Origin of the sequence: Vibrio navarrensis (assembly GCF_000764325.1) — a bacterium.
Lineage (GTDB): Bacteria > Pseudomonadota > Gammaproteobacteria > Enterobacterales > Vibrionaceae > Vibrio > Vibrio navarrensis.
The window spans coordinates 3,056,259-3,112,463 of the sequence record NZ_JMCG01000001.1 but is presented as its reverse complement, the minus strand read 5'-3'; the positions used below and the strand labels follow the sequence as shown (position 1 = coordinate 3,112,463).

The following is a 56,205-nucleotide window of genomic DNA, read 5'->3' as shown; positions in this document are numbered from 1 at the left end:
GTTCTTTGCCAATGAGGTGAAGGCAGATTCAAACCCGCTTTTGCCGCATCGCCCGCCGAGCACAGCTCGCCATTGGCCACAATCGCTTTTACATGGGTCATATCACGATAGTTAGGCACATTGGCAGAGACTTCATTGCGCTGCACAAATGGATACGCGCCAGAAACATCATACGCCGCCTGACACGCCTGATTGGGGATTTCATTTGTCCAGAAACCGCCATCTTCATAACAGATATTTTGTCTCGCATTGGGGTATTCGACCCAGCCATGGGCACTGACATTGAATGCGCTGAGCGCGGCGATAACACTCGCCCCCAAGGCAGACAGAGTAATTGTGTTTTTCATCCTGATCCCTTTTGATTCTCAAAACGTTACGTATTGAAAACCTATCCCGCTTGGTGAGGATAGGTGCTTGTAAAGCTAGCAGGATGTGCGTGGCATGCCGCGCTCAAAATGGGATTCAGTGGGACTTTTTGCCCGGTTTGCTAGCTGCTTTCCAGCCTGTTTGTAGCACGCCAAAGCGCTCGACAAACATTTTCGAGTCACTTCAAACCATGCTGGTAATTGGCGATGAAATCGGATTGGCGACGGAGCCAAAATCAGGCATAGTGACTTGCAAGCATAGTGGCTTGGCTATTTAGCGTAGTTCATTGTTATTTTGGGAGATTTTAACATGCGCACCGTTCTGGTAACTGGCTTTGAACCCTTTGGTGGAGAGTCCATCAACCCCTCTCTTGAAGCGGTAAAAAAGCTGAGTGACAGCCCTTGGCAGCAAGTACGCGTGGTCAGTTGCAGCGTTCCTGTGGTGCGTTATCAGGCGGCGCAAGTGGTTATTGAGGCGATTGAACACCATCAGCCAGATGTGGTGATTATGCTTGGTCAAGCTGCAGGCCGACACGCCATTACTCCTGAGCGTATCGCGATCAATCTGGATGATTTTCGTATCGCTGACAATGCGGGCAATCAGCCAGTAGACCAAGCGATTGACGCAGCAGGCCCTGCGGCCTATTTTTCAACTCTGCCAGTCAAAGCCATCACAAAAACGCTGCAAGACGCCGGTATTCCTTGCCAGATCTCACATTCGGCCGGAACGTATGTCTGCAATCACCTCTTTTACAGCGTGCAGCGCCATCTCGAACAGCGTGCGATTCGCAGTGGCTTTGTGCACATTCCGCTGCTCACTCAACAAGCGGTTTTGGGCCAGCAACCCAGTATGAGTTTGGAGACCAGGGCGTCCGCATGAATGGTTAGAATTTAGTCATTGACTTAAATCCAGCGACTAAGACTTGCTCCAAGAAGCCGGGGTTCATCATGCAACGTTTCTGCTTCATTGGCACACTAATTTTGCTTGGCTCAGCTCTTAGCATGTTAAGCGCCATGTGTCTTAAACCTGCCAAATTTTCAGCCGCGTTTTGTCGGTAAATCTGACAAGCGTCTTCTCGCATGCTCACATCTAAAATCCAGTGCATTGACTCTATGCCCCAGTGGGCTCGAATGGCATTTCCTGCCTGCTCCGCGGTCAGGTCTGCTGAACTTATGTAGTAGCGGTACTCCAACTTTGGCGCTTTACCTTTGGCTACTCGGTAATTTTCAACCATGACAATACTGGCGAGTCCGCTCCACGTTGAGAAGTCACCCTCTAACTCACTAGCCTTGAGTACATGGCAAGTACGTGCTTCAACGCGGCCTTTTTGTTTCTCGATTTGATAGGTGGTTTTGTCAATCGGGGCACGGCGGTGTGGGGCGAAGGCTGTCTGTATGGCTGCCGACAACTTGCCTTGATTCCCCTTTACTGCCAACAAGTAATCACCGCCCTTGCTAGTGATCGCCTTGGCAATCTTGGTCTGGCAGGCCATCGCATCAATCGTCACGATAGCTCCGCGCAAGTCGAGCATCTTAATAAGCTCTGGAATCGCGGTAATTTCATTGCTCTTATTGTTGGTTTTGAGTTGGCCCAATACCAGTTGGTTGGCACTTGCATAGGCGCTCACCATATGGATGGTGCTTTTCCTGTCGTCTCTATCGTAGGAGCCGCGCAAAGTCTTGCCATCAATGGCAATCACCTCACCAAACGTCATGGTATGTACCGCATTCATCCAACCCAGGAAGCAGTCGCGAAACTCGGCAGGATCAATATTTGCAATCAAACGAGCAAAGGTATCGTTGACAGGCACACCGTTTTCAAACAGTCCCTGTTTAAGAAACCACTCATGGTGGCCAAGAACATATTCACGAATGTCAGTCCAGCCTTGACCTCCGGCTATCACGGCACAGATAGACCCAAACAAAATATCAAACAGAGGATAATCAACTTTTGCACTTTGCCGTTTGTCACGGATGATACTGAAATGCGCTTTGATGGTATTAATATTCATGGTCGCTCCCCAAAAGAAGAGCATAAGATCACAGACCGTGCTTCAGGTCAAATTTAACCTTGCGTTGTACAAGAAATGTTCATGATCTTGCCCTGGTTTGGAGACATTGGTACATGGCTTGGAAATTATGATACTGACCTGCCTTGAAACAGAACAAGACACCAAACACACTGGCGGAACGGTGTGCTAACACCGTTCTAACCATGATAAAGATAGCTTATTGCTTCTTACTATTTATAAGTCTATCCAAAGGCGTATTCAGAAGTGGACCCCGCTGGTTGGACACATAAGCTCATTTGTTAAGTGGTTGACCCAGCTCATGCTGCGTATCTTTGCCTACCGAAGTAGGCCTCATCAGGAGTGAGGTTATTCAGTCCTTGATGGTTACGCTCTTCATTATAAAACACCATGTAGTTGCCGATTTCAAGCTCGGCTTCACGGGGCGTGGTATAAGCCTTTAAGTAAACCTCCTCATATTTCAGGCTTCGCCATAATCGCTCAATGAAAACATTGTCAACCCAGCGGCCTTTCCCGTCCATGCTTATACGTATGTCATGTTCAATTAACTTCTGTGTGAACTCTGTGCTGGTAAACTGGCTGCCTTGATCTGAGTTAAAGATATCAGGTGGCCCATAATGCTTCAGCGCTTCCTCAAGCGCTTCGATACAAAAACTCGTGTCCATGGTGTTGGATAGTCGCCAAGCCAGCACTTTGCGGCTATACCAGTCGATAATCGCAACGAGGTACAGGAACCCCTTCGCCATCGGGATGTACGTGATATCAATCGCCCAAGCTTGGTTTGGGTAAGTGACTTCGATATCACGCAACAGGTAGGGATACACCTTGTGTGCTTTGTTAGCCAGCGTCGTTTTGGGCTTGGGATAAATCGCCCCAATCCCCATATCGCGCATGAGTCGAACAACACGCTTACGATGGTCGCGGTAGGAATAGCGGTCACCCGCTACCCCCCGCACAGATCCGTACGTGCGCTACTAACGCATACGGCTCCTACCTTGGGTCTAACGTCAAATCGCTGCTCAGGATAAGGGTGGACAATTCTTGCTTTGGGGATCCAGTAATCAACTAATTTCCTAAAACGTGACCATGTCATTTTATGACGCTGGCTACGCCTTCGCAGTTGCTTTAGCCATGCATTAGTGATCTCTGTAATAAACAGATTTAGGGAGCTACCATTCATTGGGACACCATAATAGTTGATGTGCCCTCGAATAATCTGATTCAGCCACTTTCCAACCTTCCACGGCGGTAAGTGAAGCCTTTTCTTTAGCTCCTGTCTGACCCATTTTATCTTACTGATAAGTCGCTTTTTGATTGTCTTCCGCTTGATCATTATGGCCTTTTGGCTCTTAGTCAGGTCACAGTAATGTGTGAATCCAAGGAAATCAAAGGTTCCTGGTCTTTGAACTTTCCCTCTTTTAAAGTCTTCAAAAGCGAATCGTCCAAAATGTATCAACTTGGTTTTGTCCGGATGAACGGATAAGCCAAATTGAGAGAGGCGTCTTTTCAACCCCTCTAAACACGCATTTGCATCATTTTTATGCTGAAAACCGATAACAGCATCGTCAGCGTACCTAACCATGATGACATCGCCAGTTGCACTTCGATGCCGTTCTCGGTTCAGCCAAAGATCAAAAGTATAATGAAGATAAACATTTGCCAACAATGGTGAGATCACCGATCCTTGAGGAGTCCCGAGGAGCGATTTAACTCGCTGGTTATGTTCATCAACGTACCCTACTTTTAACCATTTGGTAATAATTTTGAGCAATGGTTTATCTGCGACTCTGTGCTCTAAGAACTGGATCAACCAATCATGTTCTACAGTATCAAAGAACTTGGTTATATCTAAATCAAGCACCCAGTTTATCTTTCTCCGGTTGAGAGCAACATACAGTGCATCAAGAGCTTGATGCTGATTCCGCTCTGGTCGAAAACCATATGAAAAGCCCATAAAGTCGCTCTCATAGATCGATTCTAGAACTTTACTGACTGCTTGTTGAACAATTTTGTCCCTAATGCATAGGATACGGTGTTTTTCAAGATAGTTGCCATCATTTGCTTGCTTATTAAGCAGCTTCTCTTTCTGGATTTAGGTGGACTTCACCAACTGGTTCACAGTTCCTGATATCACCAGGCCAGCGCTCAGGTTTTCGCTGTTTTGCTGCGAGCAATACCTCAGCTCGGCGCTTCAAGATCTCTTCATCTTTTCCATTATGACGCTCTGAAGGCGTGACATAATTTAGCTTACTGTGTTTGTGCTCGGTGTTGTACCAGCGCACGAAGGCTTCAACCCAACGTCGACTGCTGTCGAGACTTTCAAAGCCCTTTGTCGGCCAGTTTGGCATGTACTTTACCGTGCGGAACAACGATTCTACATACGGATTATCATCACTGACTCTTGGACGGCTATACGATGAGGTAATGCCTAACTCATCCATCTTCGCTTTGAACGTCAGCGACTTCATAGGCGCACCGTTATCTGAGTGAAGAACCAGCGGTTGACTGAAGCACTGCTCTCGCATCAACGTCCGCTGCAGGAGTTGTGAGGCTAACTCGCCGCACTCACGTTCATACACCTCATAACCCACGATTTTTCGGCTGTAGATGTCCTCAATGACGTACAGATAATAGTGCTGGCCTCGAACCTTTGAAGGCAAGTAAGTGATATCCCATGTGTAGACTTGATTCGAGCCTGTCGCCGTATAACTCGTTGGCTTCGCTTGTGTTTGTCTACTCCTCTGACGGCCTCGATGATGAAGTTGCCCTTGTGCACTCAGTACCCGATAATAGCTCGACTCTGAGGCGATATACTCACCTTTATCAAGCAGTGTCGGTACGATTTGAGTTGGAGGTAAGCTCGCGAACTCTGGGCGGTTACACACCTCGATAATGGCATCACGCTCTTGCTGAGAGAGCTTGTTAGCTGGCTCAGGTCTGGCACAGGTCGGTCTTTTATCCGCTTGAACCTCTCCTTGCCGATACCATCGACGATACGTTCTCAGGTCAATTTGAACCTCATAACAAGCTCGCTCTAAGCGGCAACCACTTTGCTTGGCATCGTGGATAAGAGCAATCAGGTGCTGCCTTTCATCGGTTGAGGTTAGTCGTCCTCTGGCTCTTCCCCGTAAAAGGCTATGAGCTTTTTTCGTAGAACCAACAGGGCAGCCGTTTCAGCGAGCGCCTTTTCTTTGTGGCGTAACTCCTTCCTAAGCTCTTTGATTTCAAGCTTATCCGCTTTGGCCTGCTTCTTTGCTTGTGCTTCCCGCTCTTTACTCGACATGAAGCCTTGCATACATTCGCTGCGCCAGCGTTGGACTTGCTCTGGAAACAGACCTTTTTCACGACAATATTGGCTGAGTTCATTCTCGGTCATCGAGTAAGTCTCGGCGACGATGGCGAGTTTAGTTTGAGCAGACCACTGCTCTGATGAAGTGTTGCTGTTTGGCACTGCGGCTCCTGAACGTCTGAGTTGCTGTCGCCAATGATACAGGGTTGCAGTGCTAATGCCTTCCTCTTTTGAAAGTTCGCTCACTGACATTGAGTATGGAGGCAGCAGCTTCTTCAATATGGCTTCTTTTCTTTCTGTTGGAATACGAGACACAATTCACTCTTACCGCCCTAGACTGGTTAAATTTTAACAGTGACAACTATCCTGCCAGAGGGGGGATATTCAGCGGTCGCTGACTACCGTCTTGTTTAGGGATATAAATTCTTCTGGCAGGTTTTGGCTTATATCGTCCTGATTGAATATCTTCACATAGCTGCTTGATGAGCTGTTTTGAGAATAATTGATATTTATCCCATGTTACCCCATCGATCCCTGCGGCAGAATCACGCTTGAGAGTGTAAAAGCACTCCATGAGCAATTCTTCCGTTATAAGATGAAGAAGGTTGTTAAACTTCAGTGTCTTATTTTGAGCTGCGAGTTTGCGTATGGCCACCAACTTTGACATCACGGGGATCCAGCTCTGTGTCTGGCCGTGGTTAGACTGTTGACCATTCCCCTTGGTCAGGATACTTCCCTCCGCAGACTCCGCGTCTGTTTTACGAGTTTTGTTCGTCTGTTTCATCAGTACTATTATCCTGTCCGACTTCCTATACCATATTTATCTTGCCTGAGAGGGTTCAATAATTATGCCCGGTTGATACTTACCGGGACTGTATAGGATCTCCTAGGTTCCGGCGTATAAATTTCTCTGTATGCATAAGGTCTCCGACCCCGGGAAGTGTGCCCAAGAACTCACCAAATTACGCTCTTGTCACTATTGGATTCTGCTTCGCTTAACAACATCTCCACTTCCAAACTGAATTTCGTGGCTCAATACTTAGCCTACAGATGCCTCTACTAACACTTCACTAATGCAGTTACCCACACTCAGCGCATAGCTCGAGGACCCAGCGGATGGTTAGTCCTTACTGAGATGGGACTTCCACCCATTATTTATTCGCCAGCTTTGCCTAGCGTTCTAAGCGCATCATAAACCCCGCATTCTAATCGTCTAGCCCGAATAATAAGATCAAACCTCCAACCCAAAGGAGATTTGAAATGGCCAAACGACGCACTAACCAAGAATGGCGAACCCTGTTCGAACACTATGAATCCAGCCAGTTATCACAACGATTATTCTGTGAACGTAACGGACTGAGTCTCTCCACTTTTTACGCTAAGCGCCAACAGTTAAAGCACTGCGAAAAACCGAACACGGTTGGCTTTGTTAAAACAGAAGTCGTTGAAAAGACCACAAAGTATCAAGCCACTCACGTTGCCGTTGCCAATATGACCCTGCTCGTCAATGATGTTGAACTGAGCATCCCACAAGGCACGCCAGCGACCTATCTCGCAGAGCTTATCGGTGCGCTGTCATGAAACGTATGCTCAGTGCTCCCGAAATCTATCTCTATCGCGAAAGCGTCGATTTTAGAAAGTCCATCAACGGCCTCGCGGCGATTATCGAAAGTGACACCGACTTACCCTTGGGCAGTGGTGCGCTGTTCCTATTCACCAACAAACAGCGCGATAAAGTCAAAGTGTTGTACTGGGATAAAACAGGCTTCGCTCTTTGGTACAAGCGCCTCGAAAAAGCCAAGTACAAGTGGCCTTCCAAAGAGCAAAATGAGGTGTTTACCCTAACTCAATTCGAGCTTGATAGACTGCTTTCTGGCTTCACGATTATCGGCCATAAACCCATTGAAATAAACGATTTTACAATGACTTAAGCGATAATAAACTCTTATCCACCAAGCGTTAACGTCATGATTTTAGTATAATCAACGCCATGAAAAAGACGCTAAATATCAACCCAGAAAGCCAAGATGTTGCCGAGCTACAAGCGATGGTGAAAGTGCTGATGTCGGAGAAAAATGAGTGGCAACAAGAGCGTCAATCCCTACTTGAACAGCTCAAGCTTGCCTTCGACCGTCAGTTCGCTAAACGCTCAGAGGCGTTAAAGCCTTACAATGAATCCCAAGGTGACCTCTTCAACGAAGCGGAGTGTGAAGCTGCTAAGGAAGAAGAGGTTGATGTTGTCACAACGACCACCACAATGAAGAAACGCGGTAAACGTCAGCCCCTGCCAAAGAGCTTGCCTCGTGAGGTTATCGAACTTGATTTAGACGACGATGAAAAGCAGTGCACTTGCTGCCAACATCACCTGCATAAAATCGGTGAAGACCGTAGCGAGAAACTTGAGTTCACGCCAGCGGTACTCAAAGTGTTGGAATATGTTCGTCCTAAATATGCTTGCCGCCAATGCGAGCAAACTCAGGACAACAGCCGCATCGTTCAAAAGCCAGCGCCGCAAAGTATTATCCCTAAAAGCTTCGCTACAGAAAGCTTGTTGGCCAATATCATCCTCGGCAAATACCAATACGCGATGCCACTTTATCGACAAGAGTCGTTGTTTACCCAGTCGGGTATCGAACTCTCGCGCACCACCATGGCAAGGTGGATTATCCAAGTCAGTGAGAAGTTCGCTCCACTTTATGCGGCCTTGAAAGCGCACCTACTTGAGCAAATGGTGATTCAGGCGGATGAAACGCCGCTCAATGTCCTCAAAGAAGATAAACAGTGTTACATGTGGCTCTACTGCTCGGGCGCGGACTCGCCAGATGCCGCACTGCCCAATGTAAAAAATATCGTCTTGTATGACTATCAAAACAGTCGCGCGAGGTCGTGCCCTGTTGCCTTCTTGGGCGACTATGATGGGTATCTGCAAACCGATGGCTATGGTGTTTATGATGGGCTTCATCGAGTCACCAATGTCGGTTGCTTTGCGCATGCTCGGCGCAAGTTCATGGACGCGAAAAAGCTTCAAGGCAAAGGTAAGTCAGGCAAAGCGGATAAAGCGCTGGCCAAAATCCAGAAACTCTATGGGATAGAATCCCGCTTAAAAGGTGCCAGTGCCGAAAAACGGAAAGCAGAGCGCCAAGAGCATGCTAAGCCGATACTGGATGAGCTTTATGAATGGATGACAACTCAGAAAGTGCTTGAGTCTAGCCCGCTGGGTAAAGCAGGGCAAGATCATGAACATTTCTTGTACAACGCAAGGTTAAATTTGACCTGAAGCACGGTCTGTGATCTTATGCTCTTCTTTTGGGGAGCGACCATGAATATTAATACCATCAAAGCGCATTTCAGTATCATCCGTGACAAACGGCAAAGTGCAAAAGTTGATTATCCTCTGTTTGATATTTTGTTTGGGTCTATCTGTGCCGTGATAGCCGGAGGTCAAGGCTGGACTGACATTCGTGAATATGTTCTTGGCCACCATGAGTGGTTTCTTAAACAGGGACTGTTTGAAAACGGTGTGCCTGTCGACGATACCTTTGCTCGTTTGATTGCAAATATTGATCCTGCCGAGTTTCGCGACTGCTTCCTGGGTTGGATGAATGCGGTACATACCATGACGTTTGGTGAGGTGGTTGCCATTGATGGCAAGACTTTGCGCGGCTCCTACGATAGAGACGACAGGAAAAGCACCATCCATATGGTGAGCGCCTATGCAAGTGCCAACCAACTGGTATTGGGCCAACTCAAAACTGACGATAAGAGCAATGAAATTACCGCGATTCCAGAGCTTATTAAGATGCTCGACTTGCGAGGAGCTATCGTGACGATTGATGCGATGGCCTGCCAGACCAAGATTGCCAAGGCGATCACTAGCAAGGGCGGTGATTACTTGTTGGCAGTAAAGGGGAATCAAGGCAAGTTGTCGGCAGCCATACAGACAGCCTTCGCCCCACACCGCCGTGCCCCGATTGACAAAACCACCTATCAAATCGAGAAACAAAAAGGCCGCGTTGAAGCACGTACTTGCCATGTACTCAAGGCTAGTGAGTTAGAGGGTGACTTCTCAACGTGGAGCGGACTCGCCAGTATTGTCATGGTTGAAAATTACCGAGTTGCCAAAGGTAAAGCGCCAAAGCTGGAGTACCGCTACTACATAAGTTCAGCAGACCTGACCGCGGAGCAGGCAGGAAATGCCATTCGAGCCCACTGGGGCATAGAGTCAATGCACTGGATTTTAGATGTGAGCATGCGAGAAGATGCTTGTCAGATTTACCGACAAAACGCGGCTGAAAATTTGGCAGGTTTAAGACACATGGCGCTTAACATGCTAAGAGCTGAGCCAAGCAAAATTAGTGTGCCAATGAAGCAGAAACGTTGCATGATGAACCCCGGCTTCTTGGAGCAAGTCTTAGTCGCTGGATTTAAGTCAATGACTAAATTCTAACCACTCATGCGGACGCCCTGGTTCGAGAAGCCTCTAGAACTTTAGATACCTCAATAAAATGAGATTCACTTTTGATGTCTTCAATATGATAACTAAGACTCACTCCAGATAAGTACTTGGTATTTTCTTCCCACCAAGAAATTCTTTTTGAGCCATTTGAAACGATCGTGACTAAACCATTATTTTGGTGTATGGTTTTTATTACAGAGTGAAAACTCCGGTAGAGACTTACCTCACCTCCGCCAAATTCAACATATAGTATTTTGTTTTTTTTCTTGGATATTACTATTAATTTTTCCAAAAAATAGAGCACTTTACCTTCATTCGGTTCTTTTATATTACCAGAGTTCAGATCCTCATGACAGTATCTACAGCTATAATTGCATTGGTTTGTTAATGCCCAATTAACATATAATTTATCAGTGCGGGGAATTAATAGTTTAATATTCTTCATAATATAGTGCCAAATCTTAAAAGTGTTGTAAATATTGAACATGTCTATATTGGTTATAATGATTTTATGTATATTTCATGCTTAAGATGAATACATAAAGGTTGTGAAGAGAGTGGGGGATGAGCATAGAAATTACTGCAATAAATATGCTATAATTTCTATAATGAAAATATAATCTACTATAAAGATAAAATGCGGAAAATGTTATTATAAAAAAACCAACCTGATATAATCCATATAGCATAGTAGAATGAAGTCCACCCCATAGTAAACCTATAAATATACTGGTTATTTTTCCCCCAAAGAAATTTGCCAAAACTAATATAACCATAAAAGAGATGAGACTTTCTAATGCTGGAGCAAGAAAAACAAACTTAAAAAATGGTAGTTTAGTTACAGTGACATTCTGACTATCTACTTCAACAATACCATTTATAATAAATTGAACAAACATTGTAAAAAGAATAGTAAATAATGAAACCATAACTATTCTATAAAAAAAAACCAATTTATTCATTCCATCATCTCAATACAAGTCTAACTCAGGGTTAACGCATGAGTGTTTTTGCTCAATTTTGACTTAAACATCGAGAAAAATGCACTCGGCGCAATTTAAAGCCTCCACACTATTACCTCTAGTGTGGAGGATATCTTATATCTCTTCTTTCAGAAGACTATCGTCCAAAACCTGTTGATGAACCATCCATTCCACCAGCATGACCATGGTATGCTCCCCCATTGTGGTTGCTTCCATTATTGCTTCCATTGTTATTTCCAAAGATGTAATTAAACCCTTGTAACATCAACTTGTTGTATGCATAGTCCTCAATAGAAGAACCGTCACCACCACCATCGACCATCAAGATCTCTTCATCATTCAAGTTATACATAAACTAGCTCCTTATATTAAATGCTTTGAGAGATTGCCACTTTCATTAGAGAACAGTTATACTTACCAGTCAAAAATATAATCAATCAAGTACTTCGATAATAAATAAATGTAGTGGAAATACTATTAAAAGTAGTTTTCGTTCATTTATTTTCATAGTTTAGCAAACTAGCTCTGTTCGGCAGTCTTCTCACTTAACCAAAATAAACAGATCACACTCATACCAAAAAATATAGATGCGACACTTGATATCATTGCTGTAAAACCATGCTCAACGACTGGGCCATACAGCGGAGAAATTAAGTAAAGAGATATACCAGATATAATATATAAATATTTACAACTCCATTTTTTTATCATCAATAGAAAAGTAGATATTACATGAACTAAAACTAGAGATAATAATATCATATAAAATAACATTCTATAATTATCATGCACATATGAAGAATCAAGTGCTTCATAATCCTTTAGATATTGCGGTAAATGGCTATTTATTGATTCATAAATAATATATGCAGATATCTCTAAAATTAGGTATATTGTCGCTACTAGTCGAAACCTGAACACAGGGTCCAAAGCTACCTTCCTCCAATGAGATCGCCTGAGCGTTGGTCGCCAGGAGAGTTCATATCAGAGCGAGAGCCTGTTGGATAGCCATTTCTAGCGGCTCGGGCTGCGTTATATTCAGCATAATTTCTGTTTGCTTGAGCATTAATGAAATCTGGGGCATGACCACTGAGATACCTTAGAGCCTCCCCAAGTTCGCCACCACCATCAACCATTGAAATTTCATCAATACTTAAATTATACATAAGTTATTTCCTTATCTTAAATTACAGTAAAAGAGTACTGCGCTCATAGAGATTATCTTGTCAACCAATCTTTCTTCTTACCCAAAATCTCATCCGCATATCCGAGTAAATTTGGTAGCCATGTAATAGATTCTAACAAAGCGGAATAGATTGGTGCTTTGAAAACCTGTCGATTTGAAAAATCTGAAGATAAATCAAAATCTTTTATATAGGAGTGCACCAGTAAAAAGTAAATAAATATATTAGCTGTACCAATGACTATTGGAATCCAAATACCCGTTGCTACCATAAATCCGAATAAAATAATGCTAGAAGGAAATATGTACTGGGCTGCAGTCAATAGAAACCAAGGAGAGGCACACAAACCCGCTACCCAATGTGTCTTCCAAGCTTCGGTATAAGCTTCTACTCGTCCCCGAGCCCAGCGCCTGCGGCGATAAAACAAACCCTTAGCATCAGTTGGACACTGCGTGGTCGCTTTTGCTTTGGGCGCATAACCTGTGCGATACCCGTTGGATATTGCCTTCCAGCACCACGCGATGTCTTCAACTAACCACTCGCTCCATCCACCTAGCTTTTTGACTACTGAAGCTCGGTGGGCCACAAAGGCCCCTGCCAATACCGGAACGCATCCTAATTTGTCTTGTGCGGCTCTGATCGCGCCATAAAAGCTAATATGTTCATAGTGTTGCAATTTACCGAGGAAACTGTCTTTATGATTTTCTGGTGTAATATAACCACAAACGGCGGCGTATTTATCATCAGACCAAAGTTTAGTAACCAGTTCATAGATACCATTAGGTTCAATATAGGTATCACTGTCTACAACGACATACACTTCCCCAGTAGCTATGCCAAGTTCTAGCACATGATCTAAAGCAAATCCTTTCCTACCACCATTAATTTTCCTTTCTACAACCTGGAAGTCATGATTTACCTCGGTTTTGATTATCCACTCTGTAACTTTAGTGATTGCATTATTTGTTGAACCATCATCAATAACAATAACCTGAATTCGACTTGAATAACGCTGTTCATTTAGCTTGCTCAATACACAGATTAAATGTTCTTCATTTTCATTATAAAAAGGCAAAAATACAGAAACTGTTGGATCTTCTTCATTCTTACGTTTGACTTTCTAAGTTTATAGCAGCCAAACAAAACAAGAGTTGTAATAAATGATAATAAAGACGTAGTAATTAAGATTATTTCTATAACATCAATCATAGTCATCTCACTTATGATAAATAAATATTAATAAGTTGACTAACAGATTGATAGTCGTACTTTGTATTTAAATGACCTTGGAGCATGGTAAAAGATGAATATTTGGCATTTCGTAAAGGGAAGCCTATAAAATTAACATCGAGACCGAGGGCTTTTGCTTCAAAGAGGACATTCTGACGAAAGTCTTCATCATTAAAGCGAGTAATAAACTTTCGCTCTTTGCTTTTAAGGCTATCTTTTAAAAGGCTCACTTGTTGCAAATTCGATTCTGAGTGGTCCTCTATTCCTAGCTCTACTAACAGGAAGTTATTCTCATATTCATCAAGTAATCTAGAAAAATTTGATGAATACTCTCTTATTTGACTTGGAGTCAAGTCGCCTTCCGAGTAATGATTAACAGTATCAATGAAGTTAACCAGCCATGACTCTATGAGTTCATGATCATCCCATACAGCTCCGACACCATTTGCCAATACATAGTTACCGAAATCGGGTACAGCGGTTATAGTGCCAAAATCTAAAAAACGACCATCAACCGATATATTTGAGCTTGTTAAGGAGCCATGCGGGATCCCTTTTACTCTTGATGCTGCAATCTGGCAAGCGAGTCGATCGATCACTATATTGAGGGCATCGCCTAGGGAGGCATTTTGTTTTTCACCTAACAACAAATGAGAGATGTAGGGCGAAGCCTTTCTTACGCGATTGGCATCATTATCACGAAGGTAACGGTAGCTTTCCTCTGGCCAAAAGAAGGTACAACGCTCAAAATGAGCGGGGCGCACAGATACTTCCCTTATTGCTAGGGCACAATGTTTAGCAGGTGCGTCATCTAAGTATCCAAACTTATGCTTTACGTTGGTCTTGATTATGGCTAGTGTGCGTATGGCTCCGTAAGGCAAATGCTTGTGACAGATTTCGCCCCAAATCGCTTCACTGATCGCTTCATCAATAAACAGCTTACCGTGTGAATGACTTTCAGACATATTTGCAGCGATTAACGGGTTACGCCCAATTCCTTTGATTTGAAAATGGCCATTTATTCCACACCTTGCGCTACCACCATTGCATATTTCATGTCGAGACCCGTACTGGTCTGCCATGAACTGTTTTTTGTCATTAGTAATAATTCGTGCTTTCTTGGCATAGCCTTTTGATACGTAGCTAAAATTTTCGATCAACTCATTTATAATGGCGTCTTCATCAAGTTCAATTCCATATTCTTGAACGAGATTTTTATTGTTCCAAACAACCTCAGTGCCTTTTAGCTTGTAGGCATCGAACAAAACAAAGGATTCTTTGGGCAAATAATTATCGACTATAGGAGTATTATCTTTTCCAGCGCACTTATATGTTTTAAGTAGTTCAGCATCCATAAACATTCCGTTTATTTGTTTTGATGATATTGCCTTGAGAGTCTCGAATGCATATATTGATCTCACGCCTACTTTTGTTTGTAGAGAACATGACATGTTTATATAGATTCTTCAACTGACTTGCTCTGTTCTTTTCTACAAACCAATCTACAACAATTAGATTACTTCCCTCATTCCAATTCATTGGCTTAAGTGAAAATCTAGGCTGAGTCATATAATTATAAAGCGTGAGTTCATCAACCCAAGCCCATATGACGTATCCTGTGAATCCAATATCGCTAGGTAACTTTAAAAATTTATATTGCCTGTGAATTACCGCTGGTTTTATCTAATGAAGAAATGAAGCCAAGTTTAGTTCCCTGCGTTTATCACATTTGGCCATTACCTCTATAAACTGTCCTAATTCATGGGTCACTTCTGCCTTTGATAAAGGCCCATAAGGTAGTCCTGAAATTTGACTATTAACTAAAGAAACAGAATTTTTTCTCATTGCAACCTACAGGTAAGTAGTTATTTCTTACTTCTTATATTAGAAACTAGCACTAAATTTAGTACAAATTAACTTGCTTTTTTATTCGTGTCATAACGCAAAATAAACAATTAATAGAAACGCAGTTTCATCTTTGTGCGATACAAATCACCTTGATGGAATTTTGTATACTATTTATTTTTTGTTAAATGAATCAGGGCTGCTCTAATTCGTGATCTAAAATTTATAACTTATTCTTCTTTTGGATTGCAGGCTGAAAATATGGTCTTCCACGTATTAGTGTAACAAAGTTATGTAGTAAAAGATTCAAGAACTGGCTCAGTTCACGCTGACACGCTTGACCCAAAGGTAGGTTTATCACGAAGGTTTCGTGCCATCGCTGCCTGAGCATAAGTTCCAATAGCCTGTTAGATAAGTTGGCATCTATAATCTATGACAATACGCGCTTCAGGGTTAAGCCTTTGTATTTATGTCATTTCCATTAGCCATAGTCAGCCCCCTCTGGCAGGATAGTTGTCACTGTTAAAATTTAACCAGTCTAGGGCGGTAAGAGTGAATTGTGTCTCGTATTCCAACAGAAAGAAAAGAAGCCATATTGAAGAAGCTGCTGCCTCCATACTCAATGTCAGTGAGCGAACTTTCAAAAGAGGAAGGCATTAGCACTGCAACCCTGTATCATTGGCGACAGCAACTCAGACGTTCAGGAGCCGCAGTGCCAAACAGCAACACTTCATCAGAGCAGTGGTCTGCTCAAACTAAACTCGCCATCGTCGCCGAGACTTACTCGATGACCGAGAATGAACTCAGCCAATATTGTCGTGAAAAAGGTCTGTTTCCAGAGCAAGTCCAACGCTGGCGCAGCGAATGTATGCAAGGCTTCATGTCGAGTAAAGAGCGGGAAGCACAAGCAAAGAAGCAGGCCAAAGCGGATAAGCTTGAAATCAAAGAGCTTAGGAAGGAGTTACGCCACAAAGAAAAGGCGCTCGCTGAAACGGCTGCCCTGTTGGTTCTACGAAAAAAGCTCATAGCCTTTTACGGGGAAGAGCCAGAGGACGACTAACCTCAACCGATGAAAGGCAGCACCTGATTGCTCTTATCCACGATGCCAAGCAAAGTGGTTGCCGCTTAGAGCGAGCTTGTTATGAGGTTCAAATTGACCTGAGAACGTATCGTCGATGGTATCGGCAAGGAGAGGTTCAAGCGGATAAAAGACCGACCTGTGCCAGACCTGAGCCAGCTAACAAGCTCTCTCAGCAAGAGCGTGATGCCATTATCGAGGTGTGTAACCGCCCAGAGTTCGCGAGCTTACCTCCAACTCAAATCGTACCGACACTGCTTGATAAAGGTGAGTATATCGCCTCAGAGTCGAGCTATTATCGGGTACTGAGTGCACAAGGGCAACTTCATCATCGAGGCCGTCAGAGGAGTAGACAAACACAAGCGAAGCCAACGAGTTATACGGCGACAGGCTCGAATCAAGTCTACACATGGGATATCACTTACTTGCCTTCAAAGGTTCGAGGCCAGCACTATTATCTGTACGTCATTGAGGACATCTACAGCCGAAAAATCGTGGGTTATGAGGTGTATGAACGTGAGTGCGGCGAGTTAGCCTCACAACTCCTGCAGCGGACGTTGATGCGAGAGCAGTGCTTCAGTCAACCGCTGGTTCTTCACTCAGATAACGGTGCGCCTATGAAGTCGCTGACGTTCAAAGCGAAGATGGATGAGTTAGGCATTACCTCATCGTATAGCCGTCCAAGAGTCAGTGATGATAATCCGTATGTAGAATCGTTGTTCCGCACGGTAAAGTACATGCCAAACTGGCCGACAAAGGGCTTTGAAAGTCTCGACAGCAGTCGACGTTGGGTTGAAGCCTTCGTGCGCTGGTACAACACCGAGCACAAACACAGTAAGCTAAATTATGTCACGCCTTCAGAGCGTCATAATGGAAAAGATGAAGAGATCTTGAAGCGCCGAGCTGAGGTATTGCTCGCAGCAAAACAGCGAAAACCTGAGCGCTGGCCTGGTGATATCAGGAACTGTGAACCAGTTGGTGAAGTCCACCTAAATCCAGAAAGAGAAGCTGCTTAATAAGCAAGCAAATGATGGCAACTATCTTGAAAAACACCGTCAGCTTATCAATCACAAAGTCCAAAAAGACTTTTACCCGTTCAGGCTGGTAATTGCCTCCGCCATATAGTGCGTTTAACGGATACTCAAGCGGCTTAAAACCGACATCAAGCTTTTGCAGTAAGCCCTTTTTAACATAAGGGGCCACAATAATATCCGGCTGATAACTTGCTCCGACCGCTGAAAGCGTCAATTGGCGGATCATCCTTGGGCTATTGCTTTTGAAAACGGTGTTTACGGTAAGGCTATTCCCTTGGCCCAAAGAGCTGACCACGGGCCAACGTGCTGTCGGGTGAAGGTTGCTATCGATAAGGCAAGGAAGTTGTGACAGCGACATACCTTGGCTATACCGCTTTGCTAAATCGGGTGCGGAATACACCGAGCTTTGAAGTGACATTATCTTACGATATCTCAAACTGGAGTCTGGTAGTTCACTGGCACGAAACGCGATGTCTATCGCTTGCTCAACTAAGTTAAGCTTCTGATTGGTAACGATGATATCAATTTGAATATTTGGATAGCGAAGGTGGAACTCAGGAATAGGCGGACTTAATAGTTCCTCGGCAAAACCTTGCGAGGCCGTTATACGCAAAGGCCCAGAGACCCAGAGACCTCTCTGTTTTTGGCGTGGAGCTGCTGGTACAACTTATCAAGATTGGCCAAAACATGTTGCGCTTGATTGTAGTATTCGTGGCCAGACTGGTTGACAGAAAGTTTGCGGGTCGTGCGATGAAACAGTTTGACACCGAGCTGCTCTTCGACACTGTTAACGTATTTGGAGGTAAGAGATTTAGAAATACCTAAACGCTCTGCAGCGGCAGTGAATGAGCCTGTCTCTATGACGGCTACCACTGTTCTCATTCCATCGATAGTATCCATGCATTATCAACATAGTGGAAATTATCATTCCATGTTAGCGGGTTTTTTCTTCTTAGCAAGTTGTTCTTAAATAGAAAAACAATCAGTTAGGAGAAAACGATGCTTAAACTATATTGGCACCCCTTTTCAGGGCATGCACACCGCGCGCATATGCTATTGAGTATGCTCGAATTGGATTTTGAACTCATTACCGTTGATTTGCCTGCCGGGGAGCATCAACAAGCCGAATTCTTGGCACTTAACCCCTTTGGTCAGATCCCCGTACTGGTGGATGGTGAAACGGTCATTGCTGACTCAAACGCTATCTTGGTTTATCTCGCCAGCGTTTATGATAAAGAGCGGCAATGGCTGCCGGATTCACCGCAAATGCGCGCGCATATTGAACAGTTTCTTTCTCTTGCCGCGCATCGACTCGCGGGCTCAATCGCCAAACTGCGCGCGGCGAATTTATTTAACCGAGCGATAGACAGTGAACCGCTGACTCAAGAAGCATACAAGCTGCTAAAACAGCTCCAAAGCTACCAACATGGCCGCCAGTGGTTGGTCGGAAGCGCGCCGACTATTGCTGACTTAGCCCTCTACAGTTATATCAAGTTAGCGCCAGAAGACGGTATAAGTTTAGCGGATTTCCCTAATGTACAAGCGTGGTTGAAGCGAGTCGAAGCGTTACCTCACTTTGTCCCTGTGCAACTGTCGAATGTGGGGCTGCGAAAGGAGGCAGCAAGCAGCGGCGCTAACGAAAAAAATGACTAGCTTTGCAACCGGATACGTCTTTTACAACCGAATGCGGCTTTAATCGGTTCAATCCGCGTTTTAAAGCAGGCCATATTCTTCTTTGTGTCTGATTTGTGCCGCTAGCGCCAATACAAAACGGGCGGTGAATGTTACCGCCCGCTCAATGTGCAAAGCCCTGCTAACACATGCTGCCGGTTTCAATTACAAGTAACTGAGATCGGTTGCTTTGCCTTTAAAGATCCGATAGACGAAAAAGGTGTAAAGCAAGATGGTCGGCATCACAATGACCACGCCAATACCCACCACCATTAAAGTGTCGGGTGAGGAGGCAGCTTGCTGGGCCGTCATCATTCCGGGAACGATTTCTGGGAAAAAGCTGTAGGCGAGCCCCAAGAAACTCAGGCCGAAAATCAGCGCCACGCCAAAAAATGGCCACTGCACGCCTGCGTCATTGACAGTCGGCACCCGCTTTAGATAGCGATCCACCACCAAAATGGTGGCGAGCACAATAAGCGGGATCGGCGCGAGTAAAATCACTTCAGGGAAGCTGAACCAACGCTCGGCTACGGCGGAGTTAACCCATGGGTTTACCACGCTTACCGCCAGCACGCCTAGTGCGGCGAGCCAACCCGCTTTGCGTGACCAACGCGCAGCGCGCACTTGCAATTCGCCTTCGGTTTTGAGCACCAGCCATGCGCCGCCAATGTACACGTAGGCTGCAGCGACACACAAGGCGCTGAGTACAGCAAAACCATAGGCGGCCAGCGAAGCATCAAAAGCCACCACATAGCGGCCAATCATATAGCCTTGGGCTAACGCGGCGAGCAGTGAGCCGAGCTTGAAACAGAGATCCCAATGCTCTTTGTGATCCGCTTTGGCTTTGGCACGAAAATCGAACGCCACCCCGCGCATGATAAGGGCGATCAGCATCAGTGCTGTCGGTAAGTAGAGTTCAGTAAAAATCAAGCTGTGCGCGGTGGGAAAAGCAATCAGCAGAATACCCACCGCCATTACCAGCCAAGTTTCATTGGCATCCCAAAACGGGCCGATGGAGGCGATCATCCGATCGCGTTGCCCCACATCATTGCGCGGCAGCAAGATGCCAACACCGAGATCATAGCCATCCAGCACCGCGTATATAAACACGGTAAAGCCAAGTAACAGAAGATAAATTTCTGGAAGATACTGCATCATAACGCGGCCTTTGAAGTGGTTGAGGAAGTCGGCGCGGCTTGTACGCCTTTGCGCGCGAGGTAGAACAAGGTATGAATGTAGGCGACGAGCAGCACCACGTAGGTCAGCAGATAGAGCGCGAGCGAAATGCCGACCGAGCTGCTTGCTACGGGCGTGACGGCCTCAGAGGTGCGCAAAACGCCGTTCACCAACCAAGGTTGACGGCCGATTTCGGTTACGTACCAACCGGCAAGAGTGGCGACCCAGCCGGAGAAAGTCATTCCCACCAGAGCATACATGTACGGTTTCGGCACGGGTTTGTTGCGCCAAAAATGCCAAGCGCCGAACCAACTGACCAGCAGCATCAGCACGCCGACGCCCACCATCACGCGAAAACCAAAAAACAGCGGCGCGACTGGAGGATGGTCCGGTGCAAAGGCATCTAAGCCGACGATTTCGCCATCCATCTCATGGGTTAAAATCAAACTCGCCAAGTACGGAATGCCGATGGCCCAATCATTGCTGCGCGTCTCTTCATTAGGCACGGCGAACAGCAGCAAAGGTGCGCCACGCTCAGTCTGCCACACCCCTTCCATCGCAGCGATTTTCGCTGGCTGATGCTCCAACGTGTTGAGGCCATGTAGATCGCCCACCAAGATCTGCACAGGAATGGTGATGGCTGCGACGCTGACCGCCACTTTTAGCCCGAGTTTCGCCGCTTGGTTTTTGCCATCGCGCAGCACTTGGTAAGCGCTGATCCCGGCGATCAAAAAGCTGGCAGTCAGCGCAGAAGCGAGCAGAGTATGCGCGAATCGATACGGCATGGAAGGATTAAAAATCACCTCTTTCCAACTGGTGACATGCACGATGCCGTCGAGCACTTCGTGTCCTGTTGGGGTGTGCATCCAACTGTTGAGCACCAAAATCCAGAACGCCGAAAGGGTGGTTCCCACCGCCACCAACACGGTCGCTAAGGTGTGAAGCCACTCCGGCACACGGCCGCGGCCAAACAGCATCACGCCAAGGAAAGTCGCTTCCATGAAAAAAGCGGTCATCACTTCATAGCCGAGCAAAGGGCCGGCGACGTTGCCGACGCGTTCCATAAACCCCGGCCAGTTGGTGCCAAACTGGAAACTCATGGTGATGCCCGACACCACCCCCAAAGCAAAGGTTAAGGCGAACACCTTGACCCAGAAATAGTAGAGATCGAGCCACTGTTGGGCCTGCGTTCGCACATAGCGCCATTTGAAAAACACCAGCATCCAGCCCAAAGCGATGGTGATGGTGGGGAACAATATGTGGAAACTGATATTGGCGGCGAATTGGATCCGCGACAACATGAGGGTATCTAACATCTTTTTTCCTCAAAAAATGAAACAAACCAGTGATGGCAAAGGCAAGTCAGCCCCATCTTTATTGACTATTACGTCATTGCGACTGGATTGGTTTAGTCGCCACGAGGAAAACCCCGCGACAAGCAAATTTGATTTGTATCAACTTTGCCAAGGTAAACCGAGGAAAAAGGTGTATCTAAGCTCAGGGAAATGTTGACAAAATATTACGTCGTCAGCAGGGTGGTTTGATTCGCTGGCATGGCGTCAAAGCGTTAACTTCGGCTGAATAAAATCAATGAAAACCGAGATGCGCTTTGCCACAGAAGAGGATTTGTAGTAGACCGCGTTGATCTGCTCACGGCCAGTATTGAGGATTTTTTCGCTCTCCAGCAGTGCAATCAAGCGGCCCTCGGCGAGGTCCTTTTTCACCATGAATCCCGACAAACAGGCGATACCGTTGCCCATTAAAGCAAGCTGTCTTATTGTTTCGCCGTTGCTTGATGTCAGGGTTGGCGTTAGGCGGCTAAACCCTTTGAGTGGCCATTCGTTGAGTGTTTTTGGGGTCGAAAACCCAAGCGTATCGTGGTGAGCGAGATCGCTGCTTTTATAGGGGAAACCGCGTTTTGCCAAGTAATCGGGAGAGGCGACGATGTAAAGTGAACTGCGGCCAAGCGGTCTCGCGTGTAAGGTTGAGTCGCTTAACGCGCCGATGCGGATCGCCAAATCGGTTCTCTTTTCCAGTAGGTCGACAAACCCTTCGTTGGAGGTGAGCTCCAGTTCAATGTCGGGATAAGCTTGTTTGAACGGCTGGATGAGCGGCACCAGTTGATGGAAGACAAACGGGCTGGCAGCATCGACCCTCAGGCGTCCTTTGGGTAACTCTCCGCGCGAGATGATCTCCTCTTCCGCTTGCTGGATCTGTTGCAAACCGATTCGTATTGCTTCGACAAACTGGCGTCCTTCCTCGGTGAGTTCGATGCGGCGAGTGGTGCGGTTTAAGATAGACACGCCTACTTGGTTCTCCACTTTGCTCACCGCGCGAGAAACGCGCGCGACCTGAATGTCCAACTGTTCCGCTGCCGCAGAAAAGCCGCCGCTATCGACCACCGCCAGCAGTATTTCTAAGTCATCGGATCGTGTTTTCATCGTCTTCTCGCTTCGGAGTTGTTGCGTTATTTTTTCATTAATAACAAATATTATTTGTTATAACGCCTATTTTTCGCAAAATAAGCCTTGCGCATAATCCTCCCATCAACACCGACGCGTTTGGCATGACGACGTCAGTCGCGGCGGTGTTTTCCTCAAAGTCCATTTTTAAAATAAGTGAGAGAGATTATGCCGTTAGCTCTTTTAGCCTTGACGCTCAGCGCCTTTGCTATTGGTACCACCGAATTTGTCATTGTTGGGCTTATCCCGACGATGGCCGCCGATTTAGCCGTTTCGATACCGTCAGCCGGTTTTCTGGTCAGCCTGTATGCGCTTGGCGTAGCCATTGGCGCGCCTATTTTGACCGCCCTGAGCGGAAAATGGAACCGCAAGTACGTTCTGCTGGCAGTGATGTCGCTGTTTGTGATCGGTAATCTACTGGCATGGCAAGCACCCGGTTACAACACCTTGATTCTCGCCCGCATTTTGACCGGTTTAGCCCATGGGGTATTTTTCTCGATTGGTTCAACCATTGCCACAGGTTTGGTGCCTAGAGAAAAAGCGGCCAGTGCGATTGCGCTGATGTTTACTGGCCTGACCGTCGCGCTGGTTACGGGGGTACCGCTTGGCACTTACATTGGGCAAACTTTTGGCTGGCAGGCGACGTTTCTGATCGTAGCGCTACTGGGGCTGATTGCTTTAATCGGCAGTGCGATCTTAGTGCCCAACAACCTAAAACAGCCTGCTGCGGCTAAGTTTTCCTCCCAGCTTAGGGTGTTAACGCAGCCTCGTTTGTTACTGGTGTACGCCATTACTGCGCTTGGCTATGGCGGCACGTTTACCGCTTTTACCTTCCTTGCGCCGATTTTGCAGCAAGAAGCTGGATTTAGCGCCAGCGCGATCAGCATCATCATGCTGGTGTATGGCGTATCGGTAGCGATTGGCAATCTCTGGGGCGGAAAAATGGCCGACAAGATGGGGCCAGTCAAAGCGCTGACGATTATTTTTACTGGTCTAGCGGCGATTTTAGTGGTGTTTAACTTTACCGCGGTGCAGCCAATGGCGGCGGTCGCCACCATTTTGCTGTGGGGCGCCTTTGCCTTTGGCAACGTGCCGGGGCTGCAAGTGTACGTGGTGAAACTGGCGGAACAATACGCACCAGATGCAGTGGACGTCGCCTCTGGTCTGAACATCGCGGCGTTTAATGTCGGCATTGCACTGGGCTCGTGGGGCGGTGGCGTGATTGTGGCGAAAGCCGGTTTAATGCACACACCTTGGGTAGGCGCGTTGATTGTCTTGCTTGCGCTGGCGCTCACTCGTTTAAGCGGCCGACTGGATAAACGCAGTGACGGTGCGTGGGGTAAAGAAGCGGCACTGGTGAAATAACGGTTGATTACCAGCTTTAGCCATTGGCCAGTGTTTACGCATTGGCCAATGTTTTTGCCTCGTGTCGCAATAGCAGATAAGAGATTTGTCACTTTGCCTGGGCGGGATTTACTCGCTGGCAGCAATCTGTGTATTAGTCAGTTTTGCCATCAGTCTTGCAATGCGTTCACGCAGTTCACGCCGATCAACAATCATATCGAGCGCGCCGTGTTCTAAGAGAAACTCACTTTGCTGAAAGTCGTCCGGAAGTGTTTCACGAACCGTCTGCTCAATCACCCGACGTCCTGCAAAGCCAATGCGCGCTTTGGGTTCGGCAATATTGATGTCTCCGAGCATGGCGAGACTGGCCGACACACCGCCAAAGGTTTGGTCTGTCAGCACGGAAACGTAAGGCAGCCCAGCCTTAGAGAGATGGCGAAGGGCAGCACTGGTTTTGGCCATTTGCATCAAGGAAATCAGAGATTCTTGCATTCGTGCGCCGCCACAGGCGGAGAAGCAGACCAAACCGCAGTTCGCTGCGAGTGCTGTTTCAACAGCACTGACAAAACGTGCCCCCACCACTGATCCCATTGATCCTGCCATAAAAGAGAATTCGAACGCGCAGGCCACCACGGGCACGCCTAGCACGCGGCCTTGCATCACCACTAAGGCGTCCTTCTCTCCGCTTTGTGTTTGCGCCAGCGACAAGCGTTCTTGGTAAGATTTGATGTCTTTAAAATTCAAGACATCTTTGGGTTGCAGTTCGCTGGCAATTTCTACTCTGTGCGCGATATCGAGAAAACTTTCCAGACGTCCCCGCGCCGCCATTCGCATATGGTGATGACATTTTGGGCACACCTGCAAGTTGGCCTGCAAGGTTAAACGATAAAGAATTTCATCGCAGGAGTCGCACTTAGTCCATATTCCGTCGGGGATGGTCGCTTTACGTGTTGCGATAAGTTTTCTTTTGTCGAAGAGTCTTTCTAGCCAGCCCATGCTGCTCCTTACTCAGTGAATCACCAGTCAGAAAGATTGTACTAACCCTAAAATCGCAATAAAGTGGCAAAAATTGATTTAACAATCCAACTTTATGGGATTATTGAATGCTCAATCATATTGATCAGCTGTGGTTAAGAAGCTTTCATTGTGTCTATGAAAACCAAAGCTTTAAGCGCGCCGCTGAGTTCCTCAATTTGCCAACTTCCAATGTCAGCCGACACATTGCGTTACTGGAAGAAAAATTGGCAACGCGTTTATTCGACCGAACCACACGCCGCATTGCGGCAACCGATGCTGGAGAGCAACTTTATGCGCGAACCCACACTTTGTTAGCACGCTTGGATGAGGCTTTTGAAGAGGTGACGCAGCATAGCCACGAAGTGATGGGGCAGCTCAAGATCTTGATGCCCGATTCACCTGCATTAGCTCAGGCGGTGGTTGCTTTTTGTCGCCAGAACCCTTCGATTGGATTGTGCTGTGATACCAGCTTAAGCCCGAAAGAAGATCTCCTCGATGGGTTTGACGTGGTACTGAGTTTTCAGCGTGGGCCGCTTGCCGATAGTAACTGGATAGCGACGGAAATAAAGCGCTGGCCAAGTGTGGTGGTGGCCTCGCCTGAACGCTTGCAAGCGCATCCTCTGCCGTATCACATCACCGATTTGCAACATCTCCCTTGTATCAGCAGTTTAACGGCGCTTAACGGAACACCTTGGATTTTCAAAACTGCGCAAGGCGGATTGGTGACACAGAGAGTTCACTCCTCGTTTCGAGTCAACAGTGGCAATCTTGCCAAATCGGCGGCGTTAGCAGGGCTTGGTTTCGCCATCCTGCCAATCGATTTTTGCCAAGAGGAGATAAAGGCCGGCCATCTTGAAACGGTCGCATTGGAATACCAGCCTGATGATCTGGTGTTGTACGCTTTTTATGCATCGAGAAAACACGTAGCGAGAAAGATCCCCATGTTTATCGATCACCTGCGACGCCACGCGAACGAAGAGATGAGCGTTTAAAAAATGCGCTGATGATTTGCTCACTATGCCTTGGTAAGGGCATCTAGTCTGGCGAAGCCTCGAGTAAAAACGTCAGTGTAAAGGTTAATCCGGCACTGGCGTTTTTGTTGACCGAGATGCGCCCTTGCATGTCGCGCATGTTATTGGCGGTGATAGACAGGCCCAAGCCAAGCCCTTCACCGATTTTTTTGCTGGTCGCGAAAGGTTCAAATAGTTGGCTTAGTTGCTCCTCACTCACACCACAACCATTATCGCTGATAGCAAGGCTCAGTTCGTTTTGCGCTATTGAAGCGGAAATCATCAGTTGAGGTTGCGCGGTGGCTTTCATCGCATCGATGGCGTTGGAGATCAAATTCCCCAGCACCTGTCGCAAACGCTGCTCTTCGCCCAACACATTGGCCAGCGGATGGGGCAGACGCACTCGCACGTCGATGGGAGCCAGTTCCGCTTGGTAAATCCGCAGCGTTTCTTGCAGAGCCTCCGGCAATGACACCGGACAAAGTTGTTCCGGCTTTTGATAGGCAAAAGATTTAAGCTGGCTGGTCATTTTACCCATGCGATCAATCAGGCGATGAATCAACTGATTATTGGATTTCAGCATCGCTAACTCGCCTCGTTCCATCAGCACTTCGTTACTGGTGAGCAGCGTTTTTAAGCCCGTTAACGGCTGGTTAAGCTCATGGGTAATCGCGCTGGACATCTTACCCAGTGCGGCGAGCTTGCTGCTCTCAATCAGCTCTTGTTGCGCCGCTTTTAGCTCGGCGGTGCGCGCTTCGACTCGACTGGTCAGCTCTTCATTGGCTTTTTGCAGCGCCTGTTCGGCTTTTTTGCGTTTGCTGATGTCGAGCACAGTCACCAAATAGTGATGCTCGCCGTGCCAAGGAAAAGCGGTGAGGGAAAACAGCAAAGGAAACTGGCTGCCATCACTGCGCCGCCCCATGGTTTCGATGGCCGTGAGTTCGGCTAAATCTCGGTGTTTGGGCAGATTTTTTAACAACGGCAAAATCGTGGAAGCGGGATTGCCGATATCAAACAACTGCCACGCTGGCATCTTGGTGGCCATGCTGTCGGAGAGGCTGAAGTAGCGCTTGGCCATGGGATTGATGTCCTCAATCTGGCCTTGGGCGTTGAGCCGAAATAACCCAACATGGGTTTTGTTGATCATCTGGCTCATGCGCTGGCGAGATTCGTCCATCAGTTTTTGAATGCGTTGCTGGCTCAAGTTTTTTTGCTGACGCTGGTAGGCGATGACAGCAAACATCAGCAGCACCAGGTTGCCAATGGTTATCCCCCAACTGGCGGAAACGACCGCTTGGCGAACAGGCTTGTAACTGCTCAGATAGGTCAGTTGCCAGTGGAGATCGTCCAAGACGATGGTTTGTGCAAGATAGGTGTTGTCTTGGTTGTGCCAAAACAGCAGCGAAGTGCCGTCTTTGAGCTCTGAATGTTGGTGAACAATTTGCGGTTGGTGTTCGTTGAGCCAGTCGGCGGTCATGTCTGGATGGCTGGAGAGAAAATAGTCGCCGCGCTGGTTCTGAAACAAGATCGCGTCGTTGCTGGTTAACGCTTGTTCGGTGAGCAGGCGCAAATTGATCTGCACCACGGCGATGCCGACAATATCGAAATCGATGTTGATGGGCGCGGCGAGATAGAAAAACGGCGAGGAGCCACGAGTTTTACTCACCAGCGAAACGCCTTCACGCTGGGCGTGGATCTGCTCGACAATCGCATCAATGTCAGCCTCGCTCAGGCGCTCATCTTCCAAGCTGGAAATGAGCATGTCGCCGCTGGCCGAGAGCAAATACCAGCCTTTGGTATTGGCGGCTTTGTCGAGCAAGGTCAGCTCATTGCGCAGTGCAGAGTAAAGCGTGCTATCGCCAGCTAAAAACGTTTGGCTGTTGCGGTTGTTGGTGATCAGATACGGCAGATGATAAAAACGGTGTAACGTGCGGCGAACATCGCCAATATAGTCGAGAAAATGCTGCTGAGATTGTTCGATGCTTTGCGCGGTTTGCCACTGTCGGACCAACTCCTTTCCGGCCCATTGGCTGAGCAAAAACCACATCAAAATCACGAAAATAAGCAGCACTTTTGCTCTCATCGACTCACTTCCCTGAGCATCTCAACCGTGCAAGAGTGCGCTGCCTCATCCGTTTGTTAAAGCTTTGTTGTCAAGAAGTGAGATCCAGCTCCTTTTCCCTCGGGCACTTTTTGCCTAACGTAGCGAAACATCACACAGCATAAGCGGTAGCAGCGACATGGACTCAATTTCCCCCCCTTACATTGCTCTGGTTGAAGACGACGACATTGTGCGTCAAGCGACCGCACAATGGTTACAACTGGCGGGTTTTCACGTTGAGGCATTTAGCCAAGGTGAAGCGGCGTTGGCTGAAATTAAGCGCCGTGCTTTTGATGGCGTGGTGAGTGATGTGCGCTTACCCGGCATGGATGGCTTGTCCTTGATGGAGGCGATTCAGGCTGAGCAGGTGAGCTGTCCGGTTATCTTGATCACCGGACACGGTGATGTCGATATGGCGGTGAAAGCGCTGCAAAAAGGCGCCTACGATTTCATTGAAAAGCCGTTTAATCCAGAGCGTTTGTCGCAAACCTTGCGCACTGCCGTGAGTGATTATCAAAACCAAGCCAAAAGCACCCATCGTAGCCACTATCTGCAGCAGTTACGCGGCATTGAGCAACAACTGATTGGTAACAGTGCGGTGATGTGCCAACTGCGTGAACAGATCGCCAGAGTGGCTGACATGGACACCAATGTGATCATCTATGGGGAAACAGGTACAGGTAAAGAGCTGGTGGCGCGCAGCCTACATACCGAAAGTACCCGTCGGGCCAACCCATTTGTGGCGATCAACTGCGGCGCCATTCCGGAAAATCTGTTTGAGAGTGAGCTGTTTGGTCATGAAGCTGGCGCGTTTACTGGCGCGAATAAACGGCGGGTTGGCAAGTTGGAATACGCCGACCAAGGTACGCTGTTTATGGATGAGATAGAAAGCATGCCGATGTCGATGCAGGTTAAAGTGCTGCGCAGTTTGCAGGAAAATCAGGTGGAACGAGTGGGTGGTAACCGACCGATTGGTGTGGATTTGCGAGTGGTGGCCGCGGCGAAAGCGGATCTGTTTAATCATCCCGATTTTCGCCAGGATCTTTTCTATCGCCTTAACGTGGCGCAGTTGCATCTTCCGCCTTTGCGCGAGCGGGAAGAAGACGCACTGCTGCTGTTTGAACATTTTGCAGCTCAGGCCAATGCCAACAAGCGAGCGTTAAGTTCGGCGGAATCGCGCGCACTACTTAGCTATGGCTGGCCGGGTAATGTGCGTGAGCTGCGCAATGTGGCGATACGCTTTGCGCTGGATGAAAGCTTGTCGGTGATGGAAATTCTCTCCAACCGGGCGGGTTTTGCTCAAGAGAACCTGCCGAGCGGCGTACCGCTGGCGATACAGTTGCACAACTTTGAGCGCAAAGTGATTCATGAAGCGTTACTCCGTCATCAGGGGAGTATTGTCGAGGTGATGACAGAGCTGGATCTGCCGCGCCGTACCCTTAATCAAAAGATGCAGAAGCTGGGGCTCAACCGGGCCGATTACACCGATGGATAACCCTGCAACAGGGGTTTTTGTCGATGAGCAAGATCTTGCTCATCATCAAAATTAACAAATCTATTACTTTGGTCACATCTCAGCGTTGGGATGTGGCTGGAGTCACAGACGGATTTCCTATAATTACATGATTTTATTTGTTTTTATTTTGATGTGCTTATAGGCAAGATCTTGCTTACTGATTTCGTGCTTTATAAGCAAAAAATGGCTCACTTCGTATTGTCTATCTTGTATTTATATTTAACATCAATAAGTTAAGATCTGGCATCGCTTTTGCTCTAGCGGGTTGTTAGTAACAAAAAAGCAACAACCACCTTACACGGAGTGTAACGATGAAACTCAATAAACTGATGAAATCTCTTGCGCTGGCAACCCTGTCTCTTACTGCCGCCTCCAATCTGCATGCCGCCGAACAACGCAGTTATATCTTGGCCACCGCATCTACTGGCGGCACTTACTACCCTGTGGGGGTGGCGCTGGCGACGCTGAGCAAAGTAAAGCTGGAGCCAAAATATAAATTTTCCCTCTCGGCGATAAGCTCGGCGGGATCGGGCGAAAACATCAAGCTGTTAAATGAAAAAGAGGCGCAATTTGCGATTTTGCAAGGGCTTTACGGCGCTTGGGCTTCCAGTGGTGATGGCCCATATGCGCAAAGCGGCCCGCAGACTCAACTGCGCTCTGTCTCTATGCTGTGGCAAAACGTTGAGCACTTTATCGTCCGCACCGATCTTGCTCCCTCCGGTACGGTGGCGGATCTTAATCAGATGAAGGACAAGAAATTCTCCATCGGCACCAAAAACTCCGGTACAGAGAACTCGGGTCGGCAAATCATGGCTGGGCTGGGGGTCAATCCGGATGAGTTTAACCTCGCCTACATGGGCTATGGAGCCAGTGCCAGCGCGATGCAAAACGGCACCATTGACGGCATGAACACGCCAGCAGGCGTTCCTGTTGGTGCGGTGACTCAGGCGTTTGCGGCCATGGGCAATGACATCACGCTACTGTCGTTTACCGATGAACAGATCAAACAAGCCAACGGTAAGTATCAACTGTGGACCAAGTACGTCATCCCGGCTAACACCTATCCCGGTGTGAATAAAGCCATTACTACCATCGCGCAGCCGAACTTTCTTGCGGTGCGTGAAGATGTCTCTGAAGAAGATGTCTATCAACTGACCAAAGCGATTTACGAAAACCTGCCATTCCTGCAAGGCATTCATAAAGCAACCAAAGACATGGAGCTGCAAAAAGCCATCGATGGTTTGCCTTTGCCACTGCACCCAGGGGCGGCGCGCTATTACAAAGAAGTTGGTATCTCAGTCCCGCAAGGATTGATGGCGAACTGATGTTTGCGGGCATGTCTGAGCGCTGGTTCAGCGTGCCCTGACTTTGTGATTTCAGCCCCTTGGAGCGAACGAATGAGTGATTCTTTACAACAACAGTTGCAGCAGTTTGAGTTACCCACTCGGACTGATTTTCCTTGGGTGACGGCAGCGATTACCGGTATCGGCGTGGTGTTATCGCTGCTGCACATCTGGTTTAACACCTTATCAACCCTGTCTGAACTGTGGATCTCGGCGACCCACTTTGCTGGCTTCGCGCTGATTTGCCTGCTTTGGTATCCCGCGCACGCCTCGTTAAAACGCAGCAAACTGGCCTTAATGGTCGATGTGTTGATCGCGCTCGCTGCACTCGGCTGCCTTGTCTACCTTCCTTTTGCCGAAGATGCGCTCTATCAGCGTGGCGTGAAATTTGTCACTTCCGACTGGGTTGTTTCTATCGTGGCGATTTTGATCGCGATAGAAGTGATCCGCCGCACCATGGGCTGGTTTATTCCGGTGCTAATTGTGATTTGCTTAAGCTACGTCGTCTGGTGGGGCAAATGGGCGGGTGGCATTTTCCACTTTCCCGGCTTGAGTATGGAAACCTTGCTGTATCGCAGTTTCTTCTCATCCGAAGGGATGTTTGGTTCTATTTCGCGCATTAGCTGGACCTTCGTTTTCATGTTCATCTTGTTTGGCGCGTTTTTGGTCAAATCTGGCGTCGGTGATTACATCATCAACGTTTCGCGCGCGGCGGCAGGCAAAATTATTGGCGGCCCCGGTTTTATCGCCGTGCTCGGCTCGGGGCTGATGGGCTCTGTGTCGGGATCGAGCGTCGCCAATACCGTTTCAACCGGGGTTATCAGCATTCCGCTGATGCAAAAAGCCGGTTTTCCATCGCGCTTCGCCGCGGGTGTGGAAGCCGCCGCCTCAACCGGAGGGCAGTTGATGCCACCAGTCATGGGCGCTGGGGCGTTTATCATGGCCTCTTACACGCAAATTCCGTATGTCGATATTGTGGCGGTGTCGTTTGTTCCGGCGCTGATCTACTTTTTGTCTGTGGCGTTTTTTGTCCGCATTGAAGCCAAACGCAGCGGAGTGCAAAAAGTGACCACCAGTGATGAGTCGCTGTTTAAAGTGCTGCTGTCTGGCTGGCATAACTTGATACCGCTGGTGGTGTTAGTGACGCTGCTGGTGAAAGGGTTTACCCCTACTTATGCCGCAGGCATTTCGATCCTTTCGGTGATCGTCGCTTCTTGGTTTTCCAAAGATCACAAGATGGGGCCAAAAGAGATCATTGATGCGCTGTCGCAAGGGGCGAAAAACATGGCGACCACGGCGGTCTTGCTGGTCGGCATTGGTCTGGTGATCAATGTGATTACGACCACCGGCATTGGCAATACCTTTTCGCTGATGATTAACGGCTGGTCGCAGGGCGATCTGCTGATCATGCTGGTGCTGATCGCTTTGGCATCCTTGGTGCTGGGCATGGGGCTGCCGGTGACCGCTGCGTACATCGTCTTAGGTACACTGTCCGCGCCCGCGTTGTATCAACTGATCGCAGAAAATCAATTGCTCGAGCTGATGGTCAACGGACAGATGCCAGAGCAAGCCAAGGCGATATTTATGTTGGCCGCGCCAGACAAATTTGCACTGCTTAGCGCACCGATGTCACTGCAAACGGCGACGGAGATGTTGGCTCTGGTTCCGGTTGATTTCAAAGAGACCTTGCTTGAACAAAGTTTAGGTATGGAAGCGGTTGGCTTGGCGCTGTTGGCGGCGCATCTGATTATCTTCTGGCTCTCTCAAGACAGCAACGTCACCCCGCCTGTCTGTTTGACCGCTTTTGCGGCGGCCACCATCGCCAAAACGCCGCCCATGCGCACCGGATTAACCGCGTGGAAAATTGCCAAAGGCTTGTATTTAGTACCGCTGTTGATTGCGTACACTGGGCTGGTGAGCTGGGATGTAACTACGGTGCTGATGACGGGATTTTTCGCCATTTTTGGCACTTACGCTTTGATCGGCGCGATTGAAGGCTATTTGGAAAGCAAGATTAACATTCTGATCCGCATCGTATTATTAGCCGTTGGTGCACTGATGGTGTGGCACGATGTGCCGTTGTGGGGACGTGTGCTCTCGCTCGCGATTTTTAGCGGGATTTTTATTTACAGTAGCCGGGCATATAAAGCGCAGCCGCCTGTGGCGACCGCATAGAGGAGAGCAAAACGTGTATGACTACATCATCGTTGGCGGAGGCATTGTGGGTGTCTCCACCGCGTGGCAATTACAGCGCCAGTTTGCCGATAAATCGGTGCTGCTGTTAGAAAAAGAAGCGCAGTTTGCCAAACATCAGACTGGTCACAATAGCGGGGTGATCCACGCGGGCGTTTACTATGCGCCGGGCAGCTTGAAGGCGGATTTTTGCAAACGCGGCGTAGAAGCGACCAAGGCGTTTTGCGCTAAGCATCAGATCCCGGTGGAGAATTGCGGCAAGCTGTTGGTGGCGACAAGCGGGGCAGAAATGGAACGGATGGAGGCGCTTTATCAGCGCTGTCATACCAACGGCATTGAGGTTGAACGGCTTGATGCTGCGCAACTGAAACTGGCGGAACCCAATATCGTTGGCCTTGGCGCGATTTATGTGCCGTCGACCAGTATTGTCGACTACAAGCAGGTGACGGAAAAAATGGCGCAGGAGTTTATCGAATGCGGTGGTGAAGTACGTTTGCAAAGCGAAGTGGTGGCAATTGAAGAGCACGCAGAAGAAGTGCAGATCACGTGCGTTTCTGACGGACAAAGCGTGCAGATCAACGGGCGATTTCTGATCTCGTGTGGCGGGCTCATGGCGGATCGGCTCACTCAAATGATGGGCATTGCCACTGATTTTCAGATCATTCCTTATCGCGGCGAGTATTACCGCTTGCCAGCTCACCACAATCAGGTGGTGAAGCATTTGATCTACCCAATCCCCGATCCAGACTTGCCGTTTCTTGGTGTCCACCTGACTCGAATGATTGATGGCAGTGTGACGGTTGGCCCAAACGCCGTACAAGGCTGGAAGCGGGAAGGATATCAAAAGTTCAATTTCAGTTGGCGCGATAGCGCGCAGATGTTGGCGTTTCCCGGTTTTTGGAAAGTAACCACCAAACATTTGCGCACCGGAGTGAAAGAGTTTATCAACTCGTGGTGGAAGCCGGGCTATCTGCAATTGGTCAACAAATATTGCCCTCACATCACCTTGGCGGATCTGCAACCTTATCCCGCCGGTATTCGCGCCCAAGCGGTGCTCTCGGATGGCAGCTTAGTGCATGATTTTCTATTTGCGGAGAGCCCACGTAGCCTGCATGTGTGTAATGCTCCGTCCCCCGCCGCCACCTCGGCCATTCCGATTGGCGAATACATCGGTAAAAAAGTGATCGAGAAAATGAAGGCGCAGTGACGCCTTCCTGCTTTCCTTTAAGGACAATCCGCTTAAACCCTTACCTTTGGCAACTTCGCACTAAACTGAGCTTGCCTCATTTGCTCGTTTCTTGACTGAATGCAATCTAAGTGTGACACACGCAATTTGCATTACATGATTGTGGTTTATTTGCAATAAATGTTGTTCGGTGAAGCATTTTTGTAATCAAAGCGTCACTAATTTTTACAAATTGATTTCCATCAAAATGGTAGGGTTATTATGTGCTACTATGCGCGCAACAAAAAATTATTACAAATTAGAAAGATAATTTAGCCCTACATAAAAGGAATAAACAATGAGAAAAACACTTTCTAGTCTTGCAGTGGTTGCAGCGCTTTTTTCCGCAAACGTTCTTGCGCATGCAGAAGGCGACTACATCTTACGCGTCGGTTTAGCCTCTGTGATGCCAAACGACAGCAGTGATAAGATTCTGGGATCCTCTAATGAGTTGGAAGTCGACTCAAACACCCAGCTTGGTTTAACGTTCGGTTATATGTACACCGACAACATCAGTTTCGAAGTGCTGGCGGCAACGCCATTTAGCCACAACATTTCGACTGAACTGGGCGGTTTGGACAACATTGCCAAAACCAAGCATTTGCCACCGAGCTTCATGGTGCAGTACTACTTTGGTACCAAAGAGAGCACGTGGCGCCCTTACGTTGGTGCGGGCTTGAACTACACCATGTTCTTTGATGAAGGATTTAACGATCGCGCTAAAGCGGTGGGCCTGTCGGATCTGAGCTTAGAAGATTCTTGGGGGTTGGTGGCCAACGTCGGTGTCGACTATGCGCTGAATGACACTTGGTTCCTCAACACCTCTTTGTGGTATGCCGATATCGATACCGAAGCGACGTATAAGCACAATGGTACGGCTTATAAAACCGATGTGACGATTGACCCTTGGGTTGTGATGTTCACTGGTGGTTATAAATTCTAATCGGCTTAAGTAGACACATCAGCAAAGAGCACAATTTCACTAACTATTTGGCGAAGTTTCGCCCGTCAGTTATCTAATTCGTTCCTTACATTAAGAGGGGCCCGGCAAGGCTCCTCTTCTTCCTTCTCTCTCACCTCACTCTTGGGTGAATTCAATTTGAGTAAAATGGGGATTTTCGCAAAGCGCGGTCATCGCGAGGATCTGTTTGGTGGGCACCAACACCGCATCGCCGCCAACTTCAATCTCCATACATTCCTGCTTCTGTTGGTTGTAACTGGTCGTGAGGGCCAATCCGGAAATGCTGTTGCCGTTGATTAAAGTTAACTCAACCGCAATGCCGTATAAGCAGGCGATTTCAATGTAGTCATATTGGCTGCAACTGATCATGGTGACTCCGTTTCACGTGGTTATCGTTTGCTAAGCACAGATTGCCATTCTAGCAGTGTTGACGAATCAAACAGGTACAAACAGATGTTAAATCGCGCTTATTTGTGCGGTGAGTGTCTCAGGATTGGCGATATTTTGCGCTTTACCACTGGCAAACGCGTTGATGTTCTCAAACGCACAGCGAAAGTATAGCTCGTAGCTGTTTTGCTCAACAGCTAAGGCGCCGCACCTGATCCTGATAATCGTCCAAAATTGCAATTTTCATGAACTCTCCTTGTGAATGAACCCTGCATATAACACAAATAAATCAAATTCTTAAGTGAGATTCTGAGAGAATGTTCGCAGTAATATTATTGATAACTCTGTGTCAAAACAAATAAGCACAAAAATATAATTAGCGAATAATTGACTGATTTCTATAGTTGTATTTTATAAAATCAATCAATACTGAACGTCTTAATGTTAATAATATGTATCATTTTGTATACATGTGGTTAAATTTATTTTTATAAAAAATTGGCTGAGTGAATTTTTGTTGACCATCTTTCTCGTGCCAGCGGTGTTCTGCTGGCCTTCAACCGCATAGATGAGGTTGGAGAAGGAAAAACTATATCAACAGGAATCAAGAATGAAACACAACCAACGTCAAATTCCTTGGCTGATTGCAGCCGGAGTCATCTGTTCTCTTCCAGTCACAGCCGCCGAGATGGTCCCCGTATCCGATAGCAATATCTTGGAGCAGGCGCTTTCGCTACAGGCACAAAGTGTGGCTCCAGTCGACAATGGCTTTCAGGCAGTCAAGAGTGTTCAGCTTCCTAACGGTCAGGTACGAGTCCGTTATCAGCAGACTTACCAAGGGATCCCTGTCTTTGACACTGCGGTGGTCGCAACAGAAACTCAGTCAGGTTTAAGCAATGTTTATGGCACCATGGCGCAAGGCATCGCAGGCGATGTGGCCTCGGTGAAACCAGCTATCGACCTCAAACAAGCTATCAACATCGCGCTACAGCGCCACCAGACGATCAGCTTCAACGGCCAGCCATTTAAGGTTGAAAACGAGAACGGTCAACTGATGGTGCGCCTTGATGAAAATAACAAAGCGCAAGTGGTTTACTTAGTCAGCTTCTTTGTTGCTGAAGAAGAGCCATCTCGTCCGTTTATGTTCATTGATGCCAACAGTGGCGAAGTGCTGCAAAGCTGGGATGGCCTTAACCATGCAACGGCGCACGGTACTGGCCCTGGCGGAAACAGCAAAACAGGCCGCTATGAGTACGGTACGAACTACCCGGGTTTTGTCATCGACAAAGTGGGCACCACCTGTACCATGGACAACAGTGTGGTCAAAACCGTTGACTTGAAGAACCGAACCTCGGGAAGTACCGCATACAGCTATAACTGTCCTGGTGAAAGCAACTATAACGACTACAAAGCGGTTAACGGCGCATACTCCCCACTCAATGATGCACACTATTTCGGTAAAGTGGTGTACGACATGTATCAAGATTGGATGAACACGGCTCCGCTGACGTTCAAACTGACCATGCGCGTTCACTACAGCAGTAACTATGAGAATGCGTTCTGGGATGGTTCTGCGATGACCTTCGGTGACGGGGCTTCAACCTTCTATCCATTGGTTGATATCAACGTCAGTGCCCACGAAGTGAGCCACGGCTTTACTGAGCAAAACTCAGGGCTGATTTACAGCGGCATGTCCGGCGGTATGAACGAAGCCTTCTCCGATATCGCTGGTGAAGCGGCTGAGTTTTACATGAAAGGCAGCGTTGACTGGTTAGTTGGGGCGGATATTTTCAAATCGAGCGGCGGTCTGCGCTACTTTGAACAGCCATCACGCGATGGACGCTCAATCGACCACGCCTCGCAATACTACAACGGTTTGGACGTACACCATTCCAGTGGTGTTTACAACCGCGCTTTCTATCTGTTAGCGAACAAATCCGGTTGGAACGTGCGCAAAGGCTTTGAAGTGTTTACCTTGGCAAACCAACTGTATTGGACCGCGAGCAGTACCTTTGATGCTGGTGCTTGTGGCGTAGCAAAAGCGGCTGGTGACATGGGATACAGCGTGAACGATGTGGTTGATGCGTTTAACCAAGTGGGTGTCAACGCCAGCTGTGGTACCAACAACTCACGTGTGTTGGTCAATGGCGTGCCAGTGAACAACCTCTCTGGCGCATCCGGTTCGCTTGAGTACTACACCTTTACCGTGGACAGTGCAGCGAGTGCGGTGGTTTCCATCTCTGGCGGCAGCGGCGATGCGGATCTCTATCTCAAGGCTGGCAGCAAACCCACCACCAGTTCTTGGGATTGTCGCCCTTATCGCAACGGCAACAGCGAGAGCTGTTCGGTCAATGCGCAACCTGGCACCACCTACCATGTGATGCTGCGTGGCTATTCGAGCTACAACGGCGTGACACTGAAACTGCAACACTAAGTGGTTTGTTTTACTGAAAATCAGATCGGGCAGGCACTCCTGCCCGGTTTTTCGTTTACATAACCAAATGTTCTAGATAAGACGACAATGTTTTGTCTTGAGTGCTTTTGTTTTTCCTCCCTTGCCCTGATATTGGTTAAGCCACCCTTCAACAACACAAGGAAACATCATGGCAGATACCTACATTCCACCCAAAGTTTGGACCATGAATGCGGACAACGGCGGTCAGTGGGCGAGCATCAACCGACCTGATTCCGGTGCGCGCTTTGAACAAGAGCTTCCGGTAGGGCAACATCCGTTGCAGCTCTATTCAATGGGCACGCCAAATGGGCAAAAAGTCACCATTTTGCTCGAAGAGTTACTAGCGCTCGGCGTTTCACAAGCGGAATATGACGCGCACCTGATCAAAATCGGCGATGGCGATCAGTTCTCTTCTGGTTTTGTGGCGGTCAACCCCAATTCGAAGATCCCCGCGCTGGTCGATCGCTCTGCTGAGCAGCCGATCAATGTGTTTGAGTCGGGCAACATCTTGCTCTATCTCGCAGAAAAATTTGGTCATTTCCTGCCGAGCGATCTCGCTGCGCGCACTGAAGTGATGAACTGGCTGTTTTGGCTACAGGGCTCGGCGCCGTATCTTGGTGGCGGATTTGGCCATTTCTACGCCTATGCGCCGGAAAAATTTGAGTACCCGATCAACCGTTTTACCATGGAAGCCAAACGCCAACTGGATGTGTTGGATAAACAGTTAGCCAAACATGCCTACATTGCGGGTGATGAGTACAGCATCGCCGATATCGCCATCTGGCCTTGGTATGGCAATTTGGTGCTCGGTACCGTGTACAACGCAGCGGAGTTTTTGGATGTGGCGAGCTATCAAAACGTGGTGCGCTGGGCAAAAGCGATCGAACAGCGTAGCGCCGTGCAACGCGGGCGTATTGTCAACCGCACTTGGGGCGAGGAGTGGGAGATGGTGGCCGAAAGACACAGCGCCGCAGACATCGACCAAGTACTTGCCAAACGCCGCTAATCCGGCGTAAGTGCCACTTGCAAGTCCCCACAGAAAAGGAATGCCACGGCATTCCTTTTGTTTGCTTGAGCGTGAGGGTTCATTGGGCTCGTCGGAAAATCAATAGCTAACTGGCGATCGATTGGCTCTCTTCTTCACTGGCACTGTTGCGCAGTTGCACCTTTGCCATCCGTTTGGCTAAGGTATACACGCGTTTGAGTGATTCCACCCACTCCATCTCATAGCGGAAAACTCGCAGGCGATTGCCATCTTGCAGCGCCAATCGTTGCGCCTGATGGGCCAACACTGCATCAATCAACGCATTGAGCTCACGCTTGGCGTTGATTACTGCTTGCGCTTCGGCGGCATCGCTGCGCCGCACCGAGTTAACCGCATCCAGTAACGTGTGGTTCACTTTTTCTTGGACTGTGTCTAAGGTCTTGCGCATCTCTGGGCTAATGCTGATCAATTTGATCTGCCGCGCACTTTGTTGATCAGAAAGTGGCTCTTTGCGCAGTTGGCCAAGATAGGAAAGAATCGCGCCGTGCAGTTGATCGACTTCCTCTTCAATCGCTTCAATTTCTTTGAGTTTGTCTCTCACCGCGAGCACCTCTTGGCGCTTTTTACAATCTGGCGCGAGCGGAGGCAACATGTTGAGCATGTTACAGACCCGTCGTCCGACTCGGCCAATCTCCAGTTTCGCCTGATCGAGCGCGATGTCAGGGGTGGGAAGAAACGCTGCGTCAATGTATTTGGTCTGCAATTGCGTTTTTGTCTCGCTAGGGCCGAAATTAAGATCGCCAGAAAGAAATTGTGCATGTGCGCCATTAACTGAATGAATGGCTGGTAGCTGCGCAGCGGCTCCATCGCCTCACTCATCAGATTCATGCCAAGGAAAATCAATCCTAAGCCAAACAACATGTTGCCGTAATGCTGGGTGGTCTCTTTTTTCGAGACAAAGAACATCGTAAAGCCAATCGCAACCATCGCGAGCGCCGCTTTGGTGACTTTAAAGGCGATGATTTGTGCGGTAACTGTGGTACCAATATTTACGCCCATAATCACGCCAATCGCTTGCGGCAGCGTCATTAGTCCCGCTGAAATAAAACCCACCAACAAGACCGTGGTCACCGACGACGATTGAATGATCGCAGTAATGCCCGTACCAGTTGCGACCGCCGCTAAACGGTTGGTGGTCAGTTTGGCAAGCCACTGCTTCATCTTGTTGCCCGCGACGCGTTTTAGCGCATCGGACATTTTCTCCATGCCATAGAGAAAAATCGCCAAACCGCCGAACAGTCCAATGCTCATCGGTAAGTAGTGGATCTCATTTGGCTGGGTACTCGCCGTTTCAGTGGTGGAAAAAACGGCAAAAGGCAACAAGGTGAGGAGAAAGGCGAGCTTGGACAGAAAAGGGCGAGTAGGCATAGGCAACATAGGCAGCATCACTTTTATTCTTGTTCGTTACTTAAAGATTAGCCGTTAATAATCAGAGCGTGACAGATTCGTTTCACTGAGCAGTTTGCGAGTGATTTCTAACTCTTTCATGGTGTTGTAAGTATTGAATGGTATGCATATCTGCTGGCTCTTGTCGACAACAAGCAGCTTAATGATGCATTGAAGTGGATGTTCTACATTGGCGATGTAAGCCATGTACTACACCACGACATCTTTGCCGATTTGGCTATCGGTAAGTGCTTACTGAACACCAATAACTATTGAGGTATTGTGACAATTTTCAGTAGCTTGATGTGAGTCTGGTTGATTATTTAATGCACTGGCACGTGCGTGTCGATTGACTAGTTTTACCAATAAACGTAAGTGCAGTCACAGAAAAAAAGCCGTGCTTCAGAGTTCGCCCATATTAAAACCGTGGCACTAGTGAGAAAATACATCTGCTTAGGTGAGGGAGGTTGATTGCTGCCACTCCCGCGCAATGTATGAGCCCTAACGGCGAGTGTGCTGTGCCCTGAAGTGATGAGAATAATAGTTAAAAAGAAACGCCATTTCGCCCTTTCGCTTAAAGGGTGAGAAGAGACCAGGAAAGCCAGTCATGTTTAATCAAAAACTCAAATCAGAAATACGCCAATTACAGAGTGAATTGGATGCTGCCAAACAACAACATGCCACCGAAATCGCCGAGTTTTCTGCCTTAATTGAGCAAAAAGAGCGAGAAATACAAGAACTGAAAGAATCGCGTTTTATTGAGTCGGCCCTTGTGCGAAGCCAACTACAAGGCGGCACTATGCTTGAAGCGATTCGCACCGGGCTTGCCTCTAGCGCCGAAGAGCTGATTCGTGAACGCGAGTCGCTGGTCGAACTGGACGAGATGTTCGAACAGACGCACGCTGCGCTGGCAAGATTGGAAAGTCGTGCAAAACGCATCAATGAGCAGGCCAACAGCAATATGCAAGGGGCGCAGGTGTTGGAAAATACCGCTTCCTCCATCGGCCAACTTATCCATACGATTCAAGAGATCTCTGCACAAACCAACTTGTTGGCGCTCAATGCTGCGATTGAAGCGGCGCGTGCTGGTGAAGCTGGGCGTGGTTTTGCCGTGGTGGCGGATGAAGTGCGCGCTTTGGCGGGCAAAGCGCACACGGCCAGCGAGCAAATCGAAGAGCTGGTCAACAAAGTGATTGTGCAAACCTCAGACATCAAGCAGTCGATCGGCAAAAACCAGACTTACTCGTTAGAAGTCGCCAGCTCGTCAGAACAAATCGGCGCTGTGGTCAGCGATGTGGTGGTTAAATCCCGCCAGATGCAGGAGGTGATCCGCGTGGCGACAACCCGAGCCTTCCTTGACACGGTGAAGCTAGACCATGCAGTGTGGAAAAATAATGTCTACGACAGCATTAACCGCCGCAAATTCGACACTGTGGTGAACAGTCACAGCGAATGCCGTTTGGGGCGCTGGTACTTTGAAGGACAAGGCGCCAAGCAATACAGCCACCTCGCCAGCTATGGCAGCTTGAAAACGCCACATCAGCGTGTACACGACGCTGGCCGCGCCGCGTTGGATGCGGGCGGCAAGCGCGATATGAACCGTTTAGTCAGCCAACTAGAATCAATGGAATCGTCCAGTGAACAAGTGGTTACTGTGATTGATCGCCTACTCAACGAAGTGATTCACGATAAACGCTAAAGGATAAAACTCGCCACGGCGTTGTGGGTCGTGGCGACATCCCTTTGAAAGCACTCTATTATTCTCATGTCCTTGCTTGCACATTGACTGATAATAGAGTGATAAATTCTAAAAACGAGGTAAATATCGCAAAATAAACTATAGTGAAATTCACTAATATTGATTATATTGATATTCGTATGACAAATTTGAAACAATCCGATTTCAAATGGTGGTGATATGGATATGCACAACTACTCAAGTTATTGGTTTACTAAAGATTACAAAATCGCTTTCTTCTTTCCTGCATAGTCTCTTCTATTGGTGGGTTTTCCACTATCTGTCTGATTTTAAATTAATAATAAACAGTTAATTAATCAGGATCCCACAATCTGCTTACTCATTCACATGCGAACGGTTATTTCCGTAGCGTGCGAAAAAGTACGCTTTAAATATATTTATCCTGAATATTCTGAGTCTCTATTCGGGCGGGATCTGATTACCTGCAAGAAAGGTAATAATAATGAACAATTTCAAACATCTTCCAGAACCATTTCGTATTCGTGTTATTGAGCCAGTAAAACGCACCACAGAAGAATATCGCCAACAGGCGATTATCAATGCCGGTATGAATCCGTTTTTACTCGACAGCGAAGATGTGTTTATCGATCTGTTGACCGACAGTGGTACTGGCGCAGTAACGCAAGACATGCAAGCGGCGATGCTGCGTGGTGATGAAGCGTACAGCGGTAGCCGCAGTTACTACGCCTTAAAAAATGCAGTACAAGATATTTTTGGCTATCAATACACCATCCCAACGCACCAAGGGCGTGGCGCTGAGCAAATTTATATTCCAGTGCTGATTAAAAAACGCGAACAGGAGAAAGGGTTAGATCGCAGTAAAATGGTGGCGCTATCAAACTATTTTTTCGACACCACGCAAGGGCATACGCAAATCAACTGCTGTGTGGCGAAAAACGTCTACACCGAAGAGGCGTTTGACACTTCGGTGACCGCCGATTTTAAGGGCAACTTTGATTTAGAAAAGCTCGAGCACGCCATCCTTGAAGCCGGGCCTGCCAATGTTCCCTATATTGTTAGCACCATCACTTGCAACTCTGCGGGCGGCCAGCCTGTGTCGATCGCCAACTTGAAAGCGGTGTATGAAATCGCGCAGCGCTACGATATTCCGGTGATTATGGACTCAGCGCGTTTTGCGGAAAACGCCTATTTTATTCAGCAGCGCGAGCCGGGTTATCAGGAAAAAAGCATTGCCGAAATCACCTTAGAAGCTTACCGCTACGCCGATGGGTTGGCGATGTCGGCGAAAAAAGACGCCATGGTACAGATGGGTGGTTTGCTCTGTTTTAAAGACGAGCGCATGCTGGATGTGTACAACGAATGTCGTACCTTGTGTGTGGTGCAAGAGGGTTTTCCAACCTATGGCGGTTTGGAAGGTGGCGCGATGGAACGTTTAGCGGTTGGCCTGTATGACGGCATGCGCCAAGAGTGGCTCGCCTATCGCATCAGCCAAGTGCAATATTTAGTCGATGGGTTAGAAGCGCTGGGTATCGTTTGCCAACAAGCAGGCGGTCATGCGGCGTTTGTTGATGCTGGAAAATTACTACCCCACATTCCGGCGGAGCAGTTCCCGGCGCATGCGCTGGCGTGTGAGCTCTACAAAGTGGCGGGGATTCGCTCGGTGGAAATTGGATCTTTGCTGCTCGGGCGTGACCCGGCAACAGGTAAGCAGCTTGCCTCCCCAGCGGAGCTGCTGCGTCTTACCATTCCCCGCGCAACCTACACGCAAACGCACATGGATTTTATTATCGAAGCGTTTGAAAAGGTTAAAGCCAACGCGGCGAACGTCAAAGGGCTGGAATTTACTTACGAGCCGCCCGTACTGCGACATTTCACTGCGCGCTTTAAAGAGGTGAAATAAAGCCTTAACGTTGAGAAAAGATAAGCAACAGCAACCGGGCACGATCGTCCGGTTGCTGTTTTTGTTAACTCACGGATGAGAGCGCCGCTTAGCGAGGCATGCTCTGATTGGCGGCTATCTGCTCGCCCATAGCGATTAAGCGATCTAGGATGCGCTCACCGTCGGCACGTAAGCCGTTGTGTTCATACTCGTTGGTGATCCACGCTTTGGCGTTGGGCATCAGCGCTAAAGTTTCTCGGCTGAAATCCATCTCCACAAACATATCCTCAGCGTACACCGCGCAGCTTACCGGTACGCTGTTACGCTTGAGCTGTTCGGCATCATACAAGTCGTCCCAATCGGCTTTTTGTGCGAGGATCTCGGCCGCTTGCTTAAGTGGTTTAAGATTGGTGTATTGATCAAACATCCAAGGGAAGACCATTTCCCCCGTGAAGTAAAATGCTTGACCCGGCTGATAGTCAAACACTTGCTGCGCTTGGCGCACGCGGTGCGCGCTCCAGTTTGACGCAAAACCCTGACAGTAAATCGACTCATGCAAAATGGCGTAGATTGGGTTGGTGTGAAACGACTGTTGTTCCTGCATCTGCTGCAAAAATTCATAGCGTAGCGCCGCTTTGCCGTCCAGGTTGATAAAGGCATTTTCCAGCAAATAGTAGGTCGTAAGGAAGGTGTCACTCATGCCAAAGTGAATACCTGTTTGTTGGAACTGCTCGACGGTAAAACGCTGGCCGTTGGGTAAATATTCATCATGTGCCAGCAGATGGTCGGCGATCTGCTGGCAGAGAGTTTGCGCTTGCGGAAATTGTTCGAAGAAGGCGCGGTTTTTGTCCATGGTGCGCTTAAACGTCGCCTGATAGACATCGTCGGGGTGGCGCGAAATTGATGGCACTCCACCAGTGATGTAGCTGCGCAGTAGACTGTCTGGGAACAGCGATAGGTACGTGAGGGAACAAAAACCACCGAAACTTTGCCCTAAAATGGCCCACTTTTCGATGCCTAACTCACGGCGAATAAACTCGGCATCGCGCACTATGTTATTGGCGCGAAAATGTTGCAGATACTCGGCCTGCTGCTGCGCGCTGAGCTCGGCTAACGTCTGATGGCTGATCACGCTGCTATTGCCTGTGCCACGTTGGTCCAAAAGCAGTACACGATACTGTTGCAATGCACGCTTGAGCCAGCCGCTGTTGCCTGTTGGTCTGCCCGCTGGAAAGCCCGGTCCACCTTGAAAGTAAACGAGCCAAGGCTTTTCCTCATCACCAGTGCGGCGCACGGCGCGGGCAAAAATCTCAATCTCGCCTTTGCTTTGGTCTGCATAATCCAACGGTACGTTAAAATAGTGCGGGGTGAACGTCAGTCCTTCGTGGTGAAACGTCAGTGCGTGATGCATTTTCTTTCCTTGTTTGGGGTGGGTAACCTTGCGCTTTCTCGAATGAAGGCCCGTTACCTCTGCAATATATAGGTAATGTGAATTTGACCGCTATTTTGCGCAAGTATCTTCGTATTTACCACTGTTTAAGGAGGTGGTATTGGATAAAAATGAAAGGGGTGTTGCTAACTCTTTTATAAATTGTAGCGCGTTACTTTATGATTTAACGCCAGACTTTGGCTGATTGTTGTATTTATGTAGTGAATATATGTGAAAACAAAAAGCGAATTCGCTATAAAACTAACCTGATATTTTAACCGGTGCTTTTTACGTGTGAATTTTTACAAGCATCGCATATTGATTAAGGGTGAAAAATGAAGCAGCTGATGTTGGTCTTGGCGGTGGCAATAACCGTATCTGGGTGCGCCAGTAATGATATTAGCCAAGTGATGAATGATGGCGTCAATGGTGCTATCAACGGTGTTTTAGGTTCGGTCGGCGGCACAGACAGCGTAGTGAAAAATGAGAAAAGCTACAGTGTTGAACGTGAGCGTATGTACACTACCGAGGCCACCAGAACGAGAAAAGATTTTGGTTCTATCCAAGTCACCAAGACGGAGAAAAATCCGCAGTCCAAGACGCAACTCGTACTGGAAAGTTGCGTGCATCCAAGAATTGGCTCTGTGAAATGTCAAGGTTTTCTCTATGAAGTCACCCCAGAGGGCTGGCTGGTGGATGATAAAGTCAGCTTTAATTCGGATTACGATAAAGGTATTACGCTCGCGTCTGGAACTTACTATTTCAAATTAAACACCTCCGGCGTTGGAAACGATTACTATGTGACGGGAGAAGCCACCATCACTCCGTTTGTGACCAATTACGTTGCTCTTACTCTAGAGTAACGGCTGCTCGATTGGTGGTGGGCCCACTTGTTTTCTCAACGCTTCCTTTTATCTTCAATAACTCACCATTTTCTTGTCCGTTTCTGCCGAGAAAAATTCTTGCTCGGACACTCGCTCAGGCTATTTTCAAAAAAAATTTGAAAAAGAAGTTAATCACTGGCGGTTTTTCAAATGGGTTCAGTTGGTTAGATTAGCCACACAAACGACATGAAGGACCACGGGTCCACTAATTGGAGAAAATATGAGTATTGTTCACGCCGCCAAATCCCGTTATTCCACCAAAGCATTTGATGCCAGCCGAAAAATTGCGCCAGAGAAAGTTGAAGAGATCAAAGAGCTACTGCGTATGAGTGCTTCGAGCGTTAACTCTCAGCCTTGGCACTTTATCGTTGCAAGCAGCGACGAGGGCAAAGCGCGCATTGCCAAAGCGACTCAAGGCGGTTTTGCTTTTAACGAGCGTAAGGTGCTGGATGCATCACACGTTGTGGTATTTTGTGCCAAAACCAGCATTGATGAAAACTACCTACTGGATCTCCTTGAAAACGAAGATAAAGATGGGCGTTTTGCCGATGAAGCGAGCAAAACTGGCATGCATAATGGTCGCTCCTTTTTTGTAAATTTGCACCGTTTTGATCTCAAAGATGCGCATCACTGGATGGAGAAACAAGTCTATTTGAACGTGGGGACCTTGCTTTTGGGCGCTTCTGCGATGGAAATTGACGCGGTGCCGATTGAAGGCTTCGATGCCAAAGTGCTCGATGAAGAGTTTGGTCTGCGTGATAAAGGGCTGACCAGTTTAGTGATCGTACCGCTGGGCTATCACAGTGAAGCCGATTTTAATGCCAAACTACCGAAATCGCGCTGGCCAGCCGAAACGGTTTTTACCGAGATCTAAATCATGATTCATCTATTAGTGGAAATTAAAGCGCACGCTGAGCACATCGAACAAGTGCGCGGTTTACTCACAGCGCTGCTTGAACCGACTCGTCAGGAAGAGGGCTGCTGCCAGTATGAGCTTTTTGCCGACAGCCAAATCGAAGGCCTTTTTTTGATGCAAGAGATCTGGTGTTCGCAGCAAAGTCTTGATAGACACGTCGCCAGCGACCACTTTCAAGCCTTCAAGCAACAAGTGGACAGTGCCGATATTTTAGAATACCTGCACCTTCGTCCGCTCTCATTCGTGGCTTAGTTCTGCGTGGTTTAGCTGACAATGTTGCTCAATTGCTGCCAGTACCGCTTGACGTTGCTGGCAGCATTTCTCTTGCACAAATTCTTGGAAAGTACGGATAAGTGGCGTGATTGCACGCCGATCGGTACACATCATGTAAATCGGTACCACGCCGCCATCCCACTCAGGCAACACGCGCACCAATCGGCCGCTTAGAATATCTTGGCTAATATCCATCAGCGATTTATACGCGACGCCTTTACCTTTTAACGCTTGGCGATGCGCCACTTCGCCGTCATTGGTGGTTGGATTGCCGCTGACGAGCACGCTTTCCGTTTCTCCTTGACGATGCAACTGCCATTTGTTGTGCAGCGAGCCAGAGAGCATGTAGCACAAGCAGTTGTGCTGAAGCAGGTCGCTAGGCTCGCGAAGCGGCGCATGAGGGGCGACGTACTCCGGTGATGCGCACAAAATGCGCTCATTGGACTTACACAGAGGAATAGCAATTAAGCTCGAATCGGCTGGTTCGCCGTAGCGAATAGCGACATCGACGGGCTGGCTATACATGTCGGTAAGGCTGTCTGACAGGTCGAGTTTGACCATCACGCGCGGGTGCAGTTCGATAAACTCATCAATCCACTCCAAGAGCATGTTGCGGCCAAAATCGGAAGGGGCGCTGACATAAAGCTGCCCGGCCAATTCGCCCCGAGCGCAGTTGATCTCATTGAGACCCTCTTCAATCAAGTTGAGCGCTGCACTGGTTTTTTGCAGGAAAAGCGTGCCATCCCCCGTGAGGCGTAAGCTGCGCGTCGAGCGAACAAACAGCGGGAAATGGATCTGCTCTTCAAGGCGTTTAATGGCAGCGCTGACGGCGGCAGGAGTGAGATCGAGGCTGTTGGCTGCTTTTGAAAAACTGCCCTGACGAGCGGTTTCCACGAAAATGTTCAGATCGTTCAGTGCTTTCATCGGAGGTGTCGTGAGAGATAATTTTGCCCGACTATAGCCGATTTATCAGCAAAAAGCCTCAGTCATAGCGCTGAGGCTGGTACGAACGTTAGCTAAGCGTGGGCTGCAAGGTGAGCATTGCATCTCTTAAGCGTTCTGATAGTGGCGCTTTACACTGATTTTTAAAATCGAACATCACCACAGTCGCACTGCCTATGGTGGTGACCTTGCCCATTTTTTTACTCACGACCTGATATTCCATGGTAAAGCGATCTTCACCCACCTGCGTCACTCTGGAACCGATGAGCAAGGTGTCGGGGTAGGTCACTGGAATGCGATAACGGCATTGCGTATCACTTAATACGGGGCCAATTTGTGTCTTTTTCAGTTCATCCATCAAGTTGATTTGCGCAAAATACTCCAAACGCGCGGTTTCAAAGTAGCGGAAGTAGACAACATTGTTGACGTGCTGTAGCGCGTCCATTTCTCCCCACGCGACCTTAATCTCGGTGATGACCGGAAATTCTTCTAATAGCGAATGCATTGTCGCTCCTTTTCGTGATTCGTCTTACCATTTCGAGTCTTTATTCTAAATTGCATGCGACAATTATGTAATGATTGGATTAACAAAATGTAAAAATAAAAGATGATTTGTGTTGAAATTGGTAAGGTGTAAGCTTTACTAAGACGCGAGAGCAACGTACCTTTTGTTTAAATGTGTGCGCAAGGAGAAGTAGCGATGACAGAACTGGCGGGTTTTAATCGAGTGGTTGTGGGCAAGCGTACAGATTGGACGGATGAGTTATTTAGTCTGCGTATCAACGGGGCCAATCTCGATTTCAAAGCAGGACAATTTACCAAACTGGCGTTGCCAGGGGAAAATGGTAAAGCGCTCAGTCGTGCTTACTCTTTGGTGAATGCACCCTCGGTCAATAGTGACTGGTTGGAGTTTCTCATTGTCGCCAACCCAGAAGGGCAATTGACGCCGAAGCTGCAAGCGTTAAAACCCGGCGATGAGATCTACGTTGGGCAAACCGCGCACGGCGATCTCACGGCAGAAACGATTCCTAAGTCAACCCAAGATCTCTGGCTGTTTGCCACCGGCACGGGTATCGGACCTTTTCTCTCTTTGCTTGACGACATCACTCAGCCACCTCGCTGCGACCAGATTGTTCTGTTGCATGCGGTTCGCTACGAGAAAGATCTCGTTTATCTCTACCTGATAGAACAGCTTGCTGAGCTCTACCAAGGACGCCTCAGATACGTGCCCGTGGTCTCGCGAGAGTCAAGTGCTGGCGCGCTGAAAGGGCGCATCCCTGATTTATTGCAATCGGGAGCGTTGTTTGACCATTTGCAGTGTACTATCAGCGCTGAACGCAGTTTTGCCATGTTGTGCGGTAATCCTGAGATGATTAAAGAGACTACGGCGGTGTTGCAAAGTTTGGGGTTAGAAAAATATCGTCGTCAAACAGGTGGACACATCCTCTACGAGCGCTATTGGTAAGTGAGTCTGGTAAGTGAGTCAGCGAGGTGGATGTCGCTTGAAAAAGCAAGAGCCCTGATAAAATCAGCGCTCTTGAGCGGGCACAGTCAATTACTGCTGATTGATAAAGGCCTTAAAGCGTGCTTTGGTTTCATCATCGGCTTTTTCATACCAGAAGTGCAGCATCTCTTCAGCGGCGCTTGAGGCTTGATGCCCTTCCACTACAGGCTTTAACGCGGCAACGGTGAGCGGGGCGCCAATCGCGGCAATACCGCCAGCGCGGTTGTAGTCTTCCACTTCACGACGAAAATCACGGCCAATTTGTAGCCCTTCCTTGATCAGTTTGTCTTCCTTTTTCTCTACCGTTTGGCCATCGGCATCGACCAACTGCCAGTTGAGCTGTTTGATCTCACTTTCAGCAACGCGATGATCGCGGTATTTCGGCAGAGCAAAGCTCAGCTCGCTGCTATTGGCGTTAAACTTGGCCACAATCACGTCACTTTCAACGCCGATGCGGTCATTGCCTTGGCTAAAAAACGGCTCGTAGCGGAAGACGATCTGATTCTCGCCATCGGGCAGCGTGGCGGTTTTACTGGTGGCAAAGAGGCTGCCTGAGAGTTTCGGGGTTTGCCCATTAGCGACGAGTAAAGTCACCTCGTCAGGTACAGTCAGTGTCACCTCGGCGGCGGCAAATCCGCTTAAACTTATCGATAAAAAGTATGTTAACGGTTTAATCAAATTCACAATTCTTATTCCTGAACAATCAGTTACGGCAAGTTTGAGAGTGCCCAGTTCAACGGGGCTTTGCAACGGCCTGATGCGAAAAATTAGAGAAATTCACCAAATCTTCACACATCTGGCCGATAAGATTCAGAAAGAGAAATTGATGTTGTAAGAGGGCGATAGCAGTGAACTGTGTTCTCGGACTAAATCGCGCCGTTTGCTTTGCAGCACGTTGCGCTTCTGCTTATCTTGATCGGAATCCTTTAAGCTGTTCAGTTGCCGATCGATGTCGCCAATTTGTCGGTCAATCTCGGCAATTCGCTGCTGAACGAGATACTCTTGCCGACCCAACTGATAGTTATTGAGAAACTGTTCGCTCTCACAAACACCGTAGTATTCCCTGCCCTGTTTCCCGACACGATAACCGTTATCTGGCGAGCAATAGAGTACGGTGCCTTGTTGAAAACCTTTGCGCCACAGATCGCTATCGGCTACGACACCCGCTTCCGCGCAATCTTGGCTGTAACGCTGAATGATGCTGGGGTCATTACCATTTTGCCCATCGCGATAGCCGATTTGTTGCCAGTTGGCGACACGGCACTCGTCTGGGCTCATGGTTGTACAGGCCGACAAAAACATTGTGAAGGCAGCGCAGGTAAGGATTCGATTCATCAGAAATTGCCATCGTAAATGAAGAGGCGATAATTTTAATTGAATAGTGTTCAATTGCAATGTTGCCTGACAAATCCATACATAAACTACATGGCTCCCGCTTTGGGGGTTGGTGGTTTCAGCGCGGCTTTGAGTGAAAATCCGGTGACCAGCATAGTGCCGCTCAGCACTAACACGCTTCCCGCCACGGTATTTAAACCAATTGGCTCGCCGAGCACCAGATAGCCCCAAAAAATACCAAAAGCAGGGATAAGAAACGTCACCGACAACGCGGAAGCTGGGCCGATTTCAGCAATCAGACGAAAGTACATCAGATAAGCGATACCAGTACATAACACACCGAGGGCGGTAACCGAAAGCATCTCAAAGGAGCTCGGCATTTCACGCATCGGTGCAAATGGTAGCAGAGGAAGCACCAACAGCACGGCCATCCACATGCTGCCGTGCGCGTTATCAAACGCGGCAATTTGCGGAGCATTTTTGGTGTAGTTGGTGGCGATACCGTAGCAAAACGCGGCAGAGACGGCGGCGATAATCGGTAAGATAGCTTGCTGGCCGATTTGTAGCGCATCCCAGCCAACTAATACGACGACGCCGCTAATGCCGAGCAGCAAACCCAATACCCCTTTGGCGGAGATCGGGGTGCGGTACCAAAGGTAACTAATGATTACCCCCCAAATGACGGCCGTGGAGTTGAGTACCGCCAATGTCGAGGCGTTGAGAGTTTGCGCGGCGTAGGCGAAACAGAGAAAGGGCAAGGCGGTATTAAACAGGCCAATCATCAAAAAATGTTTCGGATGGCGCAACAAAGGCGCGAGATTTTTTTTCAAATAGAGAGCAACCACCAGCAGGCTCAATGCGGCAAACAGAACTCGAAATTCAATCAGATACGCAGGCCCAAAACTGTGCGCGGCGATACGCATGAAGAGAAAAGAGCTACCCCAAATAGCAGCAAGACAGAGTAAGCGAAAAAAACTGGCAGCAGACATGGTTGTGACTTCTTTGTTGGAGGATTGTATATGCCCTGTGACGAACGCTGCGATTATACGATACGGCAGCGAATAAGCGATAAAGAAGATGTGCTTTCGCCACCTGTTTGGCATTTTGTGGCGCGCGTTGCACATAGCACAACGTCGCGACTGGGCGGTTGGCTGCAACCGATTTGAGCTGAATTCTCACAGGGCGAGAATTAGCCGTGATTGTCACTGGCTTCTTGGGCGCGATCTTTTACGATTTGCGCACATTTTAAGCGAGAGGTTAAGGCCAGTGCTCAGCCTGTTCTTCAAGTCATTGTTAGGGGCGGCTGCGGTGCTTCTCATAGCGCTGCTGTCTAAAAGTAAAAGCTTTTACATTGCGGGTTTAGTACCGCTGTTTCCCACCTTCGCGCTGATTGCCCACTTTATTATTGGCAGTGAGCGTAGCATGGAGGATTTGCGTCAAACCGCTTTGTTTGGTTTGTGGTCACTGCTGCCTTACGCGGCTTATTTGCTGGCGGTGTATTACCTCAGCTACCGTTTTTCGCTGCTGGCGACTTTATTTGGCGCGACCTTAGTTTGGCTACTCTGCGCTATGGTGCTGATTGTTGGCTGGACAAAGCTATCCGTGGCCGTTTGAGTAGTGTGATTGATGTGCTGGATCACAATTTTGTTATGTCGAATCTCGCTTATTTTGCCTCTTGTTACTGTTTTCTATTGATTTGTCAGAAGATCAGCGAAATTGGCTGTAAAACCACACCTTTGTTGTCGTTGACAGCCTAGCCAGCTTTACTACGCTTAAGGCTGGTTTTTACGGTCAGTCAGCAAGGAGAACAGAATGGCTACATTCAAGCAGGATATTCCGCATCGTGTCACTGTCTATCATGACAACCACGAGCAGGAACGTGAGTTAAAAGAGGCAATGCTCCCAGAAAAACCACGTTACTTTAACGGTGCGCCAACCTACAAAGCGGAAAGCCTCGCTGAATTTGAAGAAAAAATTCGCCAGATGAACTTGTCGTTCGATAAATAGACGTTCACCTGAGTGTCCACCCTATAAAGCCGCATCATGCGGCTTTTGTTTTCGTGCAATCTTACATTGAGCTTTTTGTTATTGGCATATGCCAATAACATGGTTTACCTTTTCGTTATCGATTTGCTTTTTGGAAACACCATGCCCAGACCACGAAAACCGCGCCATATCGGCTGCCGACCACCCGCCAGTTGTTTTAAGCCTAACGGCATTCCGGCATCGAACTTACAAGCAGAAACGCTTGATGCCGATGAGCTGGAAGCGCTGCGTTTGGCCGATCTTCTGCAAATGAATCAGATAGATGCAGCGCAGTGCATGGGGGTTTCCCGACAAACGTTTGGCAATATCGTCAAATGTGCGCGTCACAAAGTCGCGCTCTGTTTGGTGCAAGGCAAAATGTTGAAATTCTCACTGGAGGAAGAATGATGATCATCGCCGTCCCCGTTAACGATCAAAATGTCGCGAACCATTTCACCAAAGCGCAGCGCTTTGCTTTGCTTGATGATCGCGGCAATGTTCTAAACTATTTAGATAATCCGGCGTTAAGCAGTGAAGGTTGTCACGGAAAAAAACGCTTGATTGCACAATTGCTCGCCGCCAAGGTCAGCAAGGTGATGGTAAAAAACATCGGGCAGAAATCGCTGGCGAAATTGCTAGCTGGTAACGTGTTGGTCGAACGTGTAGCCGGGCGCAACTCTCTTGCTACCGTATTGAGCGCTGGAGCCATGCCGCTGACTGAGGCAAGCCAAGGACGTGAGTGTCGCACCGAGTCGAAAAGTCATTGTTGTGGCTCGCGCCGAGAGCGCGCTCGTGGTTTGATCGCAACACCAGATACTGCGGCGGCGATCTCGCCCATCAAGGGCTTTCAAGTCAAAGGGCTGCGCAGGCTGTTTAAGGAGTAAATCATGACCACTTTGTTGTACGCATTTGCTTTTTTCCTCATTGTCATCGCGTTGATGGCGATTGGCGTGATGTTTAAGCGCAAAGCGATCCAAGGCAGTTGCGGCGGGTTAAACCAAGTCGGTGTCGATAAAGTGTGCAATTGCGAAACCACCTGCTCCGAGCACAAACTGTATCAGATCGCGGAACCGCAAGAGAAAAATAAGGGAGCGCAAGGCTCCCCGTAGCTTAGCCGCGCAAGTTTAGGCGGTTTCACACACCTTTTTCTGTACCGAAGGAGGCGCGGGCTCATAATGGCTGAGCGTCATTTGGAATGTGCCTTCACCGCCTGTCATTGCTCTGAGCTTGCGTGCGTAATCTTGCAGCTCGTTGAGCGGCGATTTGCTGCGAATCAGTGAGAAGTGGTTCGTTTGTGGCTCCGTACCCTCAATCAAACCGCGATTGGCAGACAAATCGCCAGTGACATCGCCGACGCTGGCCGTGGGGATCACCAGTTCCATTTGCACAATCGGCTCAAGCACAATCGGCCCGGCGTTTTCCACCGCATTGAGGAAGGCCTTTTTACCCGCAATCACAAAAGCGATCTCTTTGGAATCGACCGAATGAAATTTGCCATCGTGAACGGTTACTTCAATGTCGCGAATTGGGTTACCGGAAATCGCTCCTTCTTCCAGCGCTTGCAGAATACCTTTTTCGACAGCAGGGATGAGTGAGGTGGGAATGGCGCCGCCGACGACTTTGTTGACAAACTTAAAGCCTTCGCCGCGCTCAAGCGGTCTGACACGTAAATGCACCTCGCCAAATTGCCCCGCGCCACCGCTTTGCTTTTTATGCCGATACTGGCCATCGGCGGCTTGGGTGATGGTTTCGAAATATTCCACGCTTGGCTGCTCGGTCTCCACCTCCAGTTTGTAGACGCTAGCCATTTTTTCCAGCGCGATTTTGAGATGAAACTCACCTTGGCCGCTTAAGATGGTCTCATTGCTGCGGACGCGGTGTTCAAGTCGCAGTGATGGATCTTCGCTGACGATGCGCTTCAACACTTCGCCCAGTTTTTGTTCATCACCGCGTTTGATGGGTTTGAGACTTAGGCTGTACATCGATTGCAGGAAATCTAACGTTTTCAGAGAGATACCATCTTCGTCATGGGAGTCGTGCACAATCGAATCAAATTCAAGTTCATCGACTTTGGCGAGCACGCAAAAATCGCCTGCGAGGGCTCGTGAAATTTCACTGCGCTGCTTGCCTTGTAACTGATAGAGATGGCCGACCTTAAACGCTTTATTGCTCTCTCCGATATAGAGTTGGCTGCCTGTGTTGATTTCCCCCTGAAACACGCGCAAATAGGCCAGTTTGCCCATATAAGGATCGACGCTGATTTTGTACACATGTGCCACGCTGTGCTCCAGCGTCTCGCAGTTGACGCGGATACGTTTGCCGTTTTTCTCCAGCAGCGGCGGGTTGCCCTCATTGGGCATCGGCATCAATTCGCACAAGGTTTGCAGCAGCAGTTCAATGCCTGCGCCCGTTTCTGCACAGACAAAACAGATTGGGATAACATGGCCAGTACGCAGTGCCTCTTCAAACGGGTCATGCAACTGTTGCGCTGTGAGCTCAGAGCCTTGTTCCA

At 48.2% G+C, this 56,205-nt stretch carries 57 protein-coding genes and 2 pseudogenes (2 of these 59 running past the window's edge); 28 read left to right on the top strand and 31 right to left on the bottom strand.

The genetic code is table 11. The features are described from left to right. Positions 1–347, bottom strand: the 5' portion of a protein-coding gene (locus tag EA26_RS13765) for a lytic polysaccharide monooxygenase (protein ID WP_039428486.1). 832 nt of this gene lie to the left of the window's left edge; 347 of the gene's 1,179 nt are visible here — the first part of the coding sequence; the start codon lies at positions 345–347; its stop codon lies off the left edge, out of view. A 328-nt stretch (positions 348–675) separates the two neighbouring features. Here EA26_RS13765 and pcp point away from each other — a divergent pair, with 328 nt between their 5' ends. After that, positions 676–1,245 carry a pyroglutamyl-peptidase I gene (gene pcp / locus EA26_RS13755; protein ID WP_081947076.1) on the top strand — a complete coding sequence of 190 codons (570 nt, stop codon included), beginning with the start codon at positions 676–678 and terminating at the stop codon, positions 1,243–1,245. 4 nt (positions 1,246–1,249) lie between these two features. Here pcp and EA26_RS13750 read toward each other — a convergent pair whose 3' ends face one another. The 5 genes and pseudogenes from EA26_RS13750 to EA26_RS13725 all read right to left on the bottom strand — a co-directional run bounded on the left by EA26_RS13750 (position 1,250) and on the right by EA26_RS13725 (position 6,468). Then, positions 1,250–2,377, bottom strand: coding sequence for an ISAs1 family transposase (locus EA26_RS13750; RefSeq protein WP_039428481.1), 1,128 nt, complete (start codon positions 2,375–2,377; stop codon positions 1,250–1,252). Positions 2,378–2,694: 317 nt separating this feature from the next. Then, positions 2,695–3,312: pseudogene (locus EA26_RS13745) on the bottom strand (IS3-like element ISVpa4 family transposase); the annotation flags it as partial. Between the two features lie 26 nt (positions 3,313–3,338). Continuing rightward, positions 3,339–4,472, bottom strand: coding sequence for a reverse transcriptase domain-containing protein (locus tag EA26_RS13740; RefSeq protein WP_502620618.1), 1,134 nt, complete (start codon positions 4,470–4,472; stop codon positions 3,339–3,341). Beyond that, positions 4,465–5,999, bottom strand: a protein-coding gene (locus tag EA26_RS13735) for an IS3 family transposase (RefSeq protein WP_404975831.1) whose coding sequence is annotated in 2 segments (ribosomal slippage) — positions 4,465–5,546 and positions 5,546–5,999 — 1,536 coding nt in all. Because the reading frame shifts where the segments join, the coding sequence is not laid out codon by codon here. The genes EA26_RS13740 and EA26_RS13735 overlap by 8 nt, the downstream gene beginning before the upstream one ends. Positions 6,000–6,045: 46 nt before the next feature. Continuing rightward, a complete protein-coding gene (locus tag EA26_RS13725; RefSeq protein ID WP_052079766.1) occupies positions 6,046–6,468 on the bottom strand; it encodes a reverse transcriptase family protein in 423 nt (140 codons plus the stop codon). A 476-nt stretch (positions 6,469–6,944) separates the two neighbouring features. Between EA26_RS13725 and tnpA the strand changes: the two genes are divergently transcribed. The 4 genes and pseudogenes from tnpA to EA26_RS13705 all read left to right on the top strand — a co-directional run bounded on the left by tnpA (position 6,945) and on the right by EA26_RS13705 (position 10,131). Next, a complete protein-coding gene (gene tnpA / locus EA26_RS13720) occupies positions 6,945–7,265 on the top strand; it encodes an IS66 family insertion sequence element accessory protein TnpA (protein WP_039423672.1) in 321 nt (106 codons plus the stop codon). Next, entirely contained in the window at positions 7,262–7,615 is a 354-nt protein-coding gene (tnpB, locus tag EA26_RS13715; RefSeq protein WP_039423669.1) for an IS66 family insertion sequence element accessory protein TnpB, read from the top strand. Before tnpA ends, tnpB begins: the two co-directional genes overlap by 4 nt. A gap of 59 nt (positions 7,616–7,674) precedes the next feature. Continuing rightward, positions 7,675–8,910: pseudogene (gene tnpC, locus EA26_RS13710) on the top strand (IS66 family transposase); the annotation flags it as partial. Positions 8,911–9,003: 93 nt separating this feature from the next. Next, complete coding sequence (locus EA26_RS13705; protein ID WP_039426512.1) at positions 9,004–10,131, top strand: ISAs1 family transposase; 1,128 nt, start codon at positions 9,004–9,006, stop codon at positions 10,129–10,131. A 4-nt stretch (positions 10,132–10,135) separates the two neighbouring features. Here the strand turns inward: EA26_RS13705 and EA26_RS13700 are convergent, their stop codons facing one another. The 7 genes from EA26_RS13700 to EA26_RS22610 form a co-directional block, all read right to left on the bottom strand. Next, positions 10,136–10,585: a radical SAM protein gene (locus tag EA26_RS13700; RefSeq protein ID WP_152593693.1), complete on the bottom strand. Its 450-nt coding sequence runs from the start codon at positions 10,583–10,585 to the stop codon at positions 10,136–10,138. Positions 10,586–10,649: 64 nt separating this feature from the next. Further along, the gene (locus EA26_RS13695) at positions 10,650–11,102 is read right to left on the bottom strand and encodes a hypothetical protein (protein ID WP_039428474.1); all 453 of its coding nucleotides are present in this window, start codon (positions 11,100–11,102) and stop codon (positions 10,650–10,652) included. Between the two features lie 157 nt (positions 11,103–11,259). Next, entirely contained in the window at positions 11,260–11,475 is a 216-nt protein-coding gene (locus tag EA26_RS13690) for a hypothetical protein (protein ID WP_039428472.1), read from the bottom strand. 580 nt (positions 11,476–12,055) lie between these two features. Next, on the bottom strand, positions 12,056–12,289 hold the full coding sequence (locus tag EA26_RS13685) for a hypothetical protein (protein ID WP_039428470.1): 234 nt from the start codon (positions 12,287–12,289) through the stop codon (positions 12,056–12,058). A 52-nt stretch (positions 12,290–12,341) separates the two neighbouring features. Beyond that, entirely contained in the window at positions 12,342–13,382 is a 1,041-nt protein-coding gene (locus EA26_RS13680; RefSeq protein WP_226978404.1) for a glycosyltransferase family 2 protein, read from the bottom strand. A 145-nt stretch (positions 13,383–13,527) separates the two neighbouring features. Continuing rightward, positions 13,528–14,892, bottom strand: coding sequence for a protein adenylyltransferase SelO family protein (locus EA26_RS13675; protein ID WP_039428468.1), 1,365 nt, complete (start codon positions 14,890–14,892; stop codon positions 13,528–13,530). After that, positions 14,882–15,205 (bottom strand): toxin-activating lysine-acyltransferase, encoded by a 324-nt coding sequence (locus tag EA26_RS22610; RefSeq protein WP_404976609.1) that lies wholly within the window; start codon positions 15,203–15,205, stop codon positions 14,882–14,884. The genes EA26_RS13675 and EA26_RS22610 overlap by 11 nt, the downstream gene beginning before the upstream one ends. A 736-nt stretch (positions 15,206–15,941) precedes the next feature. On the opposite strand from EA26_RS22610, the gene EA26_RS13665 reads away from it, so the two are divergent. Next, positions 15,942–17,476, top strand: a protein-coding gene (locus EA26_RS13665) for an IS3 family transposase (RefSeq protein WP_404975831.1) whose coding sequence is annotated in 2 segments (ribosomal slippage) — positions 15,942–16,395 and positions 16,395–17,476 — 1,536 coding nt in all. Because the reading frame shifts where the segments join, the coding sequence is not laid out codon by codon here. Here the strand turns inward: EA26_RS13665 and EA26_RS13660 are convergent. Both EA26_RS13660 and EA26_RS22240 read right to left on the bottom strand, forming a co-directional pair. Beyond that, entirely contained in the window at positions 17,418–18,107 is a 690-nt protein-coding gene (locus EA26_RS13660; protein WP_226978268.1) for a substrate binding domain-containing protein, read from the bottom strand. The two genes, EA26_RS13665 and EA26_RS13660, sit on opposite strands and share 59 nt — an antisense overlap. Further along, positions 18,098–18,376 carry a LysR family transcriptional regulator gene (locus EA26_RS22240; protein WP_235425324.1) on the bottom strand — a complete coding sequence of 93 codons (279 nt, stop codon included), beginning with the start codon at positions 18,374–18,376 and terminating at the stop codon, positions 18,098–18,100. The genes EA26_RS13660 and EA26_RS22240 overlap by 10 nt, the downstream gene beginning before the upstream one ends. A 117-nt stretch (positions 18,377–18,493) precedes the next feature. On the opposite strand from EA26_RS22240, the gene EA26_RS13655 reads away from it, so the two are divergent. Continuing rightward, complete coding sequence (locus tag EA26_RS13655; protein WP_039428465.1) at positions 18,494–19,147, top strand: glutathione S-transferase family protein; 654 nt, start codon at positions 18,494–18,496, stop codon at positions 19,145–19,147. Positions 19,148–19,330: 183 nt separating this feature from the next. Here EA26_RS13655 and EA26_RS13650 read toward each other — a convergent pair whose 3' ends face one another. From EA26_RS13650 to EA26_RS13640, 3 genes are all read right to left on the bottom strand, one after another. Further along, positions 19,331–20,323, bottom strand: coding sequence for a cytochrome d ubiquinol oxidase subunit II (locus EA26_RS13650; protein ID WP_039428464.1), 993 nt, complete (start codon positions 20,321–20,323; stop codon positions 19,331–19,333). Beyond that, the gene (locus tag EA26_RS13645) at positions 20,320–21,657 is read right to left on the bottom strand and encodes a cytochrome ubiquinol oxidase subunit I (RefSeq protein WP_039428463.1); all 1,338 of its coding nucleotides are present in this window, start codon (positions 21,655–21,657) and stop codon (positions 20,320–20,322) included. Before EA26_RS13645 ends, EA26_RS13650 begins: the two co-directional genes overlap by 4 nt. 243 nt (positions 21,658–21,900) lie before the next feature. Then, on the bottom strand, positions 21,901–22,782 hold the full coding sequence (locus tag EA26_RS13640) for a LysR family transcriptional regulator (protein ID WP_039428460.1): 882 nt from the start codon (positions 22,780–22,782) through the stop codon (positions 21,901–21,903). A 189-nt stretch (positions 22,783–22,971) separates the two neighbouring features. Here EA26_RS13640 and EA26_RS13635 point away from each other — a divergent pair, with 189 nt between their 5' ends. After that, complete coding sequence (locus EA26_RS13635; protein ID WP_039428457.1) at positions 22,972–24,168, top strand: MFS transporter; 1,197 nt, start codon at positions 22,972–22,974, stop codon at positions 24,166–24,168. A gap of 108 nt (positions 24,169–24,276) precedes the next feature. Here EA26_RS13635 and accD read toward each other — a convergent pair whose 3' ends face one another. Beyond that, a complete protein-coding gene (gene accD, locus EA26_RS13630; RefSeq protein WP_039428454.1) occupies positions 24,277–25,143 on the bottom strand; it encodes an acetyl-CoA carboxylase, carboxyltransferase subunit beta in 867 nt (288 codons plus the stop codon). 107 nt (positions 25,144–25,250) lie between these two features. On the opposite strand from accD, the gene EA26_RS13625 reads away from it, so the two are divergent. Then, entirely contained in the window at positions 25,251–26,156 is a 906-nt protein-coding gene (locus EA26_RS13625) for a LysR family transcriptional regulator (protein WP_039428452.1), read from the top strand. 43 nt (positions 26,157–26,199) lie between these two features. Here EA26_RS13625 and EA26_RS13620 read toward each other — a convergent pair whose 3' ends face one another. Continuing rightward, positions 26,200–28,257, bottom strand: coding sequence for a PAS domain-containing sensor histidine kinase (locus tag EA26_RS13620; protein WP_039428449.1), 2,058 nt, complete (start codon positions 28,255–28,257; stop codon positions 26,200–26,202). A 157-nt stretch (positions 28,258–28,414) separates the two neighbouring features. On the opposite strand from EA26_RS13620, the gene EA26_RS13615 reads away from it, so the two are divergent. The 5 genes from EA26_RS13615 to ompW all read left to right on the top strand — a co-directional run bounded on the left by EA26_RS13615 (position 28,415) and on the right by ompW (position 35,495). Beyond that, positions 28,415–29,770, top strand: a complete 1,356-nt coding sequence (locus EA26_RS13615; protein WP_039428446.1) for a sigma-54-dependent transcriptional regulator — start codon at positions 28,415–28,417, stop codon at positions 29,768–29,770. Between the two features lie 332 nt (positions 29,771–30,102). After that, the gene (locus tag EA26_RS13610; protein WP_039428445.1) at positions 30,103–31,116 is read left to right on the top strand and encodes a TAXI family TRAP transporter solute-binding subunit; all 1,014 of its coding nucleotides are present in this window, start codon (positions 30,103–30,105) and stop codon (positions 31,114–31,116) included. Between the two features lie 72 nt (positions 31,117–31,188). Then, complete coding sequence (locus tag EA26_RS13605; RefSeq protein ID WP_039428443.1) at positions 31,189–33,309, top strand: TRAP transporter permease; 2,121 nt, start codon at positions 31,189–31,191, stop codon at positions 33,307–33,309. A gap of 13 nt (positions 33,310–33,322) precedes the next feature. Continuing rightward, positions 33,323–34,534: an L-2-hydroxyglutarate dehydrogenase gene (lhgD, locus tag EA26_RS13600; RefSeq protein ID WP_039428441.1), complete on the top strand. Its 1,212-nt coding sequence runs from the start codon at positions 33,323–33,325 to the stop codon at positions 34,532–34,534. 316 nt (positions 34,535–34,850) lie between these two features. After that, a complete protein-coding gene (gene ompW, locus EA26_RS13595) occupies positions 34,851–35,495 on the top strand; it encodes an outer membrane protein OmpW (protein ID WP_039428439.1) in 645 nt (214 codons plus the stop codon). Positions 35,496–35,630: 135 nt separating this feature from the next. On the opposite strand, the gene EA26_RS13590 is transcribed toward ompW, so the two are convergent. Beyond that, complete coding sequence (locus tag EA26_RS13590; RefSeq protein WP_039428436.1) at positions 35,631–35,882, bottom strand: Rho-binding antiterminator; 252 nt, start codon at positions 35,880–35,882, stop codon at positions 35,631–35,633. A gap of 628 nt (positions 35,883–36,510) precedes the next feature. On the opposite strand from EA26_RS13590, the gene EA26_RS13585 reads away from it, so the two are divergent. After that, entirely contained in the window at positions 36,511–38,334 is a 1,824-nt protein-coding gene (locus tag EA26_RS13585) for a M4 family metallopeptidase (RefSeq protein ID WP_039428434.1), read from the top strand. A gap of 169 nt (positions 38,335–38,503) precedes the next feature. Beyond that, the gene (gene yghU, locus EA26_RS13580) at positions 38,504–39,361 is read left to right on the top strand and encodes a glutathione-dependent disulfide-bond oxidoreductase (protein ID WP_039428432.1); all 858 of its coding nucleotides are present in this window, start codon (positions 38,504–38,506) and stop codon (positions 39,359–39,361) included. Positions 39,362–39,467: 106 nt separating this feature from the next. Here yghU and EA26_RS22235 read toward each other — a convergent pair whose 3' ends face one another. From EA26_RS22235 to EA26_RS21890, 3 genes are read right to left on the bottom strand one after another with little or no spacing between them, the layout of a single operon-like run. Beyond that, complete coding sequence (locus EA26_RS22235; protein WP_226973749.1) at positions 39,468–39,941, bottom strand: Na/Pi cotransporter family protein; 474 nt, start codon at positions 39,939–39,941, stop codon at positions 39,468–39,470. Then, a complete protein-coding gene (locus tag EA26_RS22230; protein ID WP_226978273.1) occupies positions 39,938–40,786 on the bottom strand; it encodes a Na/Pi cotransporter family protein in 849 nt (282 codons plus the stop codon). Before EA26_RS22230 ends, EA26_RS22235 begins: the two co-directional genes overlap by 4 nt. 36 nt (positions 40,787–40,822) lie before the next feature. Further along, positions 40,823–40,993, bottom strand: coding sequence for a hypothetical protein (locus EA26_RS21890; RefSeq protein ID WP_160173460.1), 171 nt, complete (start codon positions 40,991–40,993; stop codon positions 40,823–40,825). Positions 40,994–41,393: 400 nt separating this feature from the next. Between EA26_RS21890 and EA26_RS13570 the strand changes: the two genes are divergently transcribed. The 3 genes from EA26_RS13570 to tnaA all read left to right on the top strand — a co-directional run bounded on the left by EA26_RS13570 (position 41,394) and on the right by tnaA (position 44,406). After that, complete coding sequence (locus EA26_RS13570; protein WP_039428430.1) at positions 41,394–42,485, top strand: methyl-accepting chemotaxis protein; 1,092 nt, start codon at positions 41,394–41,396, stop codon at positions 42,483–42,485. A 219-nt stretch (positions 42,486–42,704) separates the two neighbouring features. Next, positions 42,705–42,776, top strand: a complete 72-nt coding sequence (gene tnaC, locus EA26_RS22605) for a tryptophanase leader peptide (protein WP_081946377.1) — start codon at positions 42,705–42,707, stop codon at positions 42,774–42,776. A gap of 211 nt (positions 42,777–42,987) precedes the next feature. Next, positions 42,988–44,406 (top strand): tryptophanase, encoded by a 1,419-nt coding sequence (gene tnaA, locus EA26_RS13565; RefSeq protein ID WP_039428427.1) that lies wholly within the window; start codon positions 42,988–42,990, stop codon positions 44,404–44,406. A gap of 88 nt (positions 44,407–44,494) precedes the next feature. Here the strand turns inward: tnaA and EA26_RS13560 are convergent, their stop codons facing one another. After that, on the bottom strand, positions 44,495–45,796 hold the full coding sequence (locus tag EA26_RS13560; RefSeq protein ID WP_039428426.1) for an alpha/beta fold hydrolase: 1,302 nt from the start codon (positions 45,794–45,796) through the stop codon (positions 44,495–44,497). Positions 45,797–46,149: 353 nt separating this feature from the next. Between EA26_RS13560 and EA26_RS13555 the strand changes: the two genes are divergently transcribed. The 3 genes from EA26_RS13555 to EA26_RS13545 all read left to right on the top strand — a co-directional run bounded on the left by EA26_RS13555 (position 46,150) and on the right by EA26_RS13545 (position 47,866). Continuing rightward, entirely contained in the window at positions 46,150–46,677 is a 528-nt protein-coding gene (locus tag EA26_RS13555; protein ID WP_039428424.1) for a hypothetical protein, read from the top strand. Positions 46,678–46,918: 241 nt separating this feature from the next. Further along, positions 46,919–47,572 (top strand): oxygen-insensitive NAD(P)H nitroreductase, encoded by a 654-nt coding sequence (nfsB, locus tag EA26_RS13550; protein WP_039428422.1) that lies wholly within the window; start codon positions 46,919–46,921, stop codon positions 47,570–47,572. Positions 47,573–47,575: 3 nt separating this feature from the next. Beyond that, positions 47,576–47,866: a putative quinol monooxygenase gene (locus EA26_RS13545; protein WP_039428419.1), complete on the top strand. Its 291-nt coding sequence runs from the start codon at positions 47,576–47,578 to the stop codon at positions 47,864–47,866. Here the strand turns inward: EA26_RS13545 and EA26_RS13540 are convergent. Further along, complete coding sequence (locus tag EA26_RS13540) at positions 47,852–48,811, bottom strand: LysR family transcriptional regulator (RefSeq protein WP_039428418.1); 960 nt, start codon at positions 48,809–48,811, stop codon at positions 47,852–47,854. The two genes, EA26_RS13545 and EA26_RS13540, sit on opposite strands and share 15 nt — an antisense overlap. 88 nt (positions 48,812–48,899) lie before the next feature. After that, positions 48,900–49,334, bottom strand: a complete 435-nt coding sequence (locus tag EA26_RS13535) for an acyl-CoA thioesterase (RefSeq protein WP_039428415.1) — start codon at positions 49,332–49,334, stop codon at positions 48,900–48,902. Positions 49,335–49,529: 195 nt separating this feature from the next. Here EA26_RS13535 and EA26_RS13530 point away from each other — a divergent pair, with 195 nt between their 5' ends. Continuing rightward, complete coding sequence (locus tag EA26_RS13530) at positions 49,530–50,294, top strand: ferredoxin--NADP reductase (protein WP_039428412.1); 765 nt, start codon at positions 49,530–49,532, stop codon at positions 50,292–50,294. 90 nt (positions 50,295–50,384) lie between these two features. On the opposite strand, the gene EA26_RS13525 is transcribed toward EA26_RS13530, so the two are convergent. The 3 genes from EA26_RS13525 to EA26_RS13515 form a co-directional block, all read right to left on the bottom strand. Continuing rightward, on the bottom strand, positions 50,385–51,017 hold the full coding sequence (locus tag EA26_RS13525; RefSeq protein WP_039428411.1) for a DUF2057 family protein: 633 nt from the start codon (positions 51,015–51,017) through the stop codon (positions 50,385–50,387). 126 nt (positions 51,018–51,143) lie between these two features. Further along, the gene (locus EA26_RS13520) at positions 51,144–51,668 is read right to left on the bottom strand and encodes a DUF2799 domain-containing protein (RefSeq protein ID WP_039428408.1); all 525 of its coding nucleotides are present in this window, start codon (positions 51,666–51,668) and stop codon (positions 51,144–51,146) included. Positions 51,669–51,754: 86 nt separating this feature from the next. Then, positions 51,755–52,657: a DMT family transporter gene (locus tag EA26_RS13515; protein WP_039428407.1), complete on the bottom strand. Its 903-nt coding sequence runs from the start codon at positions 52,655–52,657 to the stop codon at positions 51,755–51,757. Positions 52,658–52,934: 277 nt separating this feature from the next. On the opposite strand from EA26_RS13515, the gene EA26_RS13510 reads away from it, so the two are divergent. From EA26_RS13510 to nqrM, 5 genes are all read left to right on the top strand, one after another. Next, positions 52,935–53,282 (top strand): GlpM family protein, encoded by a 348-nt coding sequence (locus tag EA26_RS13510; RefSeq protein WP_039429144.1) that lies wholly within the window; start codon positions 52,935–52,937, stop codon positions 53,280–53,282. Between the two features lie 198 nt (positions 53,283–53,480). Continuing rightward, positions 53,481–53,675 carry a hypothetical protein gene (locus EA26_RS13505; protein WP_039428405.1) on the top strand — a complete coding sequence of 65 codons (195 nt, stop codon included), beginning with the start codon at positions 53,481–53,483 and terminating at the stop codon, positions 53,673–53,675. Between the two features lie 141 nt (positions 53,676–53,816). After that, entirely contained in the window at positions 53,817–54,101 is a 285-nt protein-coding gene (locus EA26_RS13500; RefSeq protein WP_039429143.1) for a DUF134 domain-containing protein, read from the top strand. Further along, the gene (locus EA26_RS13495) at positions 54,098–54,577 is read left to right on the top strand and encodes a NifB/NifX family molybdenum-iron cluster-binding protein (RefSeq protein WP_052079762.1); all 480 of its coding nucleotides are present in this window, start codon (positions 54,098–54,100) and stop codon (positions 54,575–54,577) included. Before EA26_RS13500 ends, EA26_RS13495 begins: the two co-directional genes overlap by 4 nt. Before the next feature lie 3 nt (positions 54,578–54,580). Then, positions 54,581–54,802, top strand: coding sequence for a (Na+)-NQR maturation NqrM (nqrM, locus tag EA26_RS13490; protein WP_039428402.1), 222 nt, complete (start codon positions 54,581–54,583; stop codon positions 54,800–54,802). A 15-nt stretch (positions 54,803–54,817) separates the two neighbouring features. Here the strand turns inward: nqrM and fusA are convergent, their stop codons facing one another. Beyond that, positions 54,818–56,205: the 3' portion of an elongation factor G gene (fusA, locus tag EA26_RS13485; RefSeq protein WP_039428400.1), read on the bottom strand. 625 nt of this gene lie beyond the right edge of the window; the window shows 1,388 of its 2,013 coding nt (coding positions 626–2,013); its start codon lies beyond the right edge, outside the window — the gene reads right to left on this strand; it ends in the stop codon at positions 54,818–54,820.

Excerpts from the sequence above, each read along its gene's own strand:
- pcp (WP_081947076.1), top strand. The coding sequence starts at position 676 with ATGCGCACCGTTCTGGTAACTGGCTTTGAACCCTTTGGTGGAGAGTCC.
- EA26_RS13750 (WP_039428481.1), bottom strand. The coding sequence starts at position 2,377 with ATGAATATTAATACCATCAAAGCGCATTTCAGTATCATCCGTGACAAA.
- EA26_RS13725 (WP_052079766.1), bottom strand. The coding sequence starts at position 6,468 with ATGAAACAGACGAACAAAACTCGTAAAACAGACGCGGAGTCTGCGGAG.
- tnpA (WP_039423672.1), top strand. The coding sequence starts at position 6,945 with ATGGCCAAACGACGCACTAACCAAGAATGGCGAACCCTGTTCGAACAC.
- tnpB (WP_039423669.1), top strand. The coding sequence starts at position 7,262 with ATGAAACGTATGCTCAGTGCTCCCGAAATCTATCTCTATCGCGAAAGC.
- EA26_RS13705 (WP_039426512.1), top strand. The coding sequence starts at position 9,004 with ATGAATATTAATACCATCAAAGCGCATTTCAGTATCATCCGTGACAAA.
- EA26_RS13700 (WP_152593693.1), bottom strand. The coding sequence starts at position 10,585 with ATGAAGAATATTAAACTATTAATTCCCCGCACTGATAAATTATATGTT.
- EA26_RS13695 (WP_039428474.1), bottom strand. The coding sequence starts at position 11,102 with ATGAATAAATTGGTTTTTTTTTATAGAATAGTTATGGTTTCATTATTT.
- EA26_RS13690 (WP_039428472.1), bottom strand. The coding sequence starts at position 11,475 with ATGTATAACTTGAATGATGAAGAGATCTTGATGGTCGATGGTGGTGGT.
- EA26_RS13685 (WP_039428470.1), bottom strand. The coding sequence starts at position 12,289 with ATGTATAATTTAAGTATTGATGAAATTTCAATGGTTGATGGTGGTGGC.
- EA26_RS13675 (WP_039428468.1), bottom strand. The coding sequence starts at position 14,892 with ATGGATGCTGAACTACTTAAAACATATAAGTGCGCTGGAAAAGATAAT.
- EA26_RS22240 (WP_235425324.1), bottom strand. The coding sequence starts at position 18,376 with ATGAGAACAGTGGTAGCCGTCATAGAGACAGGCTCATTCACTGCCGCT.
- EA26_RS13655 (WP_039428465.1), top strand. The coding sequence starts at position 18,494 with ATGCTTAAACTATATTGGCACCCCTTTTCAGGGCATGCACACCGCGCG.
- EA26_RS13650 (WP_039428464.1), bottom strand. The coding sequence starts at position 20,323 with ATGATGCAGTATCTTCCAGAAATTTATCTTCTGTTACTTGGCTTTACC.
- EA26_RS13645 (WP_039428463.1), bottom strand. The coding sequence starts at position 21,657 with ATGTTAGATACCCTCATGTTGTCGCGGATCCAATTCGCCGCCAATATC.
- EA26_RS13640 (WP_039428460.1), bottom strand. The coding sequence starts at position 22,782 with ATGAAAACACGATCCGATGACTTAGAAATACTGCTGGCGGTGGTCGAT.
- EA26_RS13635 (WP_039428457.1), top strand. The coding sequence starts at position 22,972 with ATGCCGTTAGCTCTTTTAGCCTTGACGCTCAGCGCCTTTGCTATTGGT.
- accD (WP_039428454.1), bottom strand. The coding sequence starts at position 25,143 with ATGGGCTGGCTAGAAAGACTCTTCGACAAAAGAAAACTTATCGCAACA.
- EA26_RS13625 (WP_039428452.1), top strand. The coding sequence starts at position 25,251 with ATGCTCAATCATATTGATCAGCTGTGGTTAAGAAGCTTTCATTGTGTC.
- EA26_RS13620 (WP_039428449.1), bottom strand. The coding sequence starts at position 28,257 with ATGAGAGCAAAAGTGCTGCTTATTTTCGTGATTTTGATGTGGTTTTTG.
- EA26_RS13615 (WP_039428446.1), top strand. The coding sequence starts at position 28,415 with ATGGACTCAATTTCCCCCCCTTACATTGCTCTGGTTGAAGACGACGAC.
- EA26_RS13610 (WP_039428445.1), top strand. The coding sequence starts at position 30,103 with ATGAAACTCAATAAACTGATGAAATCTCTTGCGCTGGCAACCCTGTCT.
- EA26_RS13605 (WP_039428443.1), top strand. The coding sequence starts at position 31,189 with ATGAGTGATTCTTTACAACAACAGTTGCAGCAGTTTGAGTTACCCACT.
- ompW (WP_039428439.1), top strand. The coding sequence starts at position 34,851 with ATGAGAAAAACACTTTCTAGTCTTGCAGTGGTTGCAGCGCTTTTTTCC.
- EA26_RS13590 (WP_039428436.1), bottom strand. The coding sequence starts at position 35,882 with ATGATCAGTTGCAGCCAATATGACTACATTGAAATCGCCTGCTTATAC.
- EA26_RS13585 (WP_039428434.1), top strand. The coding sequence starts at position 36,511 with ATGAAACACAACCAACGTCAAATTCCTTGGCTGATTGCAGCCGGAGTC.
- yghU (WP_039428432.1), top strand. The coding sequence starts at position 38,504 with ATGGCAGATACCTACATTCCACCCAAAGTTTGGACCATGAATGCGGAC.
- EA26_RS22230 (WP_226978273.1), bottom strand. The coding sequence starts at position 40,786 with ATGCTGCCTATGTTGCCTATGCCTACTCGCCCTTTTCTGTCCAAGCTC.
- EA26_RS21890 (WP_160173460.1), bottom strand. The coding sequence starts at position 40,993 with ATGGCTTACATCGCCAATGTAGAACATCCACTTCAATGCATCATTAAG.
- EA26_RS13570 (WP_039428430.1), top strand. The coding sequence starts at position 41,394 with ATGTTTAATCAAAAACTCAAATCAGAAATACGCCAATTACAGAGTGAA.
- tnaA (WP_039428427.1), top strand. The coding sequence starts at position 42,988 with ATGAACAATTTCAAACATCTTCCAGAACCATTTCGTATTCGTGTTATT.
- EA26_RS13560 (WP_039428426.1), bottom strand. The coding sequence starts at position 45,796 with ATGCATCACGCACTGACGTTTCACCACGAAGGACTGACGTTCACCCCG.
- EA26_RS13555 (WP_039428424.1), top strand. The coding sequence starts at position 46,150 with ATGAAGCAGCTGATGTTGGTCTTGGCGGTGGCAATAACCGTATCTGGG.
- nfsB (WP_039428422.1), top strand. The coding sequence starts at position 46,919 with ATGAGTATTGTTCACGCCGCCAAATCCCGTTATTCCACCAAAGCATTT.
- EA26_RS13545 (WP_039428419.1), top strand. The coding sequence starts at position 47,576 with ATGATTCATCTATTAGTGGAAATTAAAGCGCACGCTGAGCACATCGAA.
- EA26_RS13540 (WP_039428418.1), bottom strand. The coding sequence starts at position 48,811 with ATGAAAGCACTGAACGATCTGAACATTTTCGTGGAAACCGCTCGTCAG.
- EA26_RS13535 (WP_039428415.1), bottom strand. The coding sequence starts at position 49,334 with ATGCATTCGCTATTAGAAGAATTTCCGGTCATCACCGAGATTAAGGTC.
- EA26_RS13530 (WP_039428412.1), top strand. The coding sequence starts at position 49,530 with ATGACAGAACTGGCGGGTTTTAATCGAGTGGTTGTGGGCAAGCGTACA.
- EA26_RS13520 (WP_039428408.1), bottom strand. The coding sequence starts at position 51,668 with ATGAATCGAATCCTTACCTGCGCTGCCTTCACAATGTTTTTGTCGGCC.
- EA26_RS13515 (WP_039428407.1), bottom strand. The coding sequence starts at position 52,657 with ATGTCTGCTGCCAGTTTTTTTCGCTTACTCTGTCTTGCTGCTATTTGG.
- EA26_RS13505 (WP_039428405.1), top strand. The coding sequence starts at position 53,481 with ATGGCTACATTCAAGCAGGATATTCCGCATCGTGTCACTGTCTATCAT.
- EA26_RS13500 (WP_039429143.1), top strand. The coding sequence starts at position 53,817 with ATGCCCAGACCACGAAAACCGCGCCATATCGGCTGCCGACCACCCGCC.
- EA26_RS13495 (WP_052079762.1), top strand. The coding sequence starts at position 54,098 with ATGATGATCATCGCCGTCCCCGTTAACGATCAAAATGTCGCGAACCAT.
- nqrM (WP_039428402.1), top strand. The coding sequence starts at position 54,581 with ATGACCACTTTGTTGTACGCATTTGCTTTTTTCCTCATTGTCATCGCG.